A 57,671-nucleotide genomic window follows, 5' to 3' on the forward strand; every position below is an offset into this window, starting at 1 on the left:
CGCTGCTGGTGGCCAGCAGTCCGCCTGGTCCGAAGGCCACCGCGTACGCCGGGTCGGTGTCGAGGGGCTGGCCGAGAGGGTGGACCTGCTCAGGGTTCGAGGTGTCCCACAACCGCACCTGCCCGTTTCCGTCGCTGTCGCTGCTGCTGGTGGCGAGCAGTCCGTCTGGCCCGAACTCCACCGCGTACACCCTGTCGATGTGGTCGAGGAACTGGCCGAGGGGGCGGGCCTGCTCAGGGTTCGAGGTGTCCCACAACCGCACTTCCCCGTGTCCGTACCTGTCGCCGCCGCCGCCGCCGTCGTCGTCGTCGTCGCTGCCGGTGGCCAGCAGTCCGTCTGGCCCGAACGCCATTGCGGACACCCGGCCGGTGTGGTCGAGGGACTGGCCGAGGGGGCGGGCCTGCTCAGGGTTCGAGGTGTCCCATAACCGCACTTCCCCGTGTCCGTATCCGTCGCCGCCGCCGGTGGCGAGCAGCCCGTCCGACCCGAACGCGACCACGGATGCAGGACCGGTGAGGTCGGAGAGGGCGGCTGGGAGAGCGGGTAATTCAGCAAAGGTGTCTAGGAGGTTGCCGCGAATGCGTGCTGTCGTGTCATCCCCGGGCGCAAGGGAGCCCGCGGCCACCGCGTATCGCAGCGCGGCGGTCGGATCATCCTCACGACTGGTGTCGGCCAGAGTGAGCAGCCGGTCAGCGACCGCAGTGCGCCGGCGATCCTCCGCGATCTGGCTTTGCCGGTTGGCGATCTGGCTCTGCCGGTCAGCGCTCTGACGCTGCAGCTCGGCGACGACACCGAGGCTGGTTGCGACCAGTAGCAGCACGCTGAGGATGCTGAACGCCGCGACCAACCGCTGCCGCCCCCGTCGGCGGCCGGCCTTTAAAAACTCGAGGGTCGTCGGGGTGAGTTCTCCGTCTCCCAAAGCGGTGAGAGTGGCTCCGGCCAGACCACGGGGCCACAGCCGGTCCGCAACCCGGCCATGGCGTTTCCACTCCGCCGCGGCGGCGTCCGCCTGGCTGCGCTGCCGCAGCCGATCGGAGGCCATCCTGATCGCCCTGGTCAGCGGTGGCCAAGCGATCAGCAGCCGCTCGTGGGCCACCTCGACGGTCGCTGCACCCCCCCGAACGGCGTCCACAGTCAGCAGCCTTTTCGTCACGAACGGCACCAGCGCCGCCCGCACCCCACCCGGCAGATCCTCCAACGGGACACGCCGACGTGCCGGCCGCTCCTCCTCATCCACGGAGACCAGGTGCAGCAGAGCGGCCAGCACCTGATCCCCGTGCTGGCCGGAGGCCGCGGTCGCTTCCGCCAGTGCCGCGGCCGCGTGTGCGACCAGCGCACCCTGAACCCCGCCAACCGCCTTGTACAAGGCCCCCGACAACACCGTGGCCCCACTCTGGCGAGCTCGCGCGTACAGCTGTGACAGCGTGTACGCCAGCAGCGGCAGTCCCTGCCCGTCCCCGGTATCGGCCACCATCCGCGCGACCAACTCATCCTCGACGTCCAGGCCTGCCAACCCCGCCGGCCCAGTGATCACCAGTGGCAGCAGATCCCGTTCCAGCGGCTGCACCAACTCCACCCGCACCCGCAACCCGACCCGCGCAGTCTGCTCGGACAGTCCGTCCAGGTACTCCGACCGAACAGTCGCCACCACCCGCACGGGCCCGCCGGCCGCTGCCGCCAGCAACCCGAAGAACCATTCCTGCTGCCCTGTGCTCGTCCCCGGACTCAGGAGTTCCTCGGCCTGATCCACGATCAGCAGCAGCCGCCGTGCTCGGGCCGCCCTCAGCAGTTGCCGGGCCAAGCCCACCACCGCGTCTGGCTCCTTCAGCCGGGCGGCCAGACTGTCCATGGTCCAGTCGAACCCGAGGCCGCGGCCCGCCTCCGCCAGTACTCCCGCCACCGCCGTGATCGGCCCACCGCCGGCCACCAGCGGCGCTGTCACCAGCCAATCGGCGTCCTCCGCCAACGTCGGGGCGAGCCCTGCCGCCACCAGCGACGACTTCCCGCAGCCCGACGGGCCCGCCACCGCCAGCAAGCCGCCGGCGTCCGGGCCGCTCAATGCCTCAACCAGCCGGCGGGTGTCCTCCTCCCGGCCTTTGAACACCGCCGCGCGGCTCGCGTCGAACGCGTCCAACCCGGGAAACGGCGACCGGCCCGGCTGCCACACCGCCTCCCACACTCCCGCAAGCCCCGGAAAACCGACGCCGCCAGGAAACGATGGTGGTTCCGTCGGCTTCCCCCGCATCCCACCCGCCGCTGCCAACAGCCGCCGCCGCCCGACTTCCTCCTCGACTCCGAACAAATCCACTCCGACCAGCTGCCCCAACAAACCCGGCCGCGCGCAGTCCTCCACTCGCGCTGTCAGCAGCTTCCGCCCCGTCCCCGACGGATCTRCCGCCCATGCCGCCTGCCACTCCGCCTCACCGAACGCACAGGTCAGATAAGCCGCCGAAAGCACTGCCACCGTTCGCTCGGCCTCAATCGCGGCCCGATGCATCTCATGCACAAAGTGTGCACCCGCACCGAAATCCCATGCCTGGACAAGTACCCGGTAACCGGCTGCTTCGAGCTGCCAGGAAATCCACTCGGCCCAGCTCTTATCGCTCTCCGTATAAGAAACGAAGAAATCCAGGTGCCGCCTGGCCGGCCCGCCCGCAGCCGCGTCGTCCCCACCCGCTGGTAGGACCCCCGTCCCCATACCCACAGCCTGCCAGTTCGCGACTAACCGTCACAACCCACCTCGCGTGCTGATCCGACGGTGCGTGGACCTCAGGCACCTCGTCCGAGTTGGCGATGGCGTGGTCGGCACCGCGCCGGCCCTCTTCGTCGACCGGCTTGGCGTCGACCCCGCCGATGGGACGTCAGAGGCACGGACCGGCAGTTCCCAACCGCACTGGGTCGCACATCATCCGGCCGCGGACCGGCACCGCACGATATCTACCGTGGAGCGCATCCGCATCTGCGGTTGGACCGGATTTGGCCGCCATCGGTCTGGGATTGGTCTCGCAGGACGACCGCGGCACGCCAGATGCCGGTGCGCTCTGACATCTCGGGAGGCGCGTGGTTCGGGTCGGTGTCGCTGCGAGAGGCTGGCCCTCGTACGAATCGAACAGATCGCTCCCATGCCCCAAGGAGGCTCCCGTGACCGACACGAACACCTACGCGTTCGTCGACGCTGACACCCTCGACGTCCGGATCGTCCGTGGTGAGGCTGACACGGAAGGCACCATCGTCGGCCGCCTCGACGCCGCCGACGTCCCCACCCTCAGCGAGGCCGCCGACAAGCTGCTCGCGACCCTCGGTTTCCGCTCCGTCGGCGACTGGAGCACTGTTGAGGGTGGCCTGTTCACCGTCGTCGAGGAGACCGCGGCGGTGCCGACGGCCGGCTGACCGGCGACCACGAGCGCCCCGGTCTGGGTCCAGGCCGGGGTTTCTCTTTGCCCGGACAGGACGATGAGGGCGGCACCCGCCGAACATCGGCCCGTGACTCCCGGACGGGGCGTTCAGCGCCTCGTCTCGTACCTGGTCAGGACCACGCCGCCGGGAAACGTCCGTGTCTCCAGCAGGTTCAGGTTCGTCCAGCTGTCCAGCGCGGTGAAGAACGGGGTGCCCCCGCCGGTCAGAACCGGGTAGGTGGCCAGCGCGTACTCGTCGATCAGCCCGGCCCGCATGGCCGCCCCGGCGAGCGTCGCACCGCCGATGCTCATCGGGCCGCCGTCCTCGGCCTTGAGCCGGGTGATCTCGGCGATCGCGTCGCCGGTGACCAGACGGGTGTTCCAGTCGACCTTGTCGATCGTCGAGGAGAACACCACCTTCGGCGTGTCCCGCCAGTTCCGCGCGAACTCGATCTCCGCCGGGGTGGCGCCCGGCACCTGGTCGCCGGTCGGCCAGTAGGAGCTCATCGTCTCCCACAGCTTGCGCCCATACAGGGCCAGGCCGCTCGCCCGGTCCTGGTCGAGCCACCACCCGAACAGCTCGTCGCTCGGCGGCCCGCCCCAGCCGATGTCGTCGCCGGGCGCGGCGATGTAGCCGTCCAGGGTCAGGTTCATGCCGTAGATCAGTTTCCGCATGGCGCCAGCCTTCCGTGAGTCGGTCCCAGACATACAGACCGGCGCGCCGCGAGAAACTCATCGGTGCGCCATCCAGACCGCAGGCCCTGAAGGTCGTTTCCGGTGTTCGTCAATGCCGCTCAAGCTCGCTCGCCACTCCCGCCACTCCCGCCACTCCCGCCGCTCCCGCCGCTCCCGCCGCTCCCGCCACTCCCGCCATTTCGCCCGCGGCCGGTGTCGTCGGCGTCCAGATGAGGACCGTCCGGTCGTCCGCGGCGGAGGCGAGAGCGGTACGGCCGTCGGGCAGCGGGACAGCCGCGAGTGCGTTCACCCAGCCGGTGTGTCCGATGAGGGGGGTCAGGACCGGCTGGCCGCTGGCGGGGTTCCAGAGCCGGACTGACTCGTCCCAGCCGGCGGAGGCGAGCAGGATGTTCCCACCTGGTAGCGGCACTGCTGCCAATGTGTTCACCCAGCCTGTGTGTCCGATGAGTGGCTCGGCGGCTGGTTCGCCGGTGGCCGGGTCCCAGAGCCGGACCGTCGTGTCGGCTCCGGCGGAGGCGAGCAGGGTGCGGCCGTCGGGCAGYGGCACGGCGGTGAGCGCGATGACCGCCCTGGCATGTCCGGCGAGGGGCTCGGTGGCCGGCTCGCCGGTGTTCGGATCCCAGAGCCGGATCGTCCTGTCGGCTCCGGCGGAGGCGACCAGCGTCCGGCCGCCGGCGCCCGGGACCGTCGCCAGCGCGTTCACCCAGCTGGTGTGTCCGATGAGTGGCTCGGCGGCTGGTTCGCCGGTGGCCGGGTCCCAGAGCCGTATGGTCTCGTCGTGTCCGGCGCAGGCCAGCAGGGTGCGGTTGTCCGGCAGAGTGAACGCCGTCAACGCGGTGGACGGGCCGGGAGCCCCGAGCGGGTCGGCGGCCAGCCGTCCGCTGGTCAGGTCCCACAGCCACAGAGGTTCGGACTCTCCGGTGCCGGCGAGCAGAACTCGGCCGTCGGACAGGGTGGCCGTTGCCAGCGTGGTCACCGACCGGCTGGGTCCGGTGAGCGGACCCACTGCTGGCTCACCGGTGGCTACGTCCCACAGCCAGACCGTCAGATCCTCGGTGGCGAGGGCGAGCAGGCTGTGGCCGTCGGGCATGGGGACCGCCGTGAGCGCGGTCACCGAGCCGATGCGGCCGACGTGATCGCGGGCGGAACCGGCCCACATCGCGGTCTGGATCGTCCAACGACTCGTGGTGTGTCGGACGCACGCCTCGGCGAGGTCGTGCGCGCCCGTCTTGCGTGCCCAGACGTGCAGCCACCAGCGGCGTGGGTCGTGCGGGCGGGCCCTCCAGTCGTGCAGCGTCCGCTCGTAGGCGATCAACGCCGCGCGCGCCGCCGTCGACCGCAGGGCCAGCCGGTAGCGCAGAAGACTTTGCGGAGAGCAGGTGGCCAGGAAGACGGGGTCACTTGCCAGGCTCTCGATCAGGCCGGCCAACGCTGCATGCTCGGCGAGATGCGCCATCGCGTAGGCGGGCATCATCGGCGTGCCGTGCGTGCCGTGCGTGCCGGCGGTCGCCGAGGCCATCAGGTCGGCGGCGATACGCGCGTGGGCCGCCCGGACGGCGGCGGACAGCTCGTACGACAGATGGCGCAGATCCTCGTTGTCGCTGTCGTCCAGGGCGTCGCCGGCGCAGAAGTCGCGCAGGCTCTGGTGCCGAACCAGGAAACGGTCGGGGTCGCCGTCACGGCGGACCGCGAGGAACGGACGGAACATCCCGCGGACCAGCGCCCGGGCGTCGGCCTCGGCGATGCCCGCCCACAAGGCCAGGGTGCTTGCCGGCTGCGGTTCGCGTATCGCGGCCAGCGTGGCGAGCATCGGCAGTCCTTGGGCCTGCCACCGATCGCCGAGCTCCACGCGCCCGCGGGCCACATTGTCCGCGTAGTACGCGGCCAGCCCGGCGGGGAGCCGTGCGACATCGGCCGGATCACGGCGCTGGTCACGGATCTCGTCAAGCACGGTCAGCGCGTAGATCCACACCCCGCCGGAACGGTCCAGCAGTGTCCGGCAGAACCGCTCGGCCGCGAGTCCGGACGTGCGCAGCGCCTCGATCAGCTCAGGATCGTTTGCGGTGATCGCGGTGAGATAGTCGAACAGGTCCTGCCGGTTAGCGGTGCTCTGCACCTCGATGCGCTCGACCACCCGTGCCGCGGCCGGGATCGCCACCGACTTCGGCCGGGTCGTCGCGATGATCGCCGTGCCCGGCGGCAGACTCGGCGGCAGGCCCAGCGGCAGCTCACCCACCGCAGGCTGCGGCGCCTCGTCCAGGCCGTCGACGAGCAGGACCACAGGCGTGCCCGGTGCCTCGCGGTCGCGGCGGGCAGCGGCCTCCGACAGCCGGCCGGCCAGCCAGGCTGTAGCTTCAGCGCCCTCCGGAAGAATCCCGGCAGGCACGGCCTCCTCGAGCTTCCAACAGGCGATGAGCTGCGCGGCGAGATTTCGGCGTGCGGACTCCGGGGAACGGCCTTCGGCCAGCCGAACGAAATGGGCCGGCCAGACACGGGTGAAGGCCAGATAGGCGGCCAATGCCGACTTGCCCATCCCCGCCTCCGCCTCGACCAGCAGGAATCCGCCCCGGCGCTGCCGGACACAGCGGTCAAGAAATGCGTCGATCCGGCCGATCAGCTCCTCGCGCCCTCGAAACCGGCTCACCGGGTTGTCCGGCTTCGCCGGGTCGACCAGCCGCAGATCACCCGGTAACGGGTCCAACGGGATCACTGCCTGCCGCAACAGGCGAAACGGCCCCGAGAACCAATGCTGCAGAACGTTCCCGTAGTTGACGCCGACCGCCTGCCCACCCGGCGCCGACACGTCGCCGATCGTCACCCGGCTATGCTCCCCGTTCACCCGAGCCCGCTGTCGTGCCGACACCTCCACGACGGTGCAGGAGCTTCCTCCTGCTCACTGGTCACCCAGCCTGACCGTCGTTCCGTGGAGACGGTCGCTCGCCGTCGCTTCGCTGGATGACTCGCCCGTGGTTCACCCCGATGGCCGTCCCGCCGGGCGCGGAGACGGTTCCGATCTGGATGGGACCCGCGGGGTGGGAAGCCGCTGAACGCGGTGCCGGTTCAGGTCGCAGGCCGGTGCCGGGCGGCGCCGGCGCGGGCGATGTCGTCGTGGCAGCTGGGGGAAAGGGTGGCTCGGTGGAGGGCTTGGCGCGGGCGCCGGTGACCGCGAGCTTCGCCGCCTTCAGCAGTTCGTCGCGGGCGTCGTCCTGGGCGAGGCCGAACAGGTCGAACGAGACGACCTGGCCGAGCATCCCCGGGCGGTCGCAGTCCTCGACGCGGGCGACGAGGAGCTTGCGGCGGGCACCGGTGGGGTCGGCACGCCAGGCAGCCTGCCATTCCGCCGACCCGTAGACGGACTTCGTGTACGCCGTCGACAGCACGGCGAGCGTCCGCTCGGAGCGGGTGACACCCTCCTGCATGCCGAAGACCCAGTTGGTGCCGGGCACGAGATCCCATGCCTGGACGAGTACCCGGTAGCCGTCCTCTTCGAGCTTCCAGGAGATCCACTCTGCCCAGGACCTGTCGGCCTGGGTGTAGCTGACGAAGAAGTCCCAGCGCGCATCGCCGTCGATCGCCCCATCCCGATCCACCACGGCCACAGTGTGCCACCGCCCCGGGTCCCGTCACTCGCCCGGCGTGCCGGCGCTACAGGCCGAAGGCGCCCCCCTCGACGAGGATGGACAGGCCGATACCGATCAGGACGACGGGCATCAGGATGTGACCCCATCGGCTGAGTGCTCGGGCAATGACGGGGCGCGTGGCGAAGTAGCGGCCGGCGACGATCCACACGGCCAGTAGGACCAGGAAGACAACCGCGAAGACGCTCATGCCGCCAATGCCCGCGGTGGCGAACACGGGAACGTAGACGCCGATGTTGTCACCGCCGTTGGCGACGGTGACCGCGGCGACTTCCAGGACCTTCGGGCCGCCTCCCTCGGCCTGCTGTCCTTCCCGGTCCGAGTCGTTTCGATGTTTCCAGGCCTGCACGGCTGCCTTGATCCCAAGAACGAGAGGCAGGAGACCGAGGTAGGGAATGGCGTCTTCGGGAAGGAAGGTGGCACCGAACGCAGCTGCCACCGCGACCACGAGGATGGTCACGAACCCCAGGTACTGACCTGCGGCGATGCTGCGGCCCGCCCCCGGGTGGCCGGCGCCCTGGGCGAAGAACAGGGCGAGAACCAGGATGTCGTCGATATTGGTCACGGCGAACAGGCCCATGGCCTGGCCGATGATGCCCAGATTCACGAGTGCACCATTCCGCCTGCCGGGGAGCGGGACGCGGCGCGGAGGTCGGCGAGGGCAAGGGTGTTCCAGGAACCGCGCACCGAAAGGATGAGGCCAACGGCTACGAAGGCCGACACGGACAGCCACAGCACGACCGGCGCAGGCAGCTGCATGTTGTCGCGCGGCGGGGCCGTGACGCCGCCAGAATCCAACGCCCACGTCACGTGGCCACGGTACCGGTGCCGCGCATTCATGGAAGGTGCCGGCCCCAGGCGCTGGGCCCCGGAGCTGGGCCAGGCGCTGGGGCCCCGGCGGTCGTTCTGCGGCGGTCCCGCCGGGCCTCACCTGCTCCCGGCTGCCCGCCGTCGCAGTCTGCTCATGGCCTCCAGCGCCCGCTCCTGCCACACCGCGTCGCCGTTGTCGCTGAACACCGCGGATGCCGAGAGCAGCAGCGTCTCGGCCGTGGCGTAGTTCCCGCGATCCTCGTGGACCCGTGCGCGGGTCAGGATCACCCGCCCCCGGACCCTTCCGTCCGGCAGCCGCTCGCACAGCTCGGTGACGGTGTCCAGCATCTCGTCGGCGGCGTCCAGGTCGCCGAGGTCGACCAGGACCGCCGCGGTCGCGGCCATCACGTGCGCCTGGCCGACGGGGTCCCCCGCCGTCTGGACGATGTCCAGGGACTTGCTCAGGTAGGCGTGGGCGCCGGTCGAGTCGCCGCGGGCGACGAGGACGTTGCCGAGGCGGTACAGGGCCTGGGATTCCAGGCGCAGGTTCCCGAGGGACTCGGCCAGGTGGAGCGAGTCGGTCGAATACCGCTCCGCGCTCGCCACGTCGCCGACCTCGAGGTAGGTCTGCGCCAGGCCGCTCAGCGCGTGCGCCTCGCCGACCGGGTCGCCGGCGTCCCGGAAGCCGGYCAGGGCTGCGCGGTAGCGCTGGAAGGCGCCGTCGTGACGGCCGTGGACCCGGTCGAGGTGTGCCAGGTTCCGCAGGGTGAGCGCGCGGCCGAGGGTGTCGTCGAGGCTCTCGAACAGCGCCAGGGCGCGCAGCAGGCCGCCCTCGGCCCAGGCGCCGCCGCGGGCGATGCCCAGGGAGCCGAGCGAGCAGAGGACCGCCGCCTCGCCGCGGGTGTCGCCGTGCCGTTGGACTGCCGTCAGTGCCAGTTCGTGCGTGCTCCTCCAGTCGTCGAAGCAGCCCAGCGTCTCGAAGAAGACCACCGAGCCGACCGCGATGTTCCACGCCGCCTGCGGGCGGCCGGTGTTGGCGGCCTGGGCGACCAGGGCCGACAGGGTGGGGCGTTCGTCGGTGAACCAGCCGGTCGGGTCCCGCAGCAGCTTGTCCAGGTCGGCCTCGGCGAGCCCGCAGGGAGGGAGCGGGTCGCCGAGGGTCACGAAATCGCCGCCGTAACCGCGGCGGTGGCTCTCGCGCAGGATCGCCAGGCAGGCGGCGAGCACGTCGTCGACCGCGCGCCGCCGGTCGGCGGCGTCGTCCTCGGTCGCGCAGCGTTCGGCGGCGAACAGCCGGACCAGGCCGTGGACCCTGAACCGGACGCTGTCGGACTGCCGCAGATCGGGTTCCACCAGCCGGCATTCCACCAGCTCGTCCACCAGCGAGGCCGCGTCGTCCGCGCCGGCGCCGAGCGCCGCGGCCGCATGCCAGGCCCCGAAGTCCGGCACGTTGAGCAGGCACAGCAGCCGGAGGGTGCGGCGGGCCGGCGCCGACAACGTCTCGTAGGCGACGGCCAGCAGCGCCCTGATGTCCAGGTCGCCGTGCGTGAGCTGGTCCAGGCGCTGCTTCTCGTCGGCCATGCGCCGCACCAGTTCGGCGGCGCCCCAGTGCGGGTGCGAAGCCAGCCGCGAGCCGGCGATGCGCAGCGCGAACGGCAGGCCGTCGCAGAACCGGACGATCTCCCGCAGCGCCTCCGGGTCGGCGCGCAGCCGGTCGCCGGCCACGATCCGGCCCAGCAGGTCTTCGGCGGCGTCGGCGGGCAGCCGGTCGAGCTCGAACTGCACCACGCCGGGCAGGCCGAACAGCCGGCGCCGGCTGGTGATCACCACGGCGCAGCCGGCCAGCCCGGGCAGCAGCGGCGTCACCTGCGCCTCGGAGGCCGCGTCGTCCAGCACGATGAGGATCCGCCTGCCGCCGAGCAGGCTGCGCAGCATGTCCGCACGGCTGTCGAGGTCGTCCGGGATCTTGCGGGCGTCCACGCCGAGGCCGCGTAGGAAGCGGTCGAGCACGTTGGCCGGCTCGGCCGGCCGGGGGGTGGAGCCGTCCAGCCGGGCGAACAGCTGGCCGTCGGGGAAGTCGTTGCGCAGCAGGTGTCCGACCTCGACGGCCAGCGCCGTCTTCCCGATCCCGCACATGCCGGTGACAAGCGCGAGCGGGGTGCGGTGCGCCCTGGTGTCCCCGCTTTCCAGCAGCGTCTCGCACAGCTGCGCGACGTACTCGTCGCGGCCGGTGAAGTCGGGCGCCGCGCCGGGAAGCTGGTGGGGTACCAGGACGATGCGGTGGACGCCCGGTCCGTGCATCCGTGACAGGCTCAGCGACGAATCCTGGTTCAGGATCGACCGCTCTATCGCCTGGAGCTCGTGTCCCGGCTCGATGCCGAGCTCCTCGCGCAGGATGGAGCGGACGTTCTGGTAGGCCGCCAGCGCGTCGGCCTGCCTCCCGGCGCGATAGAGCGACACCATGAGGAAGCCGTGGAGGCGCTCGCGGAGCGGATGCTCGGCGCACAGCGCCGCGAGCTCGTCGGGGTCCTCCCTGCCGAGCTTCAGCCGGATCTCCGCCCGCTGCTCGACAGCCTTCACCCGGCGCTGCTCCAGCAGGACCGCCATCGACTCGGTGACCGGGCCGGACAGCTTGTCGTAGGCCGGCCCGCGCCACAGCCCGAGCGCCCGCTCCAGCAGTCGCAGCGCCTGCTCCGGCTCCCGACCGTGGTCCAGCGCCTTCACCTCGTCCATCAGCCGCTCGAACAGCCGGCTGTCGACGGATTCGTCCGGCACGTTGAGCGCGTAGCCGACAGGGTGGGTGTGGATGCTGTCCGGATCGCCGAGCACGGAGCGCAGCGCCGAGACGCAGATGTGGACCTGGGCCCGCGCGGTGCGTGGCGGGCTCTCGTCCCACAGCGCTGTGATCAGGCGGTCCAGCGGAACGACGCGGTTCGGCTGCGCCGCCAGCACCGCGAGCATCATCCGGTTGCGCCGCGCCGTGATCGCTATCGGGACTCCGTCGCGGACGACCTCGAAAGGCCCGAGCATGCGAAATCGCAGATCAACCACGGCTGCCCTCAAGAATCGTCCGCCGGACGGGCCGCAGTAAGGCGGTCGAGCTCCGTCGCGCCCGTGGTGCCGGCCGAACCGTCGGAACCGCGCGGCTCCTGCTCCCCATCGTCCACTCCCGTGTTCGATCGCGCGTCGAGTGAAATCCATCGTGTCTCACCCGAATCTGACAAGGGGGGTTCGAACCGAGGCCCCGGAAAGTTTGCCGATGTGTAGACAACTTTGCCGAGGCCCTGGGGTTCGAACGCGTGTCCACATACCAGGACCCTGATGCGAGGGTCGGAACCTGGAGCGTCGAACCGACGTATGCCAGAAGATGCGCCGGTGAATATCGGTGCCATGCCGCGCGGGTGATGTGGAGAACGCACGTATGAACCGCACGGTTGCGCAGGTAGGGCCCCCGGCGCCGTGCCGCGGCGATGTCCCACCGCGACTCGCGGTCTTCGGCCGATAGCGCCCCATCGCGGCGCTATCGGCGCCCGCGCCCGGACGATAGCGGCGGCCGATAGAGCCGTGGAAGCACGGCCTCCTAGCTTTCCGGACGTCAGCTCACCGGGCACCGACGTAGGGGGAATCTCATGAAAGGGCAAGGTCTGCTTCCAGCGCCTGGCCTGGTCGCGGCTCTGATGGTGGGGTCCGTCGGCGCCGCCGCCATGGTGAGCGCCTGGAGCGGGGTGGGCACGCCATGGGACTGACCGCATCGGCCGCCGAGGCCGGCAGGGCCGGCGAGGCGACCGGATCCGAGCCCGGATTCCAGGTGGTCGTGAACAGCGAGGGCCAGTACTCGATCTGGCCGGCCGACAGGGAGTGCCCGGCCGGCTGGTTCCAGGAAGGCACGAGTGGCGGCCGGCAGGAGTGTCTTGACCACATCGAGCAGGTCTGGACCGACATGCGGCCGCGGAGCCTGCGCGAGCACATGGCGCGGGTCACCGGCTCCTGAACCGGCTCTCCGAGCAGCAACGGCTCTCCGAGCAGCGATGGCCTGACACAGCGACAGGGGTGGACGATGAGTGTGCCGGTCGGCGTCGCCCGCGGGGGCGCCATGCTGGACGAGGCGGACGAGACCGCCGGATCCGGCCCCGAGGGCGTGGAGACCACGGCCGCGTCGACAGCCGCGTCGACAGCCGCGACGACAGCGGCGGCGTCGGGCGCCTTTCCGGCCGCCGGCCTGGACGAGGCCGCGCTGGTCCGGGTCCTGGCGCCCTTCGACCCGGCGGCGACAGCGGACGTCTATCCCCTGTCCGCCCTGCAGACCGGCATCCTGTTCCACGCCCTGCACCGGCCGGACCGCAACGACTACCTGTCCCAGAACGCCTACCGCATCGAGGGCGACCTCGACGCCGAGGTCTTCGTCCGCGCCTGGGCGCAGGTCCTGGAGCGCCATCCGGCGCTGCGCACCACCTTCGCCTGGGCCGACCTGCCACATCCGGTCCAGATCGTCCACCGCGGCCTGGCGCCGCGGATCCGCCGGGCCGACTGGCGCGGACGGTTCGCGGACCGGGACGCCGTCGCCGCGGACCCGGACCGGGACGCCGTCGCCGCGGCCCTGGAAGACCTGCTCGCCGCTGAACGCGCACGTCCGCTGGACCTGGAGCACACGCCGCCGATGTGCTTCGACCTGATCCGCACCGGAGCCGCCGAGCACCTGCTGGCCTGGCACCAGCACCACATCCTCTTCGACGGCTGGAGCACCTCCGTCGTCCTCGACGAGGTGTACCAGACGTACGCGGCGCTGCTGCGCGGCGAGCGGCCGCGGCTGGCCGCGCCGGTCCCCTTCCGCCGGCACATCGACTGGCTCGGCGCCCGGGACAGGGAGGCGGAGCATGCCTTCTGGCGCCGCACCATGGCCGGATTCGGCGTCCCGACCCGCCTGCCGTTCGTCGGCGCGGCGGAGCCGGACGGTCTCGGCGCGGTGGTCAAGGATCTTCGCGAGGTGCCCGAGCGGCTGTTCGCCCGGGTGCGCGACTTCGGCCGGGAGCATCGGCTGACCGTCAACACGATCCTGCAGGGCGTCTGGGCACTGGTGCTGAGCCGGCACAGCGGCGGGCGCGACGTGGTGCACGGCGCCGTGATGTCCGGCCGTTCCGGCGGGCAGCCCGGCGTCGAGTCGATGGTCGGCCTGCTGGCCAACTCGGTGCCCGTCCGCGTCGACGTCGACCCCGCGGCGCGGGTCGTGCCGTGGCTGACCGCGCTGCAGCGCCATCTCAACGATCTGCGGAAGCTGGAGCACTCCGGGCTCGCCGACGTCCGGCGCTGCTCCGAGGTGATGGCCGGCGAGCAGCTGTTCGAGACCGTCGTCAACTTCACCGCCTTCGCGGCCCCCGACCCCGAGCCTGTCGCCGGACTGCGCGTGAGCCAGGTCCGGGCCTACGAGCAGATCGGCTACCCGCTGGGTGTCACCGCTGTCTCCCGGCGCGACGGGCTGCTGCTCCAGTTCGCCTACGAGCCCGGCCGGGTGCCGCGCGCCGACGCCGAGCGCTTCTTCGGCCACGTCGAGCAGGCCCTCGCCGACCTGGTGGCGGACCCCGAGCGGACGCTGGGGGAGGTCTCGTTCCTCGGCGCCGAGGAGCGGCGACTGGTGACGCGCGACTGGGCCGCCCCCGGCGGTGCCTTCCCGCGCGATGCCACCGTCGGCGGCCTGTTCGAGCAGGCGGCCGACGCCCACCCGGATGCGGTGGCGCTCGCCGTCGGGGACTCCGAGCTGACCTACGCCGCGCTGGACGCCGCCGCCAACCGGATCGCGCGAACGCTGCGGCGCCACGGCGTCACCTGCGACTGCCGGGTCGGCATCGCGCTGCCGAAATCCGAGGCGCTGGCCGTCGCGGTGCTCGGCGTCGTCAAGGCCGGCGGTGCCTGCCTGGCACTGGACCCGGCCAACCCGCCGGCCCGCAACGCGCTGCTGATCGGCGACGCCGATCCGGCCGTCGTGCTGGCGTGCCGTGAGACCGCCGCCGGGCTCGGCGACGCCGCCGCGGGGCGCACCGTGCTGCTCCTGGACGACCCGGCGACGACCGCCGCCATCGCGGCCGAATCCGCCGAGCGCGTGGCGGACGTCGCCTCGCCGCTGTCGTTCGTCCACGTCTGTTACACCTCCGGTTCCACCGGCACGCCCAAGGGCGTCGGCCTGAACCACCGGGCCGTCGTCCGGTTCGCGCATCGGCCGGACTACCTGGCGTCCGGCCCGGGCGAGGTCTTCGGCCAGCTCCAGTCGCTGGCCTGGGACGGCTCGCTGATCGAGCTCTACGCCACCTGGCTCAACGGGGGCACGCTGGTGATGCCGCGGCCCGGCCGGCTCGACATCCCGGACATCGCCGCGCTGCTCAGGCGGCACGGCATCACCACGCTCGGCCTGACCACCGCCCTGTTCCACCAGATCGTGCAGCATGACATCGACGCGCTGGCCAGCGTGCGGCAAATGATCACCGGCGGGGACGTGCTGCTACCCGAGGCCTTCACCGCCCCGCTGCACAGGTACCCCGGGATCTCGGTCATCGCGTGCTACGGCCCGACCGAGAACACGACCCTCACCACCTCGATCACGGTGACCGCCCCGGAGCAGGTCGGCGCCCGCGTCCCGATCGGACGTCCGGTGCGCGGCTCGACCGTGTACGTCCTGGACGAGTCGCTGCGCCCAGTCCCCGCCGGCGTCGTCGGCGAGCTCTACACCGGCGGCGACGGTGTCGCGCGCGGCTATCTGAACCAGCCCGCCGCGACCGCCGGACGCTTCCTGCCGGATCCGTTCAGCCCGGCCCCCGGCGCGCGCATGTACAAGACCGGCGACCTGGCGCGCTGGCGCGGCGACGGGGTGCTGGACTTCGTCGGCCGCGCCGACAACCAGGTCAAGGTGCGCGGATACCGGATCGAGCTCGGCGAGATCGAGGCCCGGCTGACCCAGCACCCCGGCATCGGCGAGGCGGTGGTGGTCGCCCTGCCGGACGCCTCCGGGCACAAGCGGCTGGTCGCCTATCTGGTGGCCGCGCCCGGTGCGGCGGTCCCGGGCAGCGCGGAGACCAGGCGCTTCATCCAGCAGACGCTGCCCGTGTACATGACGCCGTCCGCGGTCGTCCCCCTGCCGCGGCTGCCGCTGACGTCCAGCGGCAAGGTCGACAGGGCGAAGCTGCCGGATCCGGCGGAGGCCGGGCCGGACGACGCGGCGGCGAGGGTCGCGCCGCGCGACGACGCCGAGCGGGCGCTCGCCGAGCTGTGGGCCCGGATCCTGGGGCGGTCGGAGATCGGCGTCCACGACAACTTCTTCGAGCTCGGCGGCGATTCGATCCTGTCCATCAAGCTCGCGTCGCAGGCGCGCAAAGCGGGGATCGCGCTGTCGTCGGCGGACGTGTTCGCCCATCAGACGATCGCGGAACTCGCGGCGGCGGTGGCCGGCGGCGCCTGCTCCGGGCCGCTCGCCACGGCCGAACAGGGCCCGGTCGTCGGCGAGCTGCCCTTCACCCCGATCCAGCGGGCGTTCCTCTCCGGCCGGGGCCCGCACGACCACTTCAACCAGTCCAGAGCCCTGCGGTGGCGTGGCTCGGCCGACGCCGACGCCCTGCGCGGCGCGCTCGCGGCGCTCGTGGCGCACCACGACGCGCTGCGGACGCGGGTGTCGCCGGACGGCGCCTCGCAGCGGATCGGCGAGCCGGGTTCGGCGGCCGGCCTGCTGGAGGGCCTGCTGGAGGTCGTCGACCTCGCGGACGGCGACCTCGCGGACGGCGACCTCGCGGACGGCGACGACGCGGCGGCCGTCGAGGCCGTCGCCCAGCGGGTCCAGGCCGGGCTGAGCCTCGCGGACGGCCCGCTGCTGCGGGCCGCGCTCATGCGCGCGCCGGGACATCACGACCGGGTCCTGATAGCGGTCCACCACATGGCCGTGGACGTCGTCTCCTGGAGCTTCCTGCTGGAGGACCTGGCCACGGCGTACGCGGAACTCGCGGGCGGCGCGGATTCGGCCCTGCTCCCGCCGAAGACGTCCTCGTTCTCGGCGTGGGCGCACGAGCTCGCGGACCGGCCGTCCGTCGGGGTCGAGGAGTCCGCGCCGCTCCCCGTCGACGACGACGGGGCGAACACCTACGCGTCGATCGGCGTCGTCAGCGCCTGCCTCACCGCCCACGAGACGCAAGGCCTCCTCCGCCGGCCGCGCGGCACCGACCTCGGTACGGCGGATGTGCTCCTGGCCGCGCTCGGCCGCACGCTGTTCGGCTGGAGCACCGCGGACAGGATCCTGATCGACGTCGAGACGCACGGGCGCGACCTCCTGGACGGACGGCTCGATGTGTCCCGCACCGTCGGCTGGTTCACCGCGATCCATCCCGTGGCGCTGGCTCGTCCGGACTTCGGCGAGCCCGGCGACGTCGGGGCCGCCGACCTCGGCGCCGGTGTCCGGTCGGTTCGGGAGAGCCTGCGCGAGGCCTCAGCGCGACGTGCGGCCGCCGAGCCGGGACACGCGCAGGTCGGTTTCAACTACCTGGGCCAACTGGGCGGGCGGTCATCCGACGCGTACGGGCCGTTCGACGTGCTGCCGCGGACCTGGGGCTCCGAGTGCGACGCGCGCATGGAGCGGCCGTACCTGCTCGACGTCGTCGCCGCGGTGCGCGACGGCGTGCTGACCGTGACGTGGATGTACTCCGAGGGGCGGCACCGGCGCGCGACGATCGAAGCCCTCGCGCGGCGCCATCTCAGCAGCCTGCGTGAGCTGGCCGCCCGCCTGGCCGCCGAGCCCGCCGTGACGGCCGAGCCCGCCGTGACGGCCGAGGAGCGCTGGCTGGACCGGTTGGGCCCGGATCCGGCACTGCTGTCGGCGCTGATGGCGCGTTACCGCACGCCGGGAGCCGGCGTGGCCATCGCCCGCGACGGCGTGATCCAGGCCTGGGGCCGCGGCACGACCGAGGTGGGCGGGCCGGATCCGGTGACCACGCGCACGGTCTTCCAGCTCGGTTCCATCAGCAAGCACCTCACGGCGTTCGCGGTGTCCGCGCTCGTCCAGTCCGGACGGCTCGATCTCGACACCGACGTGAACCACTACCTGCGCGGCTGGGAGCTGCCGTCGGCGCACGGCCCGATCACGCTGCGGACGCTGCTCGACCACACCTCGGGACTGAGCCAGGTCGACGTCGACACGTATGCGCCGGACGAACGGCTGCCGGCGATCTCCGACCTGCTGGCCGGGCCGGCGATCGGCCTGGTTCGGGCCCCGGGCTCGGAGTACGAGTACTCCGGTGCCAACTACGCGGTGATCGAGAAGGTCGTCGCCGATGTCACCGGCCTGCCCTACGCGGCGGCGATGGAGCAGCTCGTCCTGGCGCCGCTGGGCATGGCGGACTCGTCCTTCGACCCGGAGTTCCCGAAGCACCGCGGCGCTGACGTCGCCCTCGCGCACTCCGCCACCGGCCGGCGGTACCCGGAGGGCTGGCGGAACTTCCCGTCGATCGCGGCCGGCGGCATGTGGTCGACACCCCGCGACCTCGCCCTGGTCGCCGTCGAGATCCTCGACGCGATGGCCGGCCGGGGCAAGGTCATGACCGGCGACTCGGCGCGCGCCCTGACCGGCGACCTCGCGAACGGATACGGACTGGGCACCGTCGCCAAGACCGCCGACGGCCGCCGCTGGATCGGCCACCCGGGCGACAGCCCCGGCTTCCGCGCCCTGACCGCGCTGGACCCCGACAGCCGTACCGCGGTCGTGGTGGCCGCCAACGGCGACGGAGCGGGACTGCTGCTGGAAGAGCTGTTCGGGCAGCTGCAGCCGAGCCTGCTGATGCGGGTGCAGGGCCCCAGGAAGTTCACCTGACGTCCCGCCCGCCGTGTATCGACCCGTCCCCGACCGTCCCGACCGTCCCCGACCCGTCCCCGTTTCGTCCTCGTTCCGTCCTCGGCATGGCGGCCGGGGCCTTTCAGGAGGTGCCGATGAGCATCGACGTTCGTGCCGAGGGCCTGGCGGCGACCGGCCCCTCGGCGGCAGAACGCCGCCTCCGTGCGGCGGCCGCCCGCCGCTTCGGTGGCATCCCGTCCCGTCAGTCCGCCGACGCTCCGCTCTCCGCGGCCCAACGGGGCGTCTGGATCGCCGACGCCATGCTCGGCAACTCGGGGGTCTACAACCTGAGCCATCTGGTCTGGCTGCGCGGCGGTCTGGACCCGGTGCGGCTGCGGGCCGCGCTTGGTGCGATCGTCGAACGGCACGAGATCCTGCGCACCGTGTTCGCCGGGGTGGACGATCCGCGGCAGGTCGTGCGCGCCGCCGACGGGTTCGAGCTGCCGCTGCACGATCTCGAGGTGCTCCCGGAGGCACGGCGGCGGGCTGAGGCGATGCGCGTCGCGCAGGCGGAGTCCGGGCGGCCGTTCGATCCCGTCGAGGGCCCGCTGTTCCGCGCGGCGCTGATCCGGGTCGACGCCGGGACGCACCTGCTCGTCCTGAGCATGCACCATCTGCTGGCCGACGAGTGGGCGCTGGGCAACCTCATCGCCGAGGCGAACGCACTCTACAACGGCGGCACCATCCCGGACCTCGCCATCCAGTACGGCGACTTCGCGGCCTGGCAGGCGGCACGCCTGGCCGACGGGCTGGCCGACCGCCAGCTCGAGTACTGGCGCGAAGCCCTCGCCGATCTGCCGCACACCCTCGACCTGCCCACGGACCGGCCGCGAGGGGCGCGGCCGTCGCATGTGGGCCATCGTCGCGCGCTCCGCCTGACCGCCGAGGAGTCGTCGGCCTTCCGGCGGCTGGCCGCGGACCACGGCGTCACCGCGTTCAGCGCCATGACCGCGGTCTTCGCCCTCGTCCTCGCCCGGCACGCCGGGCAGCGGCGTTTCGCGTTCGGCACCGCGGTGTCCGCGCGCAGCCGGGTGGAGACCGAACCGCTGATCGGGCTGTTCGCCAACACGGTGGCCATCCCGCTCGACGTCGCACCCGAGGCCCCGGCGGACCGGCTGCTGCGCGCGGTCCACGCCTCGGTGGTCGAGGCGCTCGACCACCAGGACGTGGCGTTCGACCGCGTCCTCGGCGAGCTCGGTGTGCCGCGCAGCATGGGCCGCCATCCGGTCTTCCAGGTGCTCGTCCAGTGGGCCGAGGACTCCGGCGGCGGCTGGCGGCTGGCGGACGTCGAAGCGGAGCCGGTGACGCTCGACCACGGATCGGCCAAGGCCGACGTGACGCTCGTCGGCGTCGGCGGCGCGGACGGCATCGAGTTCGAGGTCATCTGCGAGCGGGATCTGTTCGAGCCGGAGACCGCCGAGCTGCTCCTCGGTCACTTCGCCACCGCGCTGCGCCACCTGGTCGCGCGACCCGGGACCCTCGTCGGGGACGTGCCGCTGGCGAGCGCCGAAGAGCAGCGGCGTCTGGAGACCGAATGGCGCGGATCGTTGGGGGACCTCGCCCTCGACGTCACGATTCCGGAGCTCTTCGACGAGATCGTGGCGCGGCAGCCGGACGCGCCAGCTCTGACATCCGGGGATGGTGTCACCACTCTGAGCTACGCCGAGCTCGACGCCGCCGCCGACCAGCTGGCGGACCGGTTGCGGCGCCTCGGCACCACCGTGGACGAGTGCGTCGGCGTGGCCGTGGCGCGCTCGGTCGAGATGGTCGTCGCGATGGTGGCCATCGCCAAGGCCGGCGGCGCCTGCCTGCCCCTCGATCCGGCGAACCCGGTCGAGCGCAACGCGTTGCTGATCGCGGAGCGCGACCCGGCCGTCGTCATCGCCGGCCACGCCTGGCAGGCCGCCCTCGGCGACGCCGCCGCCGGCCGCGCGGTGATCGTCCTCGACGACGAGGGCGGCCGCGGGCGCGTCACCGAGGAGGCACGTCCCGCGGCCCGGACCGCCACCGCCACCGCCACTGTTGCCGGCACCGGCACCACCGCCACCGCCACCGCCACCACCACCACCGCCACCGCCACCGCCGACACCGACGCCGACGCCGCCACTGCCACCGGCTTGAGCCTGGCCCACGTCTGCTACACCTCCGGATCGACCGGCACCCCGAAGGGCGTCGGCATCACCCACCGGGGCATCGTCCGGCTGACGCGCGGCCACCACCCCGCCGTCTACGGCCCGGGCCAGACCGCGGTGCTGCTCGCCCCGATCGCGTTCGACGTCTCGCTCATCGAGCTCTGGGGCTCACTGCTGAACGGTGCGCGGCTGGTCGTGCCCGAACCCGGGCGCCTGGACATCCCGGTGGTCGCCGACCTGCTGCGCCGCCACGGCATCACCACCCTGATCCTGATCACACCGGTGTTCCACCAGATCGTGCAGTGCGACATCGAAGCCCTCGCCGGAGTGCGCCACCTGCTGGTCGGCGGGGACTCGATGGCCGCCGCGGCCCTCACCGCCGCGCTGCGGGCTCTCCCCGACCTGCAGGTGATCGCCTGCTATGGACCTACGGAGAACACCGGGATCACGACGTCCATCGACTACGTGGACCCGGCGAGTGTCGGCACCCGGGTACCGATCGGTCGCCCGACCCCGCACAGCACCGTCCACGTGCTCGACGAGGCCCTCCGCCCGGTCCCGGCCGGGGTAGTCGGGGAGCTGTACTCCGGCGGCCACGGGCTCGCCAGGGGCTACCTGGGCCACCCGGCCGCGACCGCGCAGCGGTTCCTGCCGGACCCGTTCAGCGACGTGCCCGGCGCCCGCATGTACAAGACCGGCGACCTGGTGCGCTGGCGCACCGACGGCATGCTGGACTTCGTCGGGCGGATCGACGGGCAGGTGAAGATCCGGGGCTTCCGGATCGAGCTCGGCGAGATCGAGACCCGGCTGGCCCTGCACCCCGGCGTCGCCGAGGCCGCCGTGGTGGCCCGCCCGGACGCCGACGGGCACAAGCGGCTGATCGCGTACATCGTCGCGCCGCCCGGCGCCCGGGCGCCGGGAGCGGCCGAGGCCAAGCGCTTCATCCAGCAGGCGCTGCCCGAGTACATGACGCCCTCCGCGATCGTCGTCCTGGACCGGATGCCGCTGACCGCCCACGCGAAGCTCGACCGCGACGCCCTGCCGGACCCCGCCGGACTGCCGGACTCCGCGGCCGCGGACCGGACCGCGCCGCGCACCGCGGTCGAGGAGATCCTCGCCGGGATCTGGAGCAGGGTGCTCGGCGTGCCCGAGGTCGGCGTCCACGACGGGTTCTTCGACCTGGGCGGTGACTCGATCCAGTCGATCCGCATCGCCTCCGAGGCCCGCCGGGCCGGACTCGTCCTCGCCTCGGCGGACATCTTCGACCATCCGACGATCGCCGAGCTGGCCGAGATGTCGGTCGGTTCGGGGCCGGCCGGGCCGGCCGGCGACCCGGATCGGGGCCTGGCCGTCGACCCGGAACAGGGCCCGGTCGTCGGCGAGGTCCCGCTGACTCCGGTCCAGCACTGGTTCACCCGCCAGGACTACGTGAACGGCCGCTTCAACCAGGCCGTCCGGCTGGCCTGGGACACCGGGCCCGAGCCCGACCCGGCCGCGCTGGCCGGCGCCCTGGACGCCCTGCTCGCCCACCACGACGCGCTGCGGCTGCGGCTGACCTGTTCCGACGGTGTCTGGCAGCAGCAGGTGGCGGCCGGCGAAACCGAGAACGTGCTGGAGGTGATCGATCTCGACGACACCGCGCCGGGGGATCAGGAGGCCGTGATACTCGCCGCCGCGGCCCGCGCCCAGGACGCCATCAGCGCCGCCGACGGACCGCTGGTCCGCGCGGTGCTGTTCCGCGGCGCCGAGGCCGGCCCCCAGCTCGTGCTGGCGATCCACCACCTTGCCGTCGACACGGTGTCGTGGGGGATCCTGCTGGAGGACCTCGCGACCGCCCACGCGGACCTCGCCGCGGGACGGCAGCCGTCGCTGCCCGCCAAGACGACCTCGTTCCAGCGCTGGTCGAAGGCGCTGAGCGCCCATGCCCGCAGCGCCGGTTTCGACGCCGAGGCGGCGTTCTGGGCCGACTACCTCCTCGGCGGCGACGACGAGGGCCGCCTGCCGGCCGACCGCCCGGCGGGCTCGAACACCGTCGCCGACGAGGCGATCGTGGGCGTCGACCTGACCGAGGACGAGACCTCGGCCCTGCTGCGCCGGATGCCGGCGGCGCACGGCGCGCAGGCGGTCGAGGTGCTGCTCGCCGCGCTCGCGACCACGCTGAGCGGCTGGACCGGTGCGGCCGCGCACGTCATCGACCTGGAAGGCCACGGCCGCGAGCCGGTCGTCCCCGACGCCGGGCTCGACGTGTCGCGCACCGTCGGCTGGTTCACCGCGCTGCACCCGGTGCGGCTGGAGCCGCCGGCGTCGGACGACCCGGTCGAACGCCTCACCGCGGTCCGCGACCAGCTCCGCTCGATCCCGCACAAGGGCGTCGGCTACGGGATGGCGCGCTACCTGCGTGGTGACGCGGACGGCGGTGACGTGCCGCCGAGCCCGGCACACCTGGTCTTCAACTACCACGGGCAGATCGCCGCCGGCACCGCCGGCGCGGGCGGCGCCGGCGGCGAGATCAGGCGCCTGCGGGCCTCGGCGGGCCCCGAGATCCAGGGCGCCGCGCTGCGTCCCTACCGCCTGGAGGTGACCGCCGCCGTGGTCGCGGGATCCCTGCGCGTGACGTGGACGTACTCCTCGGCGCAGTACGACGCGGCCACGGTCGCGTCACTCGCCGAAGCCTGTCGCACCGAGCTTCGGGCCCTGATAGCCACCACCACGACCACCACCGAGATCAGGCGGTAGCCCCATGCGCGAGCTGCTCCGGAACCGCGAGTTCGCCTTCCTGTTCGTCGGCCAGGTCACCAGCATGATCGGTGAGTCGATCATGCTGATCGTGCTGGCCATCTGGGTCAAGGAGCTGACCGGGTCCAGCGGCCAGGCCGGCGCGGTCGTGCTGGCCGTCGCCGCCCCGGCGCTGGTCGCGCCGCTGCTCGGCTGGGCCGTGGACCGGGTGCGGCGCCGGCCGTTCCTGGTGTGGGTCAACCTCCTGTCGGCCGTCGCCCTGCTGCCGCTGCTCGCGGTGCACGATCGGCACGAAGTCTGGATCGTCTTCGCGGTCTCGGTGGCATACGGCTTCTCCTTCAGCCTCAACACGGCCGGACTGGCCGGGCTGATCAAGGTGACGGTCGCCGGCGACCGGCTGGTCGAGGCCAACAGCCTGCTGCGCTCGGTGCGCGAGGGCTCACGGCTGCTCGGACCACTGGCCGGCGCCGGACTGTACGCCTGGGCCGGCGTCTCGGCGGTGGTCATCGTGGACGCCGCGACCTTCGTCATCGCGGCGGTGACGCTGACGGCGATGCGCGTCGCCGAGGACCGGCCACGGCCGACCGAGCTGCACTGGGCCACCGAGGCCGGCGCCGGCTTCCGCCACCTGGCGGGCGAGGCGGCGCTGCTGCGCTGCGCGATCGCGATGGGGCTGGCGTTCCTGGTGTTCGGCGCCGTGAACCCGGGGGTCTTCGCGTATGTGGACCAGGGCCTGCACAGGCCCGCCACGTTCGTCGGCGTGCTGATGACGGTGATGGGGCTCGGCGCGGTACTCGGCGCGCTCGCGGCCCCGAAGCTGGTCAAGGTGCTGGGGGAGTCCGCGGCCGTCGCGGTCGGCCTGGGCGCGCTCGGCGCAGGGCTCGCGGCGCTGGTGTATCCGCGACTGTGGCTCGGGCTCGCGGTCGCGCCGGTCGTGGGTTTCGGCGTCTCGGTTGTCGCGATCGCCTTCACGACGCTGATGCAGCGCCGCACTCCCGCGCCGTTGATGGGACGGGTGTCGACGGCCACCGACCTGTTGGTCGGGGCGCCGCAGACGGCGTCGATCGCGGCCGGGGCGGTCCTGGTGTCGATGGTCGACTTCCGGTGGTTGTTCGGCGGAGCGGCGGCGGCACTGCTGATCGCGGCGTCCGGGCTGTGGACGGTGCGCGAGCGGGTATCCGTCGGCGGCGAGAACGGCGATGGCCGGCCGGACGGCGACGGCGCTGAAAAGGGCGATGGCGCTGAAAAGGGCGACGGCGCTCGGAACGGCGACGGCACTGACAAAGGCGACGGCGCTGAGAGCGCCGGCTCGGGGGGCGCCGACTCGGGCTCCGTCGCCGGCAACGGGAATCAGGACCTGATCCTCCAGGACCAGACATGAGGACGGCCGCCGTCCCGGTGACGCACTCGCAGGCCTCGCTGTACTTCGCGGAGGCGATGTGCCCGGAGGAAGGCGCCTACAACATGGCCTTCGCGATCGACGTGGAGGGCCCGGTATCGGACGCGGGCCTGGTCGCGGCCGCGCACCGGGCCTACCGGGCGATCCCGGCGCTGCGGCTGCGGCTCGGTATCGACGACGTCTCCGGGGAGATCGTCTCCTGGTTCCACGACCGGCTGCCGGACGTCGAGGTCGTCGACCTGGACGGTGCCGGACCGGACGCAGTGGCAGACGCGGTGGACGCCGCGACGCGCCGCGCGATCGACATCGACGAGGGCGGGTTGGCGCGGTTCGCAGTGCTGCGGACCGGGCGGACGGCGGCGACGTTGGCGGTGGTGTTCCATCACCTGGTCGCCGACGGCCTGTGCCACGTGCCTTTCGCCGAGCGGCTGGCGCGGTGTGTGGTGGGCGATCTGCCGGAGGACGACGGCCGGGACTACGTCGGTCTCGTCCGGCGGATCCGTGAACGGGAGACGCGCGCCGCCGCCGAGCTGCGCGGTGTCTCGTTCGCGCGACTGCCCGAGGATCTCCTGGCGCGGACCCGCCTGCCGTGCCGAACGGACGGCGCCGTCTCGCGGGGCGGGCGCACGGTGGTGATCGTTGACACGGGGGCGACGCGAGGCCTGCGGGAGCAGGCCCGACGGTTGGAGACCAGCTTGTTCAAGGTTCTGATCGGTGCGGTGCACCATGCGCTGCCGGCCGACGACGGCGGCGCGAGCGTGGTGTGCACGGCGGCGTCCCAGCGTCCGGCGGGTGGGGAGGCCGACTCCCTGATCGGCTGTTTCATCAACGAGGTGCCGCTGCCGGCGGCGCGGTACGGCTCCGACACGGTGGCCGACATCGTGCTGCGGGAGAGCGCCGGCTGGCATGCCGACCTGCGCCGGCGCGACTTCCCGTTCGCCGAGCTGGCACGCCGGGCCGATCCGGCGGGGACGTCGGCGGCCCGCCTGGACAGCGTCATGGTCGGCTACCGGAAGCTGCCCCGGACGATGCGGTGGACGGATGCCGGAGTGACCTGTCGGGCGGTGCTTGAGCAGCCGTTCCCGACGCCGAAGACGGAGATCTCGCTCCGGTTCCTGGACCGGGGCGACACCTTGGAGTGCGAGGTGCAGTGGGGGCGCGGCCTCGTCGAGACGGCGGGCGCGGCGTTCACCGATGAGCTGGGACGGTCGTTGGCCGGTGCCGGTGCCGGTGCCGGTGTGGGCGTGGGTGCCGGTGTGGGTGTGGGTGCCGCCGCGGGTGCGGGTGCTGGTGCCGCCGCGGTCGCGGAGGTCGTGAGATGAGCCATGGGACGGGGTGGGCCCCGCACGCGGCGGGGCCGGTGGGCCGGGTGCCGATCGGTGACGGCTCGCGCTGGGCGTTGTGGGATCTGGTGGAGCTGCGGACCGCCGGGTTTCCGGCGGCCGACATCGCGGTGCTTTTCGATCCCGGACTCGCGGAGCTCGCGGCAGGCGACGATGAGGAGAAGTTCCTGGCCGCGTACGCGCAGGCCGTGGACTCGTTCGCGACGGTCGCCAGGCGCGTGGCCTCCGGTCCCCGTTTCCAGGAGGCCGTGACCTGGCAGAACCCGACGATGTTCCGCGACTGCGTGGCGAAGATCGCCGAGGGTACGCCGAGCCGTCCGGCGCATCGGCGGCGGCGCGAGCTCAAGGTGGTGAGCTACCTCCAGCGCTACGCCCTGAAGAACGACACGATCGGGTTCTTCGGGCCGGTCGGGTTCGCGCGCGTCGCCGAAGACGGACCGGCGCTGCGGCAACAGCCGGGTCCGGCGCTGCTGGCGCGGCGGCGGGTGTACTTCGAGCAGTGGGCGATCGACGCGGTGGCCCGGCGGATCAGCGCCGATCCGGAAGTGCTGCCGTGGCTGAGGCCGCGACGCTCGGCGGCGGTGTCGGTGCGTGACGGACTCGCCCGCCGGCCGCACGGTGCGCCGATCGCCCTGACCCGGCACGAGGCGGAGATCTTCGAGCTTTGCGACGGGTCGCGGACGGCGGCGGAGATCGCCGGCTTCGACGCCGTGGCCGAGGCCTGGCTGGAAGCCGGCCTGATCACGCTCGAGATCGACGCGCGGGTCGAGGACGATCCCGAGGTGCGCCTTCGCGAGGAGGTGCTGCGGATCGGGGACGCGACGGTGCGGGACCGCGTGCTGACCGGCGTGGACGAACTGATCGCCGCCCGTGACGCGGTCGCGGCCTGCGCCGGGGACGCGGCGAGGCTGGCCACGGCGGGGCAGCGGCTCGACGAGGTGTTCGAGCGACTGGCGGGGGAGGCAGCCAGCCGGCGCGGCGGGGAGGCCTATGCCGGACGTCGGGTGATCTACGAGGACACCGTCCGCGACGTGGAGGTGCGGATCGGGCCGGAGTTCCTGGCGGCGGCCGAGGCGCCGCTGGAGTTGCTGTTGGACAGCGCTCGGTGGCTGGTGGCGGAAGCCGCTCAGGCCTACCGGGAGCGTTTCGACAGGGTTTTCGACGCCTGTCTCGCGGCGGGCGGGGACTCCGGGGCCTCGGCCGCGTCCCAGGCCGGGGCCCCGGCCTCGGTCCCGACCTCGGTCGCCTTCGGCGCCTTCCTCGCTGCGGCGACCCCGGACCTGGCCTTCTCCTACCGGGAGCTCCCCGACCTGGTCGCCGCCCTGATTCCCGAGTTCCAGCGCCGCTGGGCCACGATCCTGGCCGTGCCGTCCGGCGTCCGGCGCCACGAGCTCCGGTCGGCCGATCTCCTGGCCGCGGTGCGCGCGGCGTTCCCGCTCCGGGAGCTGCCCTGGTCGTCGGCGGTGCACCACTGCCCGGACATCATGGTCGCCGCCGCGAGCACCGACGCCGTCAACCGCGGCGACTTCCTTCTCATCCTCGGCGAACTCCACCTGACCGCGAACACCCTGGACGCCCGCGTCGTGCTCCAGCAGCACCCCGAGCCGGAGGAGCTGACCGCCGCCGACGCCCGCGACCGCCGCGGCCCGCGCATCCAGCCGGTGCCCGCGAAGGCCTCCAGCAGCGTCAACTCCCGGGTGTACCCGCCGGCGATGAGATCGTCCGACGACCTGTTCTGGACGCTGCACACCCGCCACACCGGAGCCGCCGGGCAGATCCTGCCCGGCGCCGGGCTGCGCGTGCATCGTGAGCAGGGCGTCCTGCGGGTCCGTTTCGAGGACCGCGCGTGCTGGGATCTCCTCGAGGTGCTCGGAGAGATCATCAGCGCGGCCGTGATGAACGCGTTCAAGCCGATCGGCACAGCCGGCCACCGCCCCCGCGTCACCATCGACCGGATGGTCATCGCCCGGGAGGCGTGGGGGTTCGCGCCGGGCGAGCTGCGCTGGGCGTTCGAGAAGGACGCGGCCCGCTGCTATCGCGGGGCACAGGCGTGGCGGCGTGCGGCCGGCCTGCCGCCGCGGGCGTTCTATCGGGTCGCGGTCGAGGACAAGCCGCTGTTCGTGGACTTCAGCAGCGTGGCGTTGGTGAGACTGCTCGCGACTGCCGTCAGGTCGGCGGCCGAGGAGGAACCCGACAGCCTGGTCGGGTTCACCGAGATGCTGCCGGATCTCGGCGAGCACTGGGTACGGGACGCCGCCGGCGCCGCCTACGCCTCCGAACTCCGCCTGGTGGCCGTCGACCTCACCGAACGGCCTTGAAGTCGACTGGCACCGGGTAGGCGCCGGACTCCGGGAGATCGTGCGTCCTCCTCGATGATCTGGAAGCTGATTCCCCGGCCGACCGGGGTGCTGCCCGGGTCGGCGAGCTGACGGTTGAGCGCGTCCACCGCGGCCCAGCCGACCCATTCCGAGGAGAAGGCCACGCAGGCCTGCTCCGGCCCGCCGGCGCGGATCGCGTCCTATGGCCGCGGTCCCGAGGCATTCACCGCCGGCCACGGAAAGCCCGTCGTAACCGACGGCCTTGAGTGCCGAGTTGTCGACCTGCTGGAAGAGCGCGTCGTTGAGGAGCTGGCCGGCGTTCGCCGAGGAGTACTTCTGCAGCGCGGCCGCTGCTTGCTTCCAAGTAAGAAAGAGAGATTTCGGCTGCTGCAGCGACCGAAATCCTTCTTTCTTGCGCATCGTCAAGCGATCTGGCGCCCCGTTTGCCGTTATTGGCATGAGTTGGCGCCGCGTGGCGCCAAACGGCGCCACGCGGCGGCGTGACGGTTCACCCGGAGAAGGACATCAGACCAGGGCGGCGGCGAGCCTTTCCACGCCCGCGGCCGCGCCCGCGACCGTCGGGTTCTCGAACAGCAGGCTCAGGGGCACGTCGAGGTCGAACAGGTCGCGCAGCCGGTTGGCGGCGCGGATCAGAAGCAGCGAGTGTCCGCCGAGGCCGAAGAAGTCGTCGTCGACACCAACCTCGCCGACGCCCAGCACCTCGGCCCAGACCTCGGCGACCGCCTCCTCGACGGCGTTGCGCGGCGCCACGCGCGCGACGCCGCCTGCTGTCGGTCCCGACGAGGGCTCGGGCAGCTGCGCGCGGTCGATCTTCCCGCTCGGCCCGACCGGCAGGGCCGGCAGCATCACCACCGCGGCCGGCACCATCGCCGCCGGGAGCAGGTCGCGCAGTGCCCGGCGCAGCGCTGCGCCGTCCGCGCCGCCTGACGCGTAGGCGATCAGGCGTTGGTCGCCGGGGGTCGTCTCGCGCACGACGACCACGGCCTCGTCGACGCCCGGCTGACGACGCAGAGCGTGCTCGATCTCGCCGGGTTCGACGCGGATGCCGTTCAGCTTCACCTGGCGGTCGGCGCGGCCCAGGAAGTCGATGACGGCGGGCCTGGGCCCCGGCATCGGCCGCCAGCGGGCGAGGTCGCCGGTCCGGTACATGCGGCTGCCGGGGGTCCCGTGCGGGTCCGGGATGAACCGGTCGGCGGTGAGCCCGGGACGCAGATGGTAGCCGCGGGCCACCGCGACGCCGCCGATGTACAGGTCGCCGACGGCCCCGGCCGGGACCGGGTTCAGCCATTCGTCGAGCACGTACATCCGCACGTTGTCGATCGGGCCGCCGATGGGGATCGCGGGCAGTGCCGCGACCGCGGCGGGGTCGCAGGTGAAGGCCGTGACCTCGATCGCGGCCTCGGTGGGGCCGTAGAGGTCGTGGACGGCGCAGTGCGGCAGGCGGGCCAGGAACGCGGTGACGGAGGCGAGGGGCAGCTCCTCACCCGAACAGAACACGTCGCGCAGGCCTGCGCAGCGTTCGATGTCCGGCAGCGTCACGAAGGCGGCCAGCATCGACGGCACGAACTGCGTCGCCGTGATCCGCTGCGCGGCGATGACGTCCCGCAGGTACTCGGCGTCCTTGTGGCCACCGGGGCGGGCCAGGACCAGGCGGGCGCCGGTCCACAACGGCCAGAAGAACTCCCAGACCGAGACGTCGAAGCTGGTCGGTGTCTTCTGCAGGACCGCGTCGTCCGGGCCGAGCGGGTGCGTGCCGCGCATCCACTCCAGCCTGTTGACGATGCCGCGGTGCGCGTTGACGACCCCCTTGGGCCGACCGGTGGAGCCGGACGTGTAGATCACGTAGGCGGCGTTGTCGGCGACGACGGGCGGCGTCGGTGCCAGCGGCTCGGCCGGCAGGTCCGCCCAGGCGGCGGCGTCGTCGAGCGGGACGACCGACATGTCGGGGTCCGACGATGCGATCAGGTCGCGGAACCGCTGCTGCACGAGCACCACCGGCGGCGCCGCGTCGTGGAGCATGAAGGCCAGCCGGTCGGCCGGATAGTCGGGGTCGAGCGGCACGAAGGCGCCGCCGGCCTTGAGCACCGCGAGCAGCGCGACGACCAGGTCCACCGATCGCTCGGCGCAGATCCCGACGCGCACCTCGGGCCCGACACCGCGCTGCCGCAGCAGCCACGCCAGCCGGTTCGCGGCGGCGTCCAGGTCGGCGTACGTCACCGTGGTCGCGTCCGGCGCCACGACCGCCACCGCGTCCGGTGTCCGTGCGGCCTGCGCCTCGAACGGGCCGTGCAGGGTGGAGGCGGTGGCGGCGACCGCCGTTCCCGCCGCGTAGTCGACCGTCAGCGCCGCGAGCTCCTCGGCGTCGACCATGTGCAGCTCGCTGATCCGTGTCGTCGAGCGCGCCGCGACCTCGGCGAGGATCGAGCGCAGGTGCGAGGCCAGACGCTCCATGTACTCGGCCGGGTAGAGCGCCGTGTCCCACACGACCTCGCAGTCCGCCGAGCCGTCCGGGTGGTTCTCGAACCAGACGCTCAGGTCGTACTTCGACGTCGTCCAGGTCACCGGCATCTCCTCGACCTCGACGCCGGCCAGGATCGGCGCCCGACGCGTGCCGCTGCCGGCACCCACGAGCACCTGGAACAGCGGCGTGCGCGAGGCGTCGCGAGGCACGCCGAGCCGTTCGGCCAGCCAGCCGAAGGGGGCCTCGCAGTGTTCGAACGCGTCCAGGCAGACGTCGCGGGTGCGGGCGACGAGCTCCGCGAACGACGGGTTCCCGGCGGTGTCGCAGCGCAGCACGAGCAGGTTGAGGAGCGGGCCGACCACGTGGCGTGCATCGGGCTCGGCCCGCTCGGCCCACGTCGTCCCGACCGTGATGTCGTCCCGCCCCGACCAGCGCCGCAGCAGCGCCTGGACCGCGGCGAACAGGACCATGTTCGTCGAGGCCCCGGCGTCGCGCCCGATCTCCGCCAGCCCGGCCATCACCGACGCCGGGACACCGAACACGGTGGCCGCGCCGACGCCGGCGCGGCGGGCCGGGCGCGGCCGGTCCGCGGTCAGCTCGAACGGTGTCAGGCCGGCCAGCCGCGGACGCCAGAAGCCCAGCAGCCGGTCGGCGTCCTCCGCCAGCTCCTGGTCCCGCCGCTGCGCGTACCGCGCGTAGCCGGAAGCAGGCGGGAGCGCCGCCGGACGCCCTGCACGGTGGCTTTCGTAGAGCTCTGACAACTCGTCGAACAGCAGGTACCGGGACCAGTCGTCGAACGCGGTGTGATGCACCGTCAGGCACAGCACCGCCGTGGCGTCCGGCAGCCGCAGCAGCCGGGCCCGGAACGGGATTCCCGCCGCGAGGTCGAGTGGCGCCGTGGCCTCGGACAGGCGCAGGCCGTCCAGGCCGCCGGCGGCGTCCAGCGCGGCGGCGCCGACCTGGACGACGCCGAGCTCGAACGCGGACGCGGGCCGCAGGATGGCCGCCGGCTCACCGTCCGCCGACATATCCATCGAGGTCCGCAGGGCGGTGTGGCGCCCGACGATGGCGCGCAGCGCATCGCCCAGGGCGGTCTCGTCGACGGCTCCCGTGAGCCGCAGGTGGATCGGGATCAGGTGCCCGACCGGGTTCTCGGCGACCTGCTCGCCGAACCACATGTGCCTCTGGACGCGGGAGACCGGTGCCGACATCGCAGCTTCCTCATCTTCCTTCGGGTTCTGCCTTCCGGCGGACCGCGGACTGGTCCGACTCGTGTTCCCGGGCCTGACGCTCCTCGACCAGGGCCGCCAGCTTCGCGGCGGTGCGGCACCGGTACAGGTCGGGCACGCCGAGCCGGGGGAGACCGGCCTGCGCGATCCCGTTCAGGACCCGGACCGCGGCCAGCGAGTTGCCGCCGTTGTCGAAGAAGTCGTCGTCCAGGCCGACGGGCTGTGCCAGCACCCGCCGCCAGACCCGCACGACGGTGTCCGGGATCCGATCGCCGGCCTCCGGCCGCGCGTCGCCGGGTTTGACGTCGCCGGGTTCGACGGCGCTGGGTTTGACCGCGCCGGGTTCGACGGCGCTGGGTTCCACGGCACGGGGCGGCGGCAGGCGGGTGACGTCGAGCTTCCCGTTCGCGGTCAGCGGCAGTTCGGTCAGCGGCGTGATCGACGCGGGCAGCATGTAGTCGGGGAGCAGCTCGGCGATCCGTCGCCGTACCGCGCGGGCGGCCTCGCGGGCGGCCGGACCGGTCGCGCCGTCGCGCAGGATGACGTAGGCCGCGATCCGCGCCTCGGCAGGGTCGTCGTCCGCGGCCGTCACGCACAGGGCGGCGGTCTGGACGGCATGGTCGTCCTGCAGGACCGAGCGGATCTCGTCGAGCTCGATCCGATAGCCGCGGATCTTGACCTGGCTGTCCAGCCGGCCCAGGTGGTCCAGGGCGCCGTCGGGCCGCAGCCGGCCGCGGTCGCCGGAGCGGTAGATCCGGCCGCAGCCATACCGGTCCTCGACGAAGCGCGCCGCGGTGAGGTCGTCGCGGCCGTGGTACCCGATGGCCACGCCGGCGCCGCCGACGTGGATCTCGCCGGGGACGCTGGGCGGGACCAGACGTCCGAGGGGATCGCGCACCGACACCGACCAGCCCGGCAGCGCCGGGCCGACGGACCGCGAGCGCAGCTCGACGTCGGCCGGGGTCACGGTCCTGGCGGTGACGTGCACCGTGGTCTCGGTGATGCCGAACATGTTGACCACGCGGCAGTCGGCGGACGGGTGCCGGGCGAACCAGCCCCGCAGCATCCGCACGTCCAGTGGCTCCCCGCCGAAGACGACCAGGCGCAGCGCGAGCCGGTCGCCGCCACGCGCGTCGGCGTCCAACAGGTTGGCGAAGGCCGACGGGGTCTGGCTCAGCACCGTGACCCGCTCCCGGACCAGCAACTCGCGGAACTCGGCCGGCGAGCGTGCGACCAGGTGGGGCACCACGACGAGCCGGCCGCCGGTGAGCAGGCAGCCCCAGATCTCCCACACCGAGAAGTCGAACGAGCTGGAGTGGAAGAGCGTCCAGACGTCCGTCTCGTCGAGCTCGAAGTCCTCGACCGCCGCGACCAGGGCGGCCACGTTGCGGTGCGGCACCACGACGCCCTTGGGGCGCCCGGTGGAGCCCGACGTGTAGATGACGTAGGCGGGATCGTCGGGTCTCGCGCCGCCGGGACGCGCCACGTAGTCGACGAGAGGCGCCCCTAACGCCAGCGACGACGGCGAGACCACCCTGGCCGGGCCGTCCGACGGGAACGCGTCCTCGTCCGCGACGACCAGGTGCAGGCCAGCGTCCTCGGTGATGAAGCGTAACCGGTCGGCCGGATTGTGCGGGTCCAACGGCACGTAGGCGGCGTCGGCGAGCAGCACCGCGAGCAGGGTGACGACCAGGTCCGAGGTCCGCTCGGCGCACACGCCGACGAAGTGGCCGGGCCGGACGCCGAGCGCGACCAGGCCCAGGGCTCTGCGCTCGGCTTCCAGCACCAGCTCGCGATAGGTCAGGACGCGCTCGGCGTCCGACACCGCCGGCCGGTTCGGGAAGCGGTCGGCGACATCGCGCAGCGCCCGGTGGATCGTGACCGACACGTCGTCCCTCGGCGCGGCCGCGGTGCCGGCGGCCAGGACCGCGGCCACCTCCGCGGCAGGCATCAGCTCGACCTCGGACAGCGGGCGGTCGGGCGCGGCGGCGGCGAGCTGCCCGGCGACGTGCAGCAGATGGCGGGCGAAGCCGCGGGCGATGGGAGTGCAGACCGCCGCCGCGGCGTGGTAGCAGGCGCCTGACACCGCGGTGTCGCCGTCGAGCTCGACGTGGAGCACGATCGGGCGGGGTGTCGTCAGATACGGTCGATAGGCCAGGTCCGGATCGTGGGCGGTGAAGACGACCTCGACGGCGGCCGGCGTGCCGTGGGGTCCGGCGTCGGCCCGCTCCACCCGCTCCAGGAACGCGCCCACCGCTTCGGTTTCATCGACCTCGATGTCGACGGAGCCATCACCGAGGGCCAGGACAGCCGACGTCGCGGCGTCGTAGCGTGCGAGGGTCAGGGCCGCCGCCGCGAGGAGCACGGCGGCGGAGAGCTTCAGCGAACCGTTGACGTCCAGGACGTCCAGCGGGATGCAGCCGTCGGTGCCGACCGGATCGGGCAGGCCCCACTCGACGGCGGTGCGGATCTCGCCGGGGCCGCGTTCGGTGACCGCGTCGACGCGGCGAGGCCCGGCGAGTGCCACGGCCGCGGGGGCCTGGCGATCGTCGCGCAGCCCCCCGCCCTCGTCGCGCAGCCCGCCCTCGTCGCGCAGTCCGGCACTGTCACGCAGTCCGCCCCCATCACGCGGCCCGCCTTCGCGCAGCCCGGCACCGATCCGCAGCATCTCGGCAAGGTCGACGACCGCCCGGTCCGCGACCAGCACCGCGTCTGCCGTGCCGTCGGCATGGCGCACAAACGTCGTCCGCAGCGCGGGCCCGTCGGGGGAAAGCCCGCGGGCGGCCTCGCGCGCGATCAGTGCCCGGGTCCGCTCGTCCGCGCGTGGGCGGCCGGTGGTCTCCTCCCAGATCCGCAGCCCGGATCCGATCCATTCCTCGGCCGACGCGGCCGACGCGGGCGGCAGGCCGACCACCAGACTGTGGCACTCCCGTCGCCGTACCCGTCCGGCGCGGCCGCCGTCCACGGACTCGGACTCCATGGCCCCTGGTGCTCCTCTCGGTTCCCCTCGATGCTCGCGGTCAGCGCGCGGTGAATCCGCCGTCGACGGTGACGACGCTGCCGGTGACCTGCGCCGAGTCGTCGGCGCCGAGCCAGACCGCGGCCCCGGCGACGTCCTCGGCCTCGATCAGCCGGTTCATCGGCTGCGCCTGGACGAACGTGGCCTCGTGGTCGGCCACGTCGGTGTCCAGGGAACGCGCGATCTCCGCGAGCATCCGGCCATCCAGCGTCGGGTCGTCGCGCACCGAGCCCGGGCACAGGGCGTTGACCCGGACCGACATCGGCGCGTAGTCCAGGGCCGTCGCCTTCGTAAGGCCGATCAGGCCGTGCTTGGCCGTGACGTAGGCGGCGAAGTGCCGGTAACCGACCAGGCCCGCCGTCGAGGCGATGTTGATGATGCTGCCCGAGCGCCGCTCCAGCATCGCCGGCACAACCTCGCGGATCATCCGCAGTGCCCCGGTCAGGTCGACGTCCAGCATCACCGCCCACTCGTGCTCGGTGATCTGGTGTGCCGGCCGGCCGGACGGCGCCGCGATGCCCGCGTTGTTCACCAGGATGTCGATGCGGCCGAAGCGGTCAAGGCCGGCGGCCACGGCCTTCGCCAGGGACGCCGCGTCGCGCAGATCGGCGGGGACGGCCAGTGCCGCCGCGCCGCGGTCCCGGCACCGGTCCGCGGTCTGGGCGAGCTGCCGCCTGGAGCCCAGCGGGTAGGGGACGTCGTCGACGTCGCGCGCGATGTCGAGCAGGATCAGGTCCGCGCCTTCCGCGGCGTAACGGACGGCGCACGCACGGCCGATGCCCCGCGCGGCTCCGGTGATGAGCGCGACCTTGTCGTGCAGCCTCAGCGAGTTCACCGCGCCACCGCCCCGGTCGGCTCGGCCAGCCGCTCGCCCATGATCCGCAGCAGCGCGGACGGGTCGTCCGCCAGATACATGTGGCCGCCGGGCAGCTCGACCGTCTCACAGCCGCTCTCCGAGGCCTCCCACCAGCCGGCGGTGTCGGCGGCTGCCACCAGCGCGTCGTCGTGGCCGCGCAGGCAGGTGATCGGCGCCCGCAGGCGCGGCCCGGGCAGCGGGACGTAGGACTCGTGCAGCTCCACGTCGGCCCGGATGGTCGGCAGCAGCATCTCGCGCAGTTCCGGGATGTCGAACGCCTCGTGGCGGAATCCGGCGAACTCCTCGACCCGGGCCAGGAAGTCGTCGTCGCTCAGACCGGTCGCGTGCCGCTCGCGCATGGCGTCCGGCGCGGGCGAGCCGCTGACGAACAGCCGCGTGACGCGGCCGCCCGCGCGGGCCTCGATCCGCCGGGCCACCTCATAGGCGAGGACGGCGCCCAGGCTGTGGCCGAACAGCGCGACCTGGGTACAACGGCCCAGCACACCGCGCACGAGATCGGCGACGACGGTGTCGACGGCCGCGCGCAGGTCGGTGGGCGGCTCCTCGTCGATCCGCTCCTCCCGGCCGGGCAGCTGCACCGGTACCAGGTCCAGGTCCGGGCAGCGGTGCTGCCACGGCCAGAAGAAGCTGGCCCCGGCGCCCGCGTGCGGCAGGCAGATCACCGGCACCGCGCCGGCGGACCCGGCCTTCGGCGCGGCGCCGCTGCGCGCCGGGATGCTCACGGCTGCACCGCCCGGGCCCGCAGAACGTCAGCCAGAGCGCCGGCGCTCCGCGCCCGGAACAGGTCCCTGATGGTGACCTTCACCGGCAGCGCCTGCCGGAGCGACGCGACCAGCTGCGCGCCGAGGACCGAGGTGCCTCCGAGCAGGAAGAAGTCGCTGGCCGGCGTCACGACGGCCCCGGAGTCCGCGAGCGACCGGACGAACGCGTCGATCACTGCTTCCTCGTACACGTCCCGGAATCCCATCGTCGTCACTGAGCTCATCCCTCTCCCTCGGGGCCCGATCCGGCACGACGACTGTGGGCGGCGGCCCTATCGCCGCGTTATCGGGCTCGGCGGCCGCCGAAGGATAGGAGCCGCATAGCCCGCCGGGAGACGTTGCGCTCGCGCCGAACGGCGCCACGGACCGTGGGAAAGGGAGGAGATCGATGGGCGAGGACGAGGCCGTCGCGCTGGTCACGACTCTGATCTGCAGGTTCCGCAAGGTCGAGGCATCGCAGGTGCCGCCGGACGCGGATCTGGCCGACACCCTGGGATTCGACTCGCTGGACGCCGCCGAGATCCTCGCGGCGGTGCACAAGGAGACCGGCCGCGAGGTGGAGGTCTGTTCGATGGCGGACCTGAGCACCGTGGCCGGCATCGCCAGGCATCTCGTCGCGGCGGGAGCGGGTTCATGATGACCACGCCGGGACGCCGTTTCGAGGAGCTGGAACCGGTCTGGGTGCTGAACCAGTACCGCGCCGCGGAGATCCACGGTGCCGGTGCCATCATGCGCATGAGCCGGCTCGCCGACGACCTGGCGCTGAGCACCGATCTGAGTCGCCACCTGCGCGACGAGGCGGTGCACGCCTGGCTGTGGACCAAGGCGCTGCGTGACATCGACGGCGAGATCTTCGATGTCGAGGAGCCCTACCAGACCCGGCTCGGCCTGCATTTCGGCATCCCGCGCACGCTCACCGACCTGTTGGCGCTGACGTGGGTGTCGGAGAGCCGCGGCGTCGAGCAGTACGAGAGCCATCTGGACCTGAAGGACGTCCCGCCGAACATCCGCAGGACGCTGCGCGCCATCCYCAAGGACGAGACCTGGCACGTCGCCTACATTCGCGAGGAGCTTGAGCGCCGCGGCCGCCTCGACCCGTCGGTTCAGTCCGTCATCGACCGGGCCCAGGACGCCGACGCCAGGGCCGTCGCCGAGCTGGCCCTCGAGGGCGACGCCGTCACCCCGCTGACCGCCGGAGCCGCGGTGTGAACGCCGCCCCGCCAAGCCGGGTCCGGCTCACCGGCCCGGCACTGCCGGCCGGCGGGCTGAGCCTGGCCGAGGCCGTACGGCCGTTCGGCGTCGCCACCCGCGGCATCACCTTCCTGGATGGCGGTGACGACCGCCGCTACTCCTACGACGAACTGGCCGGCCTGGCGGCGGCCGTGGCCGTCCGGCTGCGCTCGCACGGTGTGCGGCCGGGATCCCGCGTCGCCATGACGATCAGCAACGACCTCGAGTCGGTGCTGACCGCCATGGGTGTCTGGGCGGCCGGCGCCGCGGTGGTGTCGGTGCCGCCGGCGTCGCGGCGCGCGGTGCCCTGGTACGCCCGGCACTTCGGCGACCTCCTGCGCGCCACCGGCTGCGAGCTGGTGGTCGCGGGCCACGACGACGACCAGGCGAACCCGATCGACGGTCTCGGACTGGCGAGTCTGTCCCGGAGCCGGCTGTGCGCGGACCTGACGGCGCTGCCGGGGTCCGACGTGGCCATCGACGGCACGGCCCTGATCCAGTTCACCTCCGGCAGTGTCTCGGCGCCCAAGGGCGTGGCCGTGGAGAGCCGAACGCTGGCCGGGCACCTGGCCGCGGTCGCCGCGAGCCTGGGGTTCGACCCGGAGACCGACCGCGTCGTCTCCTGGCTGCCGCTTTACCACGACATGGGCCTGCTGGCGATGTTCATGACCGCGCTGGCGACCCGTACCGACCTGGTGCTGATGCCGCCGACCCGGTTCGCCACCGGACCGGCGCGCTGGCTGACGACGCTCGGCCGGCTCGGCGGCACCGTCACCGCCGCGCCCAACTTCGCCTACCGGATGGCCGCCGCGGTGCCGTACGAGGAGGGGCTCGACCTTTCCAGGGTGCGGGTCTCGCTCAGCGGCGGCGAGCGGGTGAACTGGCAGACCCTGACCGCCTTCCACGAGGCAGTCGGGCCGCTCGGCTTCTCCTGGGGTGCGATCATGCCCAGCTACGGCCTGGCCGAGGGCGTCGTCGGAACCACCACCGCGCGGCTGGGCCGCGGCCCGATCCAGGGACCCGGCGGACGCGTCTGCGTCGGCCGCCCGCTGCCCGGCGTCGTCCTGGAAGCCCCCGACGGGCCGCCGGGTGGTCCGGTCGAGCTCGGCGGCTCCTGGGTGTACGAGGGCTACCACACGGTCGACGGCTTCCGGCCGGCGCCGAGCGACGGCTGGTTCGACACCGGCGACGACGGCTTCGTCCACGACGGCGAGCTCTACGTGCTCGGCCGGCGTAACGAGGTGGTCGCGGTGGCGGGCCGGAACGTGTTCGCCGAGGACATCGAGATGATCGTGCTGGACGCGCAGGCCGACGGTGTCAAGGCCTGCGCGGCGTTCCGCCTCAAGGACGCCGACCAGGACTTCGGTCTCATGGTCGAGGTCCCGGTGCGGCCAAGGCGCTCGCCGGAGGAGGTCGCCGTCCTGGGCGCGCAGGTGCGCTCGGCGGTGAGCTCGACGCTCGGCGTCCGCCTGAAGACCGTGCTGCTGGTGCGGCCCGGCACCATTCCGCGCACCACGTCCGGGAAGGTGCAGCGGGCCGAGTGCCGGGAGCTGCACGCCGAGGGCGGCCTGAAGCGGCGGCTGCTGACCGCGGTGCACTGACCGGAAGGACCTTCAGACATGACACCCACGCCGACCTCCATCCCGGACGCCTCCATCCCGGACGACTCAGCCCCGGACGCCTCAGCCCCGGATGTCCCCGCGCCGCCGAAGTTCGCCTGGCTGGACGGGGAGCTGGTGGACTGGTCCGACGCGACCGTCCACGTCACCACGCTCGCCCTGCACTACGGCATCGGCTTCTTCGAGGGGATCCRCTGCCATGACACGCCCGACGGCCCGGCCTTCTTCCGGCTCGGTGACCACCTGCGCCGCCTGGCCCGGTCGGCCGCGGTCTACGGTGTCGCGCTGCCGCACACCGCCGGGGAACTGGCCGAGGCCTGTCGCCAGGTGGTGCTGCGCAACGGGCTCACCGACTGTTATCTCCGGCCGCTGGTGTTCCTGGGCGCCGGACCGAACCCGCTCCAGGCACCGTTGCGCTGCTCGGTGACCGCGAGCGCGGCGGGCCCGCTGGTCGGGCCGCCGAAGGAGGGCGGCGTGCGGGCCCAGATCAGCGCCTTCCAGCGCTACGGCGCCAACACCCTGCCGCCGGCCGCCAAGGCCAGCGGCCAGTACCTCAACGCGTTCCTGGCGCAGCGGGCCGCGGTCCAGGCCGGCTACGGCGAGGCGATCCTCCTCAATGAGGCGGGCTTCGTCGCGGACGGCTGGGCGCACAACGTGTTCGTCGTCGCCGACGGCGAACTGGTCACACCCCCGGTCTGGAGCGGCGGCCTGCCCGGCATCACCCGCGACACGGTCCTGAAGCTGGCCGCGGAGCGGGGGATCCCGGTCGCCGAGCGTCCGCTGGTGCGCTCCGACCTGTACCTGGCCGACGAGTGCTTCCTCACCGGCACCGCCGCCGGCGTGGTCGCCGTCTCCTCCGTGGACGACCGCGTGCTGACCGGCGGCGCGCCGGGCCCGGTCACCCGCACCGTCGCAGACCTGGTGACCGCGGTCACGGCGGGCGCTACCGAGGCCCACCCCCAGTGGCGGGAGTACCTGCATTGAGCCGCCCGGACCTGCGGACGCCGTCGGCGGCGCAGGACCTCGCAGAGTTCCAGGAAGCGGAGTTCCAGGAAGCCGAGTTCCGGGAACTGGTCCGCGCCGCGGGCACGCGGAGCGTCGACGGCGCCGAGCGATGGGTGCTCGACCGGCATGTGCCGGCCTCGGCGATCGTCGAACTCGCCGACGCCGGCCTGTTCCGGCGGCGGTGGGACGGCGGTGCCACCGGCGGGCTGGCGCATCTCATCGTGCTGTCGCAGGAGCTGTTCCGCTGCGACAGCGGACTCGCGCTGGCCGCGATGGCGCACAGCGAGGCGTTCATCGGCGCGCTGCACCGCCACGCGCGCACCGACGAGCAGAGATCGCTGCTGGAGGCGGCGTTCGACGGCCGGGCGATCGGCTGCTTCGCGGCCACCGAGGCCCACGGCGGTTCGAGCCTCTCCGACCGGCTCACCGTCGCGAGCCGGCTGCCGGACGGCTGGCGGCTCACCGGGACCAAGCGCTACGTCTCCAACGTCGGCAGCGCCTCCCACGCGATCGTGACCGCCCGGGCCTCGGACTCGGCGGACGCCGACGACCTCAGCCTGTTCGTGCTGCCGCTGGACCTGCCCGGGGTGAGCGTCGACGGTTTCTTCGACACCGCCGGCGTGCAGGCCTGCGACGTCGGCCAGATCAGCTTCAACGTCGAGCTGCCGCCCAGCGCCCTGCTCGGCAGCCCCGGCATGGGGCTGCTGTACGCGTCGCACGTGCTGCAGTTCGAGCGGCTCGCGATCTGCGCGCAACTRCACAGCGCGGCGGAGACGGCGCTGAACCTGGCGTCCGCCTACGCCCGGCGGCGAAAGCTGGGCGGTGTCCGGATGATGGACAAGCAGGTGATCCGGCACCGGCTGGCGCACGGCCGCGCCGAGCTCTGGAACCTGCAGAGCCGCCTGGCCGCCCTGGTCGAGATCGCCGTGACCCAGGGACGCATGCCGGGGCACGAGATCGCCGCCCTGAAGCTGACGTCCGGCAAGGCGGTCAGCGAGATCGTCGACATGTGCATGCAGGTGTTCGGTGCTCGTGGCAACACCAGTGCGTACCCGCTGGAGAAGCTGCTGCGCGACACTCGCATCGCGCGCATCGGCGGTGGCACTGACGAAGTGCTCGCGGACGCCGTCGCGGGCGTGCTCGACCGGCCGGACCCGGACGCCGAGTCGGCGCTGGACCGCGCCGCCTCGGCCGACCTGCCGAACCTGGACCGCCGGTATGCCCAGGACGGGCCGAGCAGGCCCGCGGCGGCGAGGGGGAGCGCCGCGACGTTGTAGGCGAACGCCCAGAACAGGTTGCCATTGATGGTGGCCAGGGTCCGGCAGGCGAATGTTCACCCACACATGGCTGAACGTTGCAGCATGCGCGATGTGCCCCCGAGGGCGGGTCGGGACACTTCCCCCAACCCGCCAACAGCAGGGTCGCGGGCCGGTCCCGCACGCCAACTCGAAGGGTTTCTTTTCGATGAAACTCCGGCTCCGCGCGCTCGTGGGGACCCTGGCCGCCGCCGCGACGATGGCAACGCTCACCACGCTCACCACCGCCCCCGCGGCGAATGCAGCCACGATTCCGTCGCAGGGATCGGCGACACTGCTCGACGTCGGCAACTGGAACGTCGAATGGTTCGGTGCGACGGGCTACGGCCCGACCAACGAGGCGCTTCAACAGCAGAACGTCCGCGACGTCATGGCGGGCGCCGACATGGATGTGTGGGGCCTCTCCGAGGTCGTCAGCACCTCGGCGTTCAACACACTCGTGGCCGGCATGCCCGGGTACACCGGGGTCGTGGCCAACGACCCGATCGTGACGAACGGCGCGCAGTACTACTCGGACTTCAGCAACACCGAGCAGAAGGTCGCCCTGGTCTGGCGCTCCAGCATTGCCACCCTGGTGAGCGCGAAGGTCATCCTGACCAGCCAGAACAGCAACTTCGCCGGCCGCCCGCCGGTGGAGTTCACATTGCGCGGCACGTTCGACGGTGTCACCCGTGACCTCGTCTTCATCGTCCTGCACGCGAAGGCCGGGTCCACCCAGGACGCGTGGAACCTGCGCAACCCCGCGTCGCAGGCTCTCAAGTCCTACCTCGACACGACCTACCCCACCCAGAACGTCTTCGTCATCGGTGACTGGAACGACGACGTCGACACCTCCATCACCTCCGGGAACGCTTCGCCCTACGCCAACTTCGTGAACGACACGGCGCGCTACACGTTCCCGACGCGGGCCCTTTCGCTGGCGGGCGTGGCGTCGACGGCGAGCTACTCGGACTTCATCGACCACCAGCTCAACACCAACGAGGTGCAGGCGAAGTACGTCGCCGGCTCGGCGAAGGCCTTCCAGCCCCAGGCCTATGTCTCGAACTACGCGACGACGACCAGCGACCACTACCCGGTGCTGGCTCGCTACAACTACGTCATCGGCGGTGACGGTGGCGGCGGTGGTGGCACACCCGCCGACGTCATCATCAACGAGGTGCTGGCCAACGAACCGGGCAGCGACACCGCCGGCGAGGCCGTCGAGCTCGTGAACACCGGTGGCACGGCGATCAGCATCGCCGGCTGGACCGTCCGGGACTCGTCGGCACTGCGGCACACGTTCGCCGCCGGTACGACGCTGCAGCCCGGCAAGGCGATCACCGTGTTCGGCGCGAGCTCCGCGATCCCCGGCGGGATCGTGGCGGTGGCGGCCAGCACCGGCGGCCTCAACCTGTCCAACAGCGGTGACCAGGTGATCCTGCGGGATTCGGCCGGAACGACAGTCCAGTCGCTGAGCTACACCTCGAGCCAGGTGAACTCCGACGGTGTGTCCCTCAACCGAAGCCCTGACGGCTCGGCGACCGGCGCCTGGGTCAAGCACAACACCATCAGCTCGCTGTCCAGCTCACCCGGCCAGCGCGCCGACGGAACGGTGTACTGAGCCCGGATTCTCCGGCGTGACCTCGAAATGATCGCTTAGCGGGACTGCGAGGGGCCTCGACAACGTTGTCGAGGCCCCTCTTCATGGTTCCGCTCGATCGGCCCCGTCCTCGGTCAGATCTTCCAGACCTGGCAGGCAACCGGACGCCGTCCGCCCGCCGGGCACGGGGAGCGGACGGCGTCGTTCACCGACCCTGCGGGTCAGCCGCTGACGGAGGTGAACAGGTTCCCGTACCCGAGAAACCCGTAGATGGTGGTGTTCGCCGGCGCCTCGTCGGAACACCATCCCCCGTCGGGGCCGGCCACGATCGTGCTCGTCTGCCCGTACTCGTATCCACTTGGCGTGGCGTAGGCGAAACCGTTCACCGGTGACCGGGGGACGGTGGAGATGTTCCGGAAACGGACCATCTTCGTCCCGCTGGTCGTGTTCTGCAGCACCTGTACCTGGATGCCGGCGTCCAGGACGGGATTCCCGGACCACGACCGCGGGTTCTTGGAGACGGTGACCGACCAGCCGGGGAGGCTGGCAGCCCCCGAACAGGTTCCCGACGCGTGCGCGGGAGATGTGAGCACGACGGACGACAGCGCGAAGAACAGGGCTGCGACGACGACGGCAGCACGTGGACGCATGACTTTTCCCCTCCTGCGGAGATCCTGCGCGTGCAGGGACCGGGAGCTGCGGAAACAGGCCATACGTCCGTCCGACCTCGCCCGAGGCGGCCCCGGAACCGCCTCCTGCCTCGTGGGGTCGAGGTCGCGCGCATGACATCGGATCATCACGATCCGCATCAAGCATGAACGGTCCGGGCGCCCGACGCACGCAAAGCACCACGGGCGGCACCCGCGGCACACCGTGCCCCGGGTTGACGCATGCCGATATGGGAATATGATGTCGACCGTGGCGCGAGCAGCGACGACGTCGGACGTCTTCAACGCGATCGCCGAGCCGCAGCGCCGGCAGATCCTGGTGCTGCTGCGGGCGGGTGAGCGGCCGGTGACGGAGGTGGCCCAGGAACTGGGGATGACCCAACCGGGAGCGTCCAAGCACCTGAGGGTGCTCCGGGAGGTCGGGCTGGTGCGGGACCGCAGGGTGGGCAAGCAGCGCCTGTACGGCCTCGACGCCCGCGGGCTGCGGCCGGTCCACGAGTGGATCGGCGGGTTCGAGCGGTTCTGGAACGAGAGCTTCGACCGGCTGGACGAATACGTGCAGGACCTCAAGCAGGCAAGGCAGGAGGAGTAGCTGATGAGCACGACGGGACGAGGAGTGCCGGCGCGGTCCGCGACAGCCGACCGCGAGATCGTCATCTCCCGGGTCATCGACGCCCCACGGGAGCTTGTGTTCGAGGCGTTCACCGAGGTGCGGCACCTGTCGCGGTGGTGGGGGCCGGAGGGGTTCACCACGACCACGCGGGCGTTCGAGTTCCGCGTCGGCGCGGAGTGGGACTTCGTGATGCACGGCCCGGACGGGACGGACTACCAGGAGTGGATCTCCTGGACCGAGATCGCCCCGCCGGAGCGGATCGCGCTGCTGCACGGTGAGCGGCGCGGCGACCCGAACGCCTTCGAGTCGGTTCTGACGTTCGAGCCCGCCGGTGCGGCGACCCGGATCGAGATGCGCACGGTGTTCCCCACCAAGGAGCTGCGCGACGAGGCGGTCGAGAAGTACCACGCGATCGAGGGCGGCCAGCAGACCCTGGGCAACCTGGCTGCGTACGTCACCGAGATCCTTCGGCAGGGAACGGAGCGCTGATGACCGGGAAGGTGTTCTTCAGCGTTTCGATGTCGCTGGACGGGTTCATCGCGCCCGGGTCCACCGAGGAGCTGATGGGGCAGCAGTGGATGGAACTGCAGCAGTGGGCCTTCCCACTGCGGTTCTTCCGGGAGAACCTGAAGCTCGGCGACGGTGGTGAGGAGGGCCGCGACAACGACATCGCGCGGGAGACGTTCGAGCGCACCGGCGCGAGCGTCATGGGCAGGCGCATGTTCGATGCCGGCGAGCACGCGTGGCCGGAGGAGGCGCCGTTCCACACGCCGGTCTTCGTCCTGACGCACGAGCGGCGTGACCCCTGGGAGCGGCTGGGTGGGACCACCTTCCACTTCGTCGACGACGGCATCAGGGCCGCGCTCGACCAGGCCCGCGAGGCCGCCGGCGACCGGGATGTCCGCATCGCGGGCGGCGGCGCGGCGATCCTGGAGTATGTGAACGCCGGCCTGGTCGACGAGTTCACGATCGCGCTCTCACCCGTGCTGTTCGGTTCCGGCATCCGCCTGTTCGAGGGCGTGGATGCGGCCCGCGTCGCCCTGGAGCCGGTTCGCGCGGAGACCTCCCCGCGGGTGACGCACCTGACGTACGCAGTCCGGGAGCGGTGACTGCCCCGACCCCATCGCCCTCCCGCCGAGGCCCGCAGCGTTGCTATTGGACGTCGTGCTCGTTTCGCCGCGCCGCATCGACCGTTGGGTCTGGCGCGTGCCGGCTGCCCGCGGGAGCCGGGGTGATGAAGCCGCGGGCGAGTTCGGCCGCCTGCTGTTGCGCCGCCGTTCTCGCCGGCCCCGGGGGAGTCTGGATGACCAGTTCGTGAATGACGGCGAGTACGGCGATCACGAGGGTCCTGGCGCGCAGTTCCGGCGGGCCGGGCGTTTTCCAGCGCCGGAGGTGGATCGCCACTTCGTCGGCAAGCTCGGCGACCAGGGCCTCGGTCATTTCCTGCGTGCGGGGCAGCGGCGGCGCGTTGTTGTAGGTGACGCGGTGCACGGGCGCGTCGTTCACCTCGACCAGCAGCCGGGCGAAGGACGCGGCGAACTCGGCCGGCCCCGGGCGGTCTCGGCGCCAGGCGCGGCACGCTTCTCGAATCATCTCGCCCGCCGCGGCGAGGTGCTCTTCGACCAGCGCGGCGACCAGTGCGTCCTTGTTCGGGAAGTACTGGTACAGCGAGCCGATGGAGACGCCGGCTCGCTCGGCGACGTGGTTTGTCGTCGTCGCCCGGTAGCCCTTTGTGGCCAGAAGCTGAGCAGCGGCTTCCAGAATGGCCTCGACGGTGCGGCGCGAACGTTCCTGCGCGGGGCGTTTTCGCGCCTCCGCGTGCGAGGCCGAATGCGAGTTGTCAGATGTGAGCATTAATCACATTCTAGCTTCATGCCTTCCTCTGGAACCTCCGGAACGACGTCCGCACCCGCGCCCGCAACGGCGTCCTCCTACAGCTCCCGGGTCGTCGCCGTCGGGTACGACGTCCTCAACGGCCTCCTGTGGCTGCCCGGCGGGTCGCGCGGTCTACGACGCCGGTTCGTCGACGACATCGGGATGAGCGGCGGCATGCGTGTGCTCGAACTCGGCTGTGGGTCCGGGCTCGTCACCCGTCACCTGGTCGCCCGAGGTGCCGCGGTGACCGCGATCGACGCCGCCGAGCCGATGCTCGCGCGGGCCCGGCGGCGTGCGTCCGGCGCCGCCTTCGCCACGGCGGACCTTCTCGCCGCGGACGCCCTGCCGGCGGGGCCGTTCGACCGGATCGTGCTGGCGTTCGTGCTGCACGAACTCGACGCCGAGTCCCGGGCGCGGGTTCTGACAAGCGCCCGGGAGAGGCTGGCAGCCGACGGCCTGATCGGGATCCTCGAATGGGGGCTCCCGACGTCCGGACCCGCGGCGGCGGTGTGGCGCACCGTCGTGCGCCGCATCGAGCCTCCGGTCGCCCACGACATGCTGACCGGCGGGCTGGACGGGGCGCTGGAACGGAGCATGCTGCGTACCGTGAGCGACCGGAGATACGCCGGCGGGCGAGCCCGAGGCATCGCGGTGACGCCACACCGCGTCCCGACAGCGGATGCGAGGATCAGCGGTACCGGAGCCGTCGCCGCGATGGCGGCGCCGCCAACTCGTCTGGAGATCGCATGACCGAGACGACTCCCAGCGACAGCCCGATGGACTGGATTGCTGATCACACCCGCCGCTATCTCGACAGCGACGGTGCCGACGGGCACCTCTGGCACGGCATCGACGGCTCGCTCACCCAGGGAGCCCCGACGCTGCTGTTGACGACGCGGGGCCGTCGCAGCGGCAAGCTGCGCCGCACACCCCTGATCTACGGCCGGGACGGGAACGACTACGTCATCGTCGCGTCGAAGGCCGGCTTTCCCGAGCATCCGCTGTGGTATCTGAACCTGCTCGCCCACCCGGAGGTCGAGCTGCAGGTCGGGGCGGAACGGTTCCCAGCGAAGGCACGCGTGGCGGAGCCCGCTGAGAAAGCCCGCCTGTGGCCCACGATGACGGCGCTCTGGCCGGACTACGACGGGTACCAGAGCAGTACGGATCGCGACATCCCGATCGTGCTACTCGAACGGATCTGAGCCAAGCCAAGCCGGGGACGGGGTCCGGGGACGCCTCGACACCAGCCGTCTGGATACCGCGACCTCCGGGCCCCTCAGAGGCCCGGAGCATCGACTGGTCAGCCGCAGTCAGCCGCAGTCAGTCCAGTCAGTCGCAGACCAGGCAGAACTCGTTGCCTTCTGGATCCGCCATGACCTGGTAGGCGCCCAGATCTGTGGTGACGGTCGTGCCGATCCTGACCGCGCCCTGGCGCACTGCTTCCGTGACGGCGGTGGCGAGCTCGTCGACCTCGATGTCGAGGTGCAGCCGGTTCTTCGCGCGCTTCACGTCGGGGACCGGCTGAAAGGCAAGGCGGACGAAGCCGGGTGGCTCGACATGTGACCAGCCGAAGGCGCGGTCGACCGGCTCGCCGCCGAGCAGCCCGGCCCAGAATCGTACGAGTGAGCTGGGGTCGCGGCAGTCCACGACGATCTGATCGAGACGCGCGTGCATGCACGCCAGCCTAGGAGCGATCCCGCACCTCACGATGAGAGGTAGCAGCAATCGCTCTCGACTCGGCCTGCGCAGGATTATGCTTTCTTGGTAGCCGTGTAGATGTTGTAGTGCCAAGCCTCCTGATGCTTCCACATTTCCACGCCACTCATTGCGTTTACGGCCTTCTCCGTCTTGCCCAACAGGCGCGCGAGGGCGTAGGGGACGCGGCCGAGGAGGGCGAACATGCGCAGCATCGGCAGCATGCGGGCCGTCACGTCATCCACCGACTCGACCTTGAATGACGCCGATTCGAGCAGATCTTCGAGGTCGCCGAGGTTGAGGCGGTGCCAGGCCGGCATCGCGCCCAGCTCGCACACGGCGTCGAACGCAGCCCGCGCGGCAGGCGTCAACCGCTCCTCCGGAGTCCGTGAGTACTCGAACATCACGAGCCGCCCGCCCGGGCGCAGGACCCGGTGGAACTCGGCCAGCACCCGCTCAGGATCAGCGGTGTGTGCCGCCGTTCACCGTGCCGAGTAATGCGAGGAGTAGCAGATCATCGCCGGACAGGCCCCAAGTCCCCCCGACCGCCGTCGACGCTACCGCGACAGTGAGGAGCCCGGGGCCATAGGACAACACCATCAAACGGAGAATGGCCCACGGACTCCGGATGGCGGTCCGGCCTGGGTCGCGATTCCCGCGGACAAGGAAGATGGCGTAGATGCGGCGAAACCCCAGGAGCCATGCGTCGGAGAACCCCGACCACGAGTCGCCGGCGTCACCCGACATGATCGCTGTCCATCGCGATCCGGTCCCTTCAAGGCAGYCCGGCGGATCACATCGGTGCCACGCTACTAGCGAGGGCCCGCGAGCGTGGTCGAAACCTTACTGTCCGCCGCCGCGAGCGACGCCGGTGCGCCGGACGCTCGCAGGAGGCGGGCCGCGGGCGGGGCGCGCCTGTGCGGGATGGTCATCCGGCAGACGCTGGACCATCTGTGACACGGCTTCCGGTGCCGGCGGGTGGCGTCGGCCATCATCTGCATGCCGGCGACGCACAGGATGGCGGCGTGCGCCGTGCACGTCCTAAGCGCGATGGTGGGCGCGTCGGCCGGTTGCGGGACCACCCGGTTGGCGGCGTCCTGTCGGTGCCTGGTCGTACGGTGCGCCTGTGACTGTTCGGGGTGCTTGCGAGGCGGCCGGAGACACGATTGGCGAACCCACCATGCCCACGGTGCCGCCACCAGCGGCATCGGGCGATGGTCCGGCCGCGGCGCCGCCCGGGGCGCGAAAGCCGCTGCCAGTCCAGGTGGCGGGTCCGATGGTGCCGTTGGGTCCGCGGGCGCGCCGGGTGAGGCCCGAACAGCTCAGCGCCGCGCAGGCCCGCCGGCTCGCGCTTGCCGCCCAGGGCTTCGGGCGGCCCCGGCCCGCCGGGTCGGCCGGGCGCCGCCACCTGCCCGGGCTGCTGGACCGCGTCGGCCTGCTCCAGATCGATTCGGTGAACGTGCTGGCCAGGTCGCACTACCTGCCGGGCTGGTCGCGCCTCGGGCCGTATCCGCGGGCCGCCCTGGACGACTACGTCCACCGGGAGCGTCGCGCGTTCGAGTACTGGGCGCACGAGGCGTCCGTGGTGCCGGTCGCCTGGCAGCCGCTGCTGCGGTGGCGAGCCGAGGCGGCCCTGGCAGGCGTCGGGATGTGGCGAGGCGTCGCGGCCTTCGGGCGGGAACGCGCCGACTACGTCGCGGCGGCACTCGCCGAGGTGACCCGACGTGGGCCGATCACCGCGGCCGAGCTGCCCGGCCCAGGCCGTGCCGGCGGCTCCTGGTGGGGGTGGACGGACGGCAAGCGTGCGCTGGAGTACCTGTTCTGGACCGGGCAGGTGTGCGCGGCCGGGCGCCGGGCGACCTTCGAGCGCGTCTACGACCTGCCCGAGCGGGTGCTGCCCGCCGACGTGCTCGCCGTGCCCACACCGGAGCCGGCCCAGGCGCACCGCGCTCTGCTGCTGCACGCGGCGGACCGGCTGGGCGTGGCCACCGCCGGTGACCTCGCCGACTACTTCCGGCTCCCGGCCAGGTTGGCCCGGCCTCGGCTGGCCGAGCTTGTCGAGTCGGGTGACCTGCTGCCGGTGCGGGTGGAGGGCTGGTCGTCACCGGCCTACCTGCGCCCTGGGCTCGTCATACCGCGCCGAGTCGACGCCGCCGCACTGCTGTCACCGTTCGATTCGCTGATATGGGAGCGTTCGCGGACCAGGCGGCTGTTCGGCATGGAGGTGAAGCTCGAGGTCTACACGCCGGCACCGCGCCGTCGCTACGGCTACTACGTGCTGCCGTTCCTGCTGGGTGACCGGCTCGTCGCCCGGGTCGACCTGAAAGCCGACCGGGCCGCCGGTGTCCTGCGGGTTCTCGCCGCCTGGGCACATGATCCCACCGAACCAGCCGAACTCGCCGCCGGTGCGCCGGCGGCGGCCCCTGTGGTGGCGAGCGCCCCGGCGCCGCCGGCCGGCGGGCAGCCGTCGTCGGCGGTGGTGGTCGAGGCGCTCGCCACCGAGCTGCTCGGCGTGTCGTCCTGGCTGGAACTTGGCCCGGTCGAGGTGACCGCACGGGGCACTCTCGCAGGCCCGCTGCGCCGCGCCTTGGCTGCGTCTCCGGCCGCGCGAGGTGGATGATCGGCTTGGTCAGTCGAGGCCTGGCTGCGTGCCCACCCCGTTCCTTCACCCGCGGTCTCGAGCTTGACCACGCGGCTGTCGACGCCGCTCTCACCCTGCACCTAGGCCGGGTCGTAGAAGGGCCGCTCCAAAGCCCGCACGAGATCGGCAGCGACTCGGCTGTCAGCCGGCGGGCCGTCCGCTCCGGCCTGGATCGGCGGTTGCCGGTCGGGAGGGTTGAGTGGCCGATCAGAGGGGACAGAAGCCGGCATACCGTCGATCGGAGAGGAATCACCATGAAACTTCTGGAACGTCTCAAGGGCGACATACGGCGAGCCCGGTTGCGTCGTCGTCGGCGTACCGAGCACCCGGACCGTAACCCGCGCTACTGAGGGCGCAGACAGGTCTGAGGAGTCCGGGATCAGCCGTTCAGCCAAGCCCGGAGGCGTTTGCGGCGTGATCGCGGATGTTAGCGATGATCTCAAGGTAGTCGAGGATCTCGACCTATATGAGGTGGCGAGATGAATGGCTGACATCGTGGATCTGATCTATGCCGATCACGATTGGCTGCGGCGCCATTTTCTGTATCTGGACTATGCGACCAGCAATGCCGAGCTGAAGGCGGTGTGGGAGGTACTGGCGACCCGTCTGGACACCCATGCCGAGGCGGAGGAGACGGTGTTCTACCCGGCTCTGCTGAAGAAGGGGGAGGCCGGTGAGCCGGAGGACGAGACCGAGGACGCGATCGAGGACCACAACAAGATCCGCGCCGCTGTCGCCGACGCTCGTTCGCACGGCGTCGGAAGCAGGGCCTGGTTCGAGGCGGTGGGCAGGGCCCGGACGGAGAACGGAGAGCATCTGGACGAGGAGGAGCGCGAGGCGTTCCCGGATTTCATCAAGAGCACCGGGCCTGAGTTGCGCCACGAGTTGGCGATGCGATGGCTGCGATTCTACGCCGAGCACCAGGCCGGGGCTGGGGTGAACACGGAAAGCAGGGATGCCGCGCGCTACATCGAGGTGAACAGCTGACCGGCCGGGGCTGTGGCGTTCGGCCGCCGACGCCGGGCGGACCCGAGGAGGAAAGGCCTCGATGCGTGAATTTCTCTGCCCCAGCTGTGGGCAGCGGCTGACGTTCGAGAACTCGCTGTGCCTGGGCTGCCGGAGCACCGTCGGCTTCGACCCCGAAACGCGCTCGTTCGCCGTCCTGACGCCGGAGGGGGTGCGTGCCGAGGGCTCCGGCGATTCCAGGTGCGCGAACCGCGAGATCGCCGTCTGTAACTGGCTCGCTCCGGTCGGGCGGTCGTCCGGGCTGTGTGTGTCGTGCGCGCTCACCCGCACGCGCCCCGCGGACGCCGATTTCCGTGCGCTGCCGGCCTTCGCAGAGGCCGAAACGGCCAAACGGAGACTGATCTTCGAGCTGATCGAGGTGGGCCTGCCGATTCGCGGGCGGGACGTCGATCCTGAGACCGGACTGTGTTTCGACCTGCTCTCCAGCAGCCATGAGCCCGTCGTCACGGGCCATGCCGGCGGGGTGATCACCCTGGATCTGGCGGAGGGCGACGACGTGCACCGCGAGCAGCTGAGGGTGTCGATGGGCGAGCCCTATCGCACTCTGCTCGGCCACTTCCGGCATGAGGTCGGTCATTATTACTTCACGATGCTGGCCGAAACCGGAGCCGGCCATGCCCGGTTTGTGGAGCTGTTCGGCGATCCCGACGCCGACTACCAGGCGGCCCTGAACCGCCACTATCAGGAAGGACCTCCGCGCGACTGGCGGCAGACCTACGTCTCCGCATACGCCACCATGCACCCGGCCGAGGACTGGGCCGAGACCTTCGCGCACTACCTGCATGTTCGCGACGCTCTCGACACCGCCGCCGCGTTCGGACTCGCTCCCGCCGCCGCCACGTTGACGACGCCGCTGCCCGGCGCGGTCGGGTTCGGCCGCATCGTCGACCTGTGGCTACCGCTCGCGTGGTCACTCAATATGATCAACAGGTCGATGGGGCGCCCGGACCTCTATCCGTTCGTCCTCCCGGCCCCTGCGCTGGACAAGATGCGCCTCGTGCACGAGCTCGTCACCGCCGGGCGTGACGCCGGGAGTACGGCGTGAGAGATCACTGGACGGCCAGGAGGCAGAGGTCGTCCTCCCGTTTGGCTGGTTTGGCGACGCGGGTGAGGATCCGGTCACAGAGGCCGGTGAGGCTGTCGCACCCGAGTGGGCTGTGGTCGGCGACGCCGGCCAGGGTGTCGAGCCGGTTGGTGATCGAGATGTGCCGGCGTTCGGCGAGCCCGTCGGCCGAGGAACGGGCCGTGCACGTCGTCGAGGTAGGTCGATTGATTCCATCAGGGTCGGTCAGTGGCCAGCCGCCGGCGGAGGTGGTGGACAGAGATGACCGGCCTGGTCAGTCGCGTCGGACCGCGACGCCCTCGTAGCCGAAGCCGATGATCTCCGGGCCGATCCGGTAGTTGTCGAGGCTCTCCAACGTCAGCCCGGCCTTCGTGACGAGCTCGTCGATGGGGCGGTCGAGGTGGCAGCCGCCGAACAGCCGGCCCCAGGCCGGGGTGAGCCGTGTCTGCCAGCGGGCGACCCGCGCCCGCGGAGACCGGCCGTGCTCGGTGAAATGCAGTGTCCCCTGGGGCCGCAGGACGCGATGGACCTCCCGCAGCGCCCGGTCGACGTCGGGGATCGTGCACAGCGTCCAGGTGACCAGCACGTGGTCGACCGAGGCGTCGGCCAGGTCCAGCCGCTGCCCGTCCCGGCCGACGAACTCGACCGGTACAGCCGTCGTGGCGATTCGCCGCCGCGCGAGCCGCTGGCCGGTTGCCGCCGGCTCGACCGCCAGCAGCCGGGTGACCTGCGCCGGCAGGTGCGGCAGGTTGCGCCCCGAGCCGAAGCCGATCTCCAGTACTTCCCCGCTCAGCCCGGCGGCCGCCCGGGCCCGTGCCGGGTCGACCATTCGCCCGAGCACCACGTCGATGATTCGTGGCAGCACCTGGTCCTCGTAGAAACCCACACCCGCTCCTTACCCGGATCGCCGTCGGCCGGATCAGTGCTCATGTGGTAACAGCAGGCGGCGGGCCGGCGCAAGGCTGCTCGTGAGCGGGATGCACCGCGCTCTCGCTGTGGGCACCGGTCGCGCTGGCGGCGCGGACCAGCGCGGCGATGCCTCGGGAGCGGGAGTGCTCGTGCCAGGCGATGGTGAGTGTCGCCGGCGGGGCGTCGGTGATCGGCACGTAGGTGATGCGTGGCCGCGGGTAGCGGGTGGCGATCGAGTGCGGCAGAACCGTGGTGGTGACCTGGAGGGCGACGAGGGCGAGGAGCCGCGGCAGGTCGGCGAACGATCGAATCGATGTCGCCAGCTACGTGCTCGACCGCAAGCCCGCGCGTCTGGCCGACCTCGCGGGAGACCTCGCCAGCGGCGCCGTCCACCCCGTCATCGGTGCGGAGATCGACCTCGCGGACGCCGCGAAGCCGACTCCGGTCGCGATCGCCGGCGCTCGAGGTAAGACCGTCATCCGTGTCCGTGGCTGAACGGGTGCGAGCCGGCTTCGGCCGGTCGCTACCGGTCTACGTTGAGAAGGGCGCTTGCGCGCGTCAGTCGGTCGGCGTGCTCTGAATCCTCACGGCCGTTGATCTGGAGCAGGTGCGCGATCTCCGGGTCGGGTTCGGCGCTGGCCCACCGCTGGTAGTCGGCGTCGCCGCCCCGTTCGCCGCGCGCGATCGCGGCCAGCAACGCCGCGTCCACCGGGGGCGGCACACCGAGGGGATATCCGCCGTCCATGTCCGCGGAAGGCTGGTAAGAGCGCCCCAGTCTGATCGTGAGGGCCTGTTGGATCCGCCTGGCATGGCCCAACTCCCCGCGGCCGTTACGGCGGAGGAATTCGGCCACCTCTTCGTTCTGGATGCTGTCGGCCAGCTGAAAGTAGAACAGCCCGGAGGTCATTTCCAGCTTGTAGAGGATCTCAAGCTCTCGGACGTCCAGGTGATCAAGCGCCGAAAGAGACCGGGCGGCCTCCCTGAAGCCGTTCTCGCTCATTCTTCGCTGCCTCCTCGGTGACCCGGAGCACGCACGGGCTGACGAGTCACGTCCGCCGCGCGGCGCCGCTCGGTCGATGATCCCGTCGTCGCCTTCGCGTGCCCTTACGCCGTCAGGCGCCGAAGCAGAGCGCGGCGATCGCTGCCTGGTCCAACAGCTTCGACGGGCTGATGCCGTCGAGGCAATGGTCGGCACGCTGCTCGGCGTCCATCCGGACGACCCGCTGCGGCCGTACCCAGGGGCCACGACGGGTCGACACCAGGCCCGGCCTGGCGGCCCTGACCGGCGTGGCGGCCGAGATCGTTCTGGCACTGGCGGGCGCCCAGGCCAGGGCCGGGGAACCAGAACCTGTTCCCACGCTCGCCTCGGTCGTGCCGCTCGCCTGCGTCGCCGCAGCGCCTGCGCCGCCGCCGGCGTCGGGCGCCTCGTCGGTCAGTGACTGGGCGGCGACGGCCTCGAACCAGTTGAGGTTGAAACCATGCCGACCCGCCGGCACGTACAGCCGCAGCCGGTGCACGCCGGCCGGCAGCGCCACGCCGACGTTGACGGTCTGCCAGCTCTGCCATCCGCCGGTGTCGGGGACGTCCACCGTCGCCAGCACGCCCACCCCGGCCAGCTGCACCTCAAGACCGGGATCGGGCACTGGTGCGGGCATCGTGGTGTAGTTCGACGCCACCCGGAACGACAGCTGGTACGTCCCGGCGGACGCGATCTCGACCGGGTAGTCCATCACCGCACCGCCGCTCGGCAGGTAGCCCACCAGCAGGCCACCGCCGACGTCCTGGGCCGCGGTGGTGAACACCGGTGAGGTCGACGACTCCGCCTCGACCCGCCCGGGCAGTGCCGAGAGCGGCGCCGGGCCGTACGCCGCGACGTAGGAGTCGGTGTCGTAGCCGGCGCTCACCACCTGGCCGCCGGCGACGGCGAGCGTGTCCGGGAAGGGCCGCATCGAGGTCATCGACAGCGGTCGGCCGTCCGACGCGGCGAACGCGCAGAGGAACGACACCCGGTCGATCCGCGGGTAGCTGCATTGGGCGTAGATGACGTCGTTCGCGACGGCGACCGAACCGATGATGTTCAGGTCGCCCAGTTCCGCCACCCAGTGGGCGACGCCGGAGACGCCGTCCACCCGGTACAGCCGGTCGCTCTCGTCCGGCTGGTACTCCGACGCCTCCCGGGTGAAGAAGACCAGATCGTCACCGATTGCCGCCATGTTCGTCGGGATCTGGCCGCGATCGGCTCCATGGCCGTAGCTCAGCGAGAGCTTGTTGCCCACGTTCACGTCGAACGCCGTGAAGTCGGAGGCGATCGTGCCGGTCCCGGGGACGAAGAACTCCGGGGTCCACACGTGGATCCGGCCGGCGGCGACCGTGGCCTCCACGTAGGGCACGGCCCGGCCGTCCTGCGGCCGCAGTGGCGTCGACCAGACCAGTGCGCCGGTGGCCCCGTCCCGTTCGCAGATCGAGGTCCTGCCTTCGCAGAGGACGAACACCTGACCGGCCGGGCCGTAGGTGGAGGCCGCGAGGAGATCGACGTCCGGTTCGGTGACCGTCCACAGCGCGGCGCCGGTCCCCAGGGTGAAACCGCGCAGCTCGGACGTCCCGATCGACAGGAACACCCGGCCGCCGTCGACCCGGAGCCGCGACGGCGTCCCGAGCGCGAAGGTGAACGGCGTCGTCCAGGCCGGCGCGCCGGTCACGGCGTCGAAGGCCGCGACGCCGGCCGCCGGGTTGGCACCGGCGATCGTCACCACGACCAGCCCGTCGGCGGCGGCGACTGACTGCGGCAGGGTCACGCCTGCCGTGCCTACGGCCCGCGTCCACCGCACCGCTCCGTCGGAGCGCTGCCGTGCGACCAGCGACGTGCTGTTCTCCACGGAGTACATGAGGTCGCCCGCCAGCACGCCGGGCAGGTCGGGCTTGATTCCGGTGGACGGGAAGGTGAGTTCCCAGTTCCGGGTGAGTCCGGCCGCGACCCTGGAGGTGTCGAGCACCGAGGCGGCGGGGTTGTTCGCGGTGTTGCCGCCGTCGTGGTGCGACTGCCCCCAGTCGCCCCCGGGTACGGCCTGGGCGGCCCCGCCGGGCAGCAGTACCGCGGCGAGCGCGGCCGAGATCAGCGCCGCCACGATGTGGGCGGAGCGACGCCGGGCGGGAGAACCCGGGAGCCTTCTGAACACGTCGACTCCCTGCTCGGACCTGCGCGATCAGGACGCTGAGCAACCTATCGAATACATTCCGCCGCGATAAATACCACGAAGGTGGTAAATCGTCGGACTGGCGCGAGGGCTCGCCTCGCGCAGCCGACCCGAGCCGACCCGAGCCGACCCGAGCCGACCCGAGCCGACCCGACGAGGTCCCCGACGTCGCCCCGGCGGTAGACATCAACCGCGCCGACGCCCGCGATCGCGATCACCCCGGCCCTGACTCCGGGCGGCCGCCCCACAGGCGAAGGGCGGCCGCGAGAACAATCTCCGTCAAAGGGCGATCTGGTGAAGGTCGGTGATCTCCCGGGCGGCCTCGGTTGTTTCCAGCCGATCCAGGGGATCGGCCTCGGTGAGGGTGCCGAAGGAGAGCCGTGTGAGTGCCGCGATGCGCCGAAGGGGTACCTGGTAGGTTCTGTAGGCTCCGTAGGAGAAGGTCTCCGGTGTGATTTCCAGGCCGCGTATCAGGTCGGCCTGGCTGAGGAGATAGCCGGTGGCCGACAGCCTGCCAGCCGCCGTGACCATGACGGCGACCTTCCAG

Annotated in this window: 41 protein-coding genes and 2 pseudogenes (1 of these 43 running past the window's edge); 24 read left to right on the forward strand and 19 right to left on the reverse strand. The window is 72.0% G+C overall.

Going from position 1 to position 57,671, the window contains the following annotated elements:
- A partial coding sequence (locus CcI49_RS40515) for a TIR domain-containing protein (RefSeq protein WP_116437406.1) occupies positions 1–2,698 on the reverse strand: 2,698 nt, incomplete at its 3' end.
- Between the two features lie 443 nt (positions 2,699–3,141).
- On the opposite strand from CcI49_RS40515, the gene CcI49_RS13470 reads away from it, so the two are divergent.
- Positions 3,142–3,390, forward strand: coding sequence for a hypothetical protein (locus CcI49_RS13470; protein ID WP_076826891.1), 249 nt, complete (start codon positions 3,142–3,144; stop codon positions 3,388–3,390).
- 113 nt (positions 3,391–3,503) lie between these two features.
- Here CcI49_RS13470 and CcI49_RS13475 read toward each other — a convergent pair whose 3' ends face one another.
- The 5 genes from CcI49_RS13475 to CcI49_RS13500 all read right to left on the reverse strand — a co-directional run bounded on the left by CcI49_RS13475 (position 3,504) and on the right by CcI49_RS13500 (position 11,569).
- A complete protein-coding gene (locus CcI49_RS13475; RefSeq protein WP_076826893.1) occupies positions 3,504–4,070 on the reverse strand; it encodes a dihydrofolate reductase family protein in 567 nt (188 codons plus the stop codon).
- 109 nt (positions 4,071–4,179) lie between these two features.
- Positions 4,180–6,909 (reverse strand): WD40 repeat domain-containing protein, encoded by a 2,730-nt coding sequence (locus tag CcI49_RS13480; RefSeq protein ID WP_076826895.1) that lies wholly within the window; start codon positions 6,907–6,909, stop codon positions 4,180–4,182.
- 82 nt (positions 6,910–6,991) lie between these two features.
- Positions 6,992–7,690 (reverse strand): toll/interleukin-1 receptor domain-containing protein, encoded by a 699-nt coding sequence (locus tag CcI49_RS13485; protein WP_063793236.1) that lies wholly within the window; start codon positions 7,688–7,690, stop codon positions 6,992–6,994.
- A gap of 46 nt (positions 7,691–7,736) precedes the next feature.
- Positions 7,737–8,336 (reverse strand): cadmium resistance transporter, encoded by a 600-nt coding sequence (locus tag CcI49_RS13490; RefSeq protein ID WP_054569654.1) that lies wholly within the window; start codon positions 8,334–8,336, stop codon positions 7,737–7,739.
- A 320-nt stretch (positions 8,337–8,656) separates the two neighbouring features.
- Complete coding sequence (locus CcI49_RS13500; protein WP_076826900.1) at positions 8,657–11,569, reverse strand: BTAD domain-containing putative transcriptional regulator; 2,913 nt, start codon at positions 11,567–11,569, stop codon at positions 8,657–8,659.
- Positions 11,570–12,275: 706 nt separating this feature from the next.
- On the opposite strand from CcI49_RS13500, the gene CcI49_RS13505 reads away from it, so the two are divergent.
- The 7 genes from CcI49_RS13505 to CcI49_RS41535 all read left to right on the forward strand — a co-directional run bounded on the left by CcI49_RS13505 (position 12,276) and on the right by CcI49_RS41535 (position 28,827).
- Entirely contained in the window at positions 12,276–12,530 is a 255-nt protein-coding gene (locus CcI49_RS13505) for an MbtH family NRPS accessory protein (RefSeq protein WP_054569545.1), read from the forward strand.
- A gap of 66 nt (positions 12,531–12,596) precedes the next feature.
- The gene (locus tag CcI49_RS13510) at positions 12,597–18,374 is read left to right on the forward strand and encodes a non-ribosomal peptide synthetase (protein WP_076826902.1); all 5,778 of its coding nucleotides are present in this window, start codon (positions 12,597–12,599) and stop codon (positions 18,372–18,374) included.
- A 116-nt stretch (positions 18,375–18,490) separates the two neighbouring features.
- A complete protein-coding gene (locus tag CcI49_RS13515) occupies positions 18,491–23,263 on the forward strand; it encodes a non-ribosomal peptide synthetase (RefSeq protein ID WP_158230763.1) in 4,773 nt (1,590 codons plus the stop codon).
- A gap of 4 nt (positions 23,264–23,267) precedes the next feature.
- Positions 23,268–24,644: an MFS transporter gene (locus CcI49_RS13520; protein WP_076826906.1), complete on the forward strand. Its 1,377-nt coding sequence runs from the start codon at positions 23,268–23,270 to the stop codon at positions 24,642–24,644.
- Positions 24,641–25,984, forward strand: a complete 1,344-nt coding sequence (locus CcI49_RS13525) for a condensation domain-containing protein (protein ID WP_076826908.1) — start codon at positions 24,641–24,643, stop codon at positions 25,982–25,984. Before CcI49_RS13520 ends, CcI49_RS13525 begins: the two co-directional genes overlap by 4 nt.
- Positions 25,981–28,323 carry a lantibiotic dehydratase gene (locus tag CcI49_RS13530; RefSeq protein WP_083749489.1) on the forward strand — a complete coding sequence of 781 codons (2,343 nt, stop codon included), beginning with the start codon at positions 25,981–25,983 and terminating at the stop codon, positions 28,321–28,323. The genes CcI49_RS13525 and CcI49_RS13530 overlap by 4 nt, the downstream gene beginning before the upstream one ends.
- 114 nt (positions 28,324–28,437) lie before the next feature.
- Positions 28,438–28,827 carry a hypothetical protein gene (locus CcI49_RS41535; RefSeq protein WP_131831084.1) on the forward strand — a complete coding sequence of 130 codons (390 nt, stop codon included), beginning with the start codon at positions 28,438–28,440 and terminating at the stop codon, positions 28,825–28,827.
- Between the two features lie 21 nt (positions 28,828–28,848).
- Here CcI49_RS41535 and CcI49_RS13535 read toward each other — a convergent pair whose 3' ends face one another.
- Genes CcI49_RS13535 through CcI49_RS13555 form a run of 5 tightly spaced genes read right to left on the reverse strand, consistent with a single transcriptional unit; the run spans position 28,849 to position 36,915 of the window.
- Entirely contained in the window at positions 28,849–32,016 is a 3,168-nt protein-coding gene (locus CcI49_RS13535; RefSeq protein ID WP_083749490.1) for a non-ribosomal peptide synthetase, read from the reverse strand.
- A 10-nt stretch (positions 32,017–32,026) separates the two neighbouring features.
- Positions 32,027–35,014 (reverse strand): non-ribosomal peptide synthetase, encoded by a 2,988-nt coding sequence (locus tag CcI49_RS13540; protein WP_076826915.1) that lies wholly within the window; start codon positions 35,012–35,014, stop codon positions 32,027–32,029.
- A gap of 40 nt (positions 35,015–35,054) precedes the next feature.
- Positions 35,055–35,879, reverse strand: coding sequence for an SDR family oxidoreductase (locus CcI49_RS13545; RefSeq protein ID WP_054569653.1), 825 nt, complete (start codon positions 35,877–35,879; stop codon positions 35,055–35,057).
- A gap of 5 nt (positions 35,880–35,884) precedes the next feature.
- Positions 35,885–36,652, reverse strand: a complete 768-nt coding sequence (locus CcI49_RS13550) for an alpha/beta fold hydrolase (RefSeq protein ID WP_198955523.1) — start codon at positions 36,650–36,652, stop codon at positions 35,885–35,887.
- Positions 36,649–36,915, reverse strand: a complete 267-nt coding sequence (locus CcI49_RS13555) for an acyl carrier protein (RefSeq protein ID WP_083473665.1) — start codon at positions 36,913–36,915, stop codon at positions 36,649–36,651. The genes CcI49_RS13550 and CcI49_RS13555 overlap by 4 nt, the downstream gene beginning before the upstream one ends.
- A gap of 164 nt (positions 36,916–37,079) precedes the next feature.
- Between CcI49_RS13555 and CcI49_RS13560 the strand changes: the two genes are divergently transcribed.
- The 6 genes and pseudogenes from CcI49_RS13560 to CcI49_RS13585 all read left to right on the forward strand — a co-directional run bounded on the left by CcI49_RS13560 (position 37,080) and on the right by CcI49_RS13585 (position 43,461).
- Entirely contained in the window at positions 37,080–37,328 is a 249-nt protein-coding gene (locus CcI49_RS13560) for an acyl carrier protein (RefSeq protein ID WP_054569535.1), read from the forward strand.
- Entirely contained in the window at positions 37,328–37,900 is a 573-nt protein-coding gene (locus tag CcI49_RS13565; protein WP_131831085.1) for a ferritin-like domain-containing protein, read from the forward strand. Before CcI49_RS13560 ends, CcI49_RS13565 begins: the two co-directional genes overlap by 1 nt.
- Positions 37,897–39,522, forward strand: a complete 1,626-nt coding sequence (locus CcI49_RS13570) for an AMP-binding protein (RefSeq protein WP_076826922.1) — start codon at positions 37,897–37,899, stop codon at positions 39,520–39,522. Before CcI49_RS13565 ends, CcI49_RS13570 begins: the two co-directional genes overlap by 4 nt.
- Before the next feature lie 18 nt (positions 39,523–39,540).
- A complete protein-coding gene (locus CcI49_RS13575) occupies positions 39,541–40,524 on the forward strand; it encodes a branched-chain amino acid transaminase (protein WP_083749491.1) in 984 nt (327 codons plus the stop codon).
- A pseudogene (locus CcI49_RS13580) lies at positions 40,503–41,666 on the forward strand (acyl-CoA dehydrogenase family protein); the annotation flags it as partial. The gene CcI49_RS13575 and the pseudogene CcI49_RS13580, both read left to right, overlap by 22 nt.
- Positions 41,667–42,009: 343 nt before the next feature.
- Complete coding sequence (locus CcI49_RS13585; RefSeq protein ID WP_076826927.1) at positions 42,010–43,461, forward strand: lamin tail domain-containing protein; 1,452 nt, start codon at positions 42,010–42,012, stop codon at positions 43,459–43,461.
- Between the two features lie 200 nt (positions 43,462–43,661).
- On the opposite strand, the gene CcI49_RS13590 is transcribed toward CcI49_RS13585, so the two are convergent.
- On the reverse strand, positions 43,662–44,090 hold the full coding sequence (locus tag CcI49_RS13590; RefSeq protein ID WP_054569524.1) for a hypothetical protein: 429 nt from the start codon (positions 44,088–44,090) through the stop codon (positions 43,662–43,664).
- A gap of 268 nt (positions 44,091–44,358) precedes the next feature.
- On the opposite strand from CcI49_RS13590, the gene CcI49_RS13595 reads away from it, so the two are divergent.
- The 3 genes from CcI49_RS13595 to CcI49_RS13605 are packed head-to-tail and all read left to right on the forward strand — an operon-like array spanning position 44,359 to position 45,830.
- The gene (locus CcI49_RS13595) at positions 44,359–44,700 is read left to right on the forward strand and encodes a metalloregulator ArsR/SmtB family transcription factor (RefSeq protein WP_054569523.1); all 342 of its coding nucleotides are present in this window, start codon (positions 44,359–44,361) and stop codon (positions 44,698–44,700) included.
- Positions 44,701–44,703: 3 nt separating this feature from the next.
- On the forward strand, positions 44,704–45,210 hold the full coding sequence (locus tag CcI49_RS13600) for an SRPBCC family protein (RefSeq protein ID WP_076826930.1): 507 nt from the start codon (positions 44,704–44,706) through the stop codon (positions 45,208–45,210).
- Positions 45,210–45,830: a dihydrofolate reductase family protein gene (locus CcI49_RS13605; RefSeq protein WP_076826932.1), complete on the forward strand. Its 621-nt coding sequence runs from the start codon at positions 45,210–45,212 to the stop codon at positions 45,828–45,830. The genes CcI49_RS13600 and CcI49_RS13605 overlap by 1 nt, the downstream gene beginning before the upstream one ends.
- A gap of 43 nt (positions 45,831–45,873) precedes the next feature.
- Here the strand turns inward: CcI49_RS13605 and CcI49_RS13610 are convergent, their stop codons facing one another.
- A complete protein-coding gene (locus CcI49_RS13610; protein WP_076826935.1) occupies positions 45,874–46,575 on the reverse strand; it encodes a TetR/AcrR family transcriptional regulator in 702 nt (233 codons plus the stop codon).
- 18 nt (positions 46,576–46,593) lie between these two features.
- Between CcI49_RS13610 and CcI49_RS13615 the strand changes: the two genes are divergently transcribed.
- Both CcI49_RS13615 and CcI49_RS13620 read left to right on the forward strand, forming a co-directional pair.
- Entirely contained in the window at positions 46,594–47,346 is a 753-nt protein-coding gene (locus CcI49_RS13615) for a class I SAM-dependent methyltransferase (RefSeq protein WP_076826937.1), read from the forward strand.
- Entirely contained in the window at positions 47,343–47,798 is a 456-nt protein-coding gene (locus CcI49_RS13620) for a nitroreductase family deazaflavin-dependent oxidoreductase (RefSeq protein WP_076826939.1), read from the forward strand. Before CcI49_RS13615 ends, CcI49_RS13620 begins: the two co-directional genes overlap by 4 nt.
- Positions 47,799–47,925: 127 nt before the next feature.
- On the opposite strand, the gene CcI49_RS13625 is transcribed toward CcI49_RS13620, so the two are convergent.
- Positions 47,926–48,270 carry a VOC family protein gene (locus CcI49_RS13625; protein WP_076826942.1) on the reverse strand — a complete coding sequence of 115 codons (345 nt, stop codon included), beginning with the start codon at positions 48,268–48,270 and terminating at the stop codon, positions 47,926–47,928.
- A 77-nt stretch (positions 48,271–48,347) separates the two neighbouring features.
- Positions 48,348–48,749 (reverse strand): annotated as a pseudogene (locus tag CcI49_RS13630) (methyltransferase type 11); the annotation flags it as partial.
- A 373-nt stretch (positions 48,750–49,122) separates the two neighbouring features.
- Here CcI49_RS13630 and CcI49_RS44130 point away from each other — a divergent pair.
- The 4 genes from CcI49_RS44130 (at position 49,123) to CcI49_RS13655 (ending at position 53,003) form a co-directional block, all read left to right on the forward strand.
- Positions 49,123–49,248, forward strand: a complete 126-nt coding sequence (locus CcI49_RS44130; RefSeq protein WP_277872720.1) for a hypothetical protein — start codon at positions 49,123–49,125, stop codon at positions 49,246–49,248.
- 319 nt (positions 49,249–49,567) lie between these two features.
- Complete coding sequence (locus tag CcI49_RS13645) at positions 49,568–50,911, forward strand: crosslink repair DNA glycosylase YcaQ family protein (protein ID WP_076827332.1); 1,344 nt, start codon at positions 49,568–49,570, stop codon at positions 50,909–50,911.
- Positions 50,912–51,415: 504 nt separating this feature from the next.
- Positions 51,416–51,919 (forward strand): hemerythrin domain-containing protein, encoded by a 504-nt coding sequence (locus CcI49_RS13650; protein WP_054569513.1) that lies wholly within the window; start codon positions 51,416–51,418, stop codon positions 51,917–51,919.
- A 61-nt stretch (positions 51,920–51,980) separates the two neighbouring features.
- Positions 51,981–53,003 (forward strand): putative zinc-binding metallopeptidase, encoded by a 1,023-nt coding sequence (locus tag CcI49_RS13655; protein ID WP_076826948.1) that lies wholly within the window; start codon positions 51,981–51,983, stop codon positions 53,001–53,003.
- 292 nt (positions 53,004–53,295) lie between these two features.
- Here CcI49_RS13655 and CcI49_RS13660 read toward each other — a convergent pair whose 3' ends face one another.
- Complete coding sequence (locus CcI49_RS13660; RefSeq protein ID WP_054569511.1) at positions 53,296–53,907, reverse strand: class I SAM-dependent methyltransferase; 612 nt, start codon at positions 53,905–53,907, stop codon at positions 53,296–53,298.
- 248 nt (positions 53,908–54,155) lie between these two features.
- Here CcI49_RS13660 and CcI49_RS13670 point away from each other — a divergent pair, with 248 nt between their 5' ends.
- Entirely contained in the window at positions 54,156–54,425 is a 270-nt protein-coding gene (locus CcI49_RS13670; protein WP_054569510.1) for a hypothetical protein, read from the forward strand.
- A gap of 28 nt (positions 54,426–54,453) precedes the next feature.
- Here the strand turns inward: CcI49_RS13670 and CcI49_RS13675 are convergent, their stop codons facing one another.
- From CcI49_RS13675 to CcI49_RS13685, 3 genes are all read right to left on the reverse strand, one after another.
- On the reverse strand, positions 54,454–54,930 hold the full coding sequence (locus CcI49_RS13675) for a ferritin-like domain-containing protein (protein WP_076826952.1): 477 nt from the start codon (positions 54,928–54,930) through the stop codon (positions 54,454–54,456).
- Positions 54,931–55,042: 112 nt separating this feature from the next.
- A complete protein-coding gene (locus CcI49_RS13680) occupies positions 55,043–57,106 on the reverse strand; it encodes a carbohydrate-binding protein (RefSeq protein ID WP_131831087.1) in 2,064 nt (687 codons plus the stop codon).
- 297 nt (positions 57,107–57,403) lie between these two features.
- On the reverse strand, positions 57,404–57,671 hold the 3' portion of the coding sequence (locus tag CcI49_RS13685; RefSeq protein ID WP_054569507.1) for a DNA/RNA non-specific endonuclease. Its footprint extends 1,784 nt past the window's final position; only the last 268 of its 2,052 coding nucleotides appear in the window; its start codon lies beyond the right edge, outside the window; the stop codon is at positions 57,404–57,406.

Origin of the sequence: Frankia sp. CcI49, from assembly GCF_001983215.1 — a bacterium.
Taxonomy (GTDB): Bacteria; Actinomycetota; Actinomycetes; order Frankiales; family Frankiaceae; genus Parafrankia; species Parafrankia irregularis.

What these genes read in the sequence shown, in the direction of transcription:
- CcI49_RS13475 (WP_076826893.1), bottom strand. Translation starts at nt 4,070, where the DNA reads ATGCGGAAACTGATCTACGGCATGAACCTGACCCTGGACGGCTACATC.
- CcI49_RS13505 (WP_054569545.1), top strand. Translation starts at nt 12,276, where the DNA reads ATGGGACTGACCGCATCGGCCGCCGAGGCCGGCAGGGCCGGCGAGGCG.
- CcI49_RS13510 (WP_076826902.1), top strand. Translation starts at nt 12,597, where the DNA reads ATGAGTGTGCCGGTCGGCGTCGCCCGCGGGGGCGCCATGCTGGACGAG.
- CcI49_RS13515 (WP_158230763.1), top strand. Translation starts at nt 18,491, where the DNA reads ATGAGCATCGACGTTCGTGCCGAGGGCCTGGCGGCGACCGGCCCCTCG.
- CcI49_RS13520 (WP_076826906.1), top strand. Translation starts at nt 23,268, where the DNA reads ATGCGCGAGCTGCTCCGGAACCGCGAGTTCGCCTTCCTGTTCGTCGGC.
- CcI49_RS13525 (WP_076826908.1), top strand. Translation starts at nt 24,641, where the DNA reads ATGAGGACGGCCGCCGTCCCGGTGACGCACTCGCAGGCCTCGCTGTAC.
- CcI49_RS13530 (WP_083749489.1), top strand. Translation starts at nt 25,981, where the DNA reads ATGAGCCATGGGACGGGGTGGGCCCCGCACGCGGCGGGGCCGGTGGGC.
- CcI49_RS13535 (WP_083749490.1), bottom strand. Translation starts at nt 32,016, where the DNA reads ATGTCGGCACCGGTCTCCCGCGTCCAGAGGCACATGTGGTTCGGCGAG.
- CcI49_RS13540 (WP_076826915.1), bottom strand. Translation starts at nt 35,014, where the DNA reads ATGGAGTCCGAGTCCGTGGACGGCGGCCGCGCCGGACGGGTACGGCGA.
- CcI49_RS13555 (WP_083473665.1), bottom strand. Translation starts at nt 36,915, where the DNA reads ATGAGCTCAGTGACGACGATGGGATTCCGGGACGTGTACGAGGAAGCA.
- CcI49_RS13560 (WP_054569535.1), top strand. Translation starts at nt 37,080, where the DNA reads ATGGGCGAGGACGAGGCCGTCGCGCTGGTCACGACTCTGATCTGCAGG.
- CcI49_RS13585 (WP_076826927.1), top strand. Translation starts at nt 42,010, where the DNA reads ATGAAACTCCGGCTCCGCGCGCTCGTGGGGACCCTGGCCGCCGCCGCG.
- CcI49_RS13590 (WP_054569524.1), bottom strand. Translation starts at nt 44,090, where the DNA reads ATGCGTCCACGTGCTGCCGTCGTCGTCGCAGCCCTGTTCTTCGCGCTG.
- CcI49_RS13600 (WP_076826930.1), top strand. Translation starts at nt 44,704, where the DNA reads ATGAGCACGACGGGACGAGGAGTGCCGGCGCGGTCCGCGACAGCCGAC.
- CcI49_RS13605 (WP_076826932.1), top strand. Translation starts at nt 45,210, where the DNA reads ATGACCGGGAAGGTGTTCTTCAGCGTTTCGATGTCGCTGGACGGGTTC.
- CcI49_RS13610 (WP_076826935.1), bottom strand. Translation starts at nt 46,575, where the DNA reads ATGCTCACATCTGACAACTCGCATTCGGCCTCGCACGCGGAGGCGCGA.
- CcI49_RS13615 (WP_076826937.1), top strand. Translation starts at nt 46,594, where the DNA reads ATGCCTTCCTCTGGAACCTCCGGAACGACGTCCGCACCCGCGCCCGCA.
- CcI49_RS13620 (WP_076826939.1), top strand. Translation starts at nt 47,343, where the DNA reads ATGACCGAGACGACTCCCAGCGACAGCCCGATGGACTGGATTGCTGAT.
- CcI49_RS13625 (WP_076826942.1), bottom strand. Translation starts at nt 48,270, where the DNA reads ATGCACGCGCGTCTCGATCAGATCGTCGTGGACTGCCGCGACCCCAGC.
- CcI49_RS13645 (WP_076827332.1), top strand. Translation starts at nt 49,568, where the DNA reads ATGGTGCCGTTGGGTCCGCGGGCGCGCCGGGTGAGGCCCGAACAGCTC.
- CcI49_RS13650 (WP_054569513.1), top strand. Translation starts at nt 51,416, where the DNA reads ATGGCTGACATCGTGGATCTGATCTATGCCGATCACGATTGGCTGCGG.
- CcI49_RS13655 (WP_076826948.1), top strand. Translation starts at nt 51,981, where the DNA reads ATGCGTGAATTTCTCTGCCCCAGCTGTGGGCAGCGGCTGACGTTCGAG.
- CcI49_RS13675 (WP_076826952.1), bottom strand. Translation starts at nt 54,930, where the DNA reads ATGAGCGAGAACGGCTTCAGGGAGGCCGCCCGGTCTCTTTCGGCGCTT.